Source organism: Streptomyces sp. NPDC030995 (assembly GCF_055571215.1).
Window position 1 is genome coordinate 1 of record NZ_JBVIFS010000012.1, and the last position, 57,671, is coordinate 57,671.

Annotated in this window: 48 protein-coding genes and 1 pseudogene (1 of these 49 running past the window's edge); 29 read left to right on the forward strand and 20 right to left on the reverse strand. The window is 72.4% G+C overall.

Annotated features, from left to right (window positions below):
• Positions 1-90: 90 nt before the first annotated feature.
• The 3 genes from ACZ45T_RS19285 to ACZ45T_RS19295 all read right to left on the reverse strand — a co-directional run bounded on the left by ACZ45T_RS19285 (position 91) and on the right by ACZ45T_RS19295 (position 3,582).
• Positions 91-1,074, reverse strand: coding sequence for an SCO0930 family lipoprotein (locus ACZ45T_RS19285; RefSeq protein WP_468442768.1), 984 nt, complete (start codon positions 1,072-1,074; stop codon positions 91-93).
• Positions 1,075-1,225: 151 nt separating this feature from the next.
• Complete coding sequence (locus tag ACZ45T_RS19290; RefSeq protein WP_468442770.1) at positions 1,226-2,641, reverse strand: NADH-ubiquinone oxidoreductase-F iron-sulfur binding region domain-containing protein; 1,416 nt, start codon at positions 2,639-2,641, stop codon at positions 1,226-1,228.
• Positions 2,642-2,670: 29 nt separating this feature from the next.
• Complete coding sequence (locus tag ACZ45T_RS19295; protein WP_468442772.1) at positions 2,671-3,582, reverse strand: hypothetical protein; 912 nt, start codon at positions 3,580-3,582, stop codon at positions 2,671-2,673.
• Between the two features lie 310 nt (positions 3,583-3,892).
• Between ACZ45T_RS19295 and ACZ45T_RS19300 the strand changes: the two genes are divergently transcribed.
• The gene (locus ACZ45T_RS19300) at positions 3,893-5,083 is read left to right on the forward strand and encodes a PucR family transcriptional regulator (protein WP_468442774.1); all 1,191 of its coding nucleotides are present in this window, start codon (positions 3,893-3,895) and stop codon (positions 5,081-5,083) included.
• A gap of 166 nt (positions 5,084-5,249) precedes the next feature.
• Here the strand turns inward: ACZ45T_RS19300 and ACZ45T_RS19305 are convergent, their stop codons facing one another.
• The 3 genes from ACZ45T_RS19305 to ACZ45T_RS19315 all read right to left on the reverse strand — a co-directional run bounded on the left by ACZ45T_RS19305 (position 5,250) and on the right by ACZ45T_RS19315 (position 8,348).
• Positions 5,250-6,611 (reverse strand): DUF1996 domain-containing protein, encoded by a 1,362-nt coding sequence (locus ACZ45T_RS19305; RefSeq protein ID WP_468442776.1) that lies wholly within the window; start codon positions 6,609-6,611, stop codon positions 5,250-5,252.
• 9 nt (positions 6,612-6,620) lie between these two features.
• Positions 6,621-7,259, reverse strand: a complete 639-nt coding sequence (locus ACZ45T_RS19310; RefSeq protein ID WP_468442778.1) for a DUF4142 domain-containing protein — start codon at positions 7,257-7,259, stop codon at positions 6,621-6,623.
• Positions 7,260-7,691: 432 nt separating this feature from the next.
• Positions 7,692-8,348: a DUF2278 family protein gene (locus ACZ45T_RS19315; protein WP_468442780.1), complete on the reverse strand. Its 657-nt coding sequence runs from the start codon at positions 8,346-8,348 to the stop codon at positions 7,692-7,694.
• A 212-nt stretch (positions 8,349-8,560) separates the two neighbouring features.
• Here ACZ45T_RS19315 and ACZ45T_RS19320 point away from each other — a divergent pair.
• The 3 genes and pseudogenes from ACZ45T_RS19320 to ACZ45T_RS19330 all read left to right on the forward strand — a co-directional run bounded on the left by ACZ45T_RS19320 (position 8,561) and on the right by ACZ45T_RS19330 (position 10,688).
• A pseudogene (locus ACZ45T_RS19320) lies at positions 8,561-8,979 on the forward strand (TOBE domain-containing protein).
• Between the two features lie 120 nt (positions 8,980-9,099).
• Entirely contained in the window at positions 9,100-10,260 is a 1,161-nt protein-coding gene (locus ACZ45T_RS19325; RefSeq protein ID WP_468442782.1) for a molybdopterin-dependent oxidoreductase, read from the forward strand.
• Between the two features lie 26 nt (positions 10,261-10,286).
• Positions 10,287-10,688, forward strand: coding sequence for a hypothetical protein (locus tag ACZ45T_RS19330; protein WP_468442784.1), 402 nt, complete (start codon positions 10,287-10,289; stop codon positions 10,686-10,688).
• Here ACZ45T_RS19330 and ACZ45T_RS19335 read toward each other — a convergent pair.
• The 9 genes from ACZ45T_RS19335 to ACZ45T_RS19375 form a co-directional block, all read right to left on the reverse strand.
• Positions 10,685-11,311: a TIGR04282 family arsenosugar biosynthesis glycosyltransferase gene (locus tag ACZ45T_RS19335; RefSeq protein ID WP_468442786.1), complete on the reverse strand. Its 627-nt coding sequence runs from the start codon at positions 11,309-11,311 to the stop codon at positions 10,685-10,687. The genes ACZ45T_RS19330 and ACZ45T_RS19335 overlap by 4 nt on opposite strands.
• Positions 11,308-12,102: a glycosyltransferase family 2 protein gene (locus tag ACZ45T_RS19340; RefSeq protein WP_468442788.1), complete on the reverse strand. Its 795-nt coding sequence runs from the start codon at positions 12,100-12,102 to the stop codon at positions 11,308-11,310. The genes ACZ45T_RS19335 and ACZ45T_RS19340 overlap by 4 nt, the downstream gene beginning before the upstream one ends.
• A 38-nt stretch (positions 12,103-12,140) precedes the next feature.
• Complete coding sequence (locus tag ACZ45T_RS19345) at positions 12,141-13,241, reverse strand: NAD-dependent epimerase/dehydratase family protein (RefSeq protein WP_468442790.1); 1,101 nt, start codon at positions 13,239-13,241, stop codon at positions 12,141-12,143.
• Positions 13,242-13,317: 76 nt separating this feature from the next.
• Positions 13,318-16,140 carry a TIR-like protein FxsC gene (locus tag ACZ45T_RS19350; RefSeq protein ID WP_468442792.1) on the reverse strand — a complete coding sequence of 941 codons (2,823 nt, stop codon included), beginning with the start codon at positions 16,138-16,140 and terminating at the stop codon, positions 13,318-13,320.
• Positions 16,133-17,086 (reverse strand): AAA family ATPase, encoded by a 954-nt coding sequence (locus ACZ45T_RS19355; protein WP_468442794.1) that lies wholly within the window; start codon positions 17,084-17,086, stop codon positions 16,133-16,135. The genes ACZ45T_RS19350 and ACZ45T_RS19355 overlap by 8 nt, the downstream gene beginning before the upstream one ends.
• A complete protein-coding gene (locus ACZ45T_RS19360) occupies positions 17,083-19,095 on the reverse strand; it encodes a vWA-MoxR associated conflict system protein (RefSeq protein WP_468442796.1) in 2,013 nt (670 codons plus the stop codon). Before ACZ45T_RS19360 ends, ACZ45T_RS19355 begins: the two co-directional genes overlap by 4 nt.
• A 56-nt stretch (positions 19,096-19,151) precedes the next feature.
• The gene (locus ACZ45T_RS19365; protein ID WP_468442798.1) at positions 19,152-20,153 is read right to left on the reverse strand and encodes a hypothetical protein; all 1,002 of its coding nucleotides are present in this window, start codon (positions 20,151-20,153) and stop codon (positions 19,152-19,154) included.
• Between the two features lie 190 nt (positions 20,154-20,343).
• Complete coding sequence (locus ACZ45T_RS19370; RefSeq protein WP_468442800.1) at positions 20,344-20,799, reverse strand: GNAT family N-acetyltransferase; 456 nt, start codon at positions 20,797-20,799, stop codon at positions 20,344-20,346.
• Between the two features lie 372 nt (positions 20,800-21,171).
• Positions 21,172-21,609, reverse strand: coding sequence for an SRPBCC family protein (locus ACZ45T_RS19375; RefSeq protein ID WP_468442801.1), 438 nt, complete (start codon positions 21,607-21,609; stop codon positions 21,172-21,174).
• A 231-nt stretch (positions 21,610-21,840) separates the two neighbouring features.
• Here ACZ45T_RS19375 and ACZ45T_RS19380 point away from each other — a divergent pair, with 231 nt between their 5' ends.
• From ACZ45T_RS19380 to ACZ45T_RS19420, 9 genes are all read left to right on the forward strand, one after another.
• Positions 21,841-25,788 carry a Pls/PosA family non-ribosomal peptide synthetase gene (locus ACZ45T_RS19380; RefSeq protein ID WP_468442803.1) on the forward strand — a complete coding sequence of 1,316 codons (3,948 nt, stop codon included), beginning with the start codon at positions 21,841-21,843 and terminating at the stop codon, positions 25,786-25,788.
• Between the two features lie 112 nt (positions 25,789-25,900).
• Positions 25,901-27,316: a M1 family metallopeptidase gene (locus tag ACZ45T_RS19385; RefSeq protein ID WP_468442805.1), complete on the forward strand. Its 1,416-nt coding sequence runs from the start codon at positions 25,901-25,903 to the stop codon at positions 27,314-27,316.
• Between the two features lie 55 nt (positions 27,317-27,371).
• Positions 27,372-27,503, forward strand: a complete 132-nt coding sequence (locus ACZ45T_RS19390) for a hypothetical protein (RefSeq protein WP_468442807.1) — start codon at positions 27,372-27,374, stop codon at positions 27,501-27,503.
• Positions 27,504-27,589: 86 nt separating this feature from the next.
• On the forward strand, positions 27,590-28,225 hold the full coding sequence (locus ACZ45T_RS19395; protein WP_468442809.1) for a VOC family protein: 636 nt from the start codon (positions 27,590-27,592) through the stop codon (positions 28,223-28,225).
• An 87-nt stretch (positions 28,226-28,312) separates the two neighbouring features.
• A protein-coding gene (locus ACZ45T_RS19400; protein ID WP_468442811.1) for an IS5 family transposase occupies positions 28,313-29,136 on the forward strand; the annotation gives its coding sequence in 2 pieces (ribosomal slippage) (positions 28,313-28,655 and positions 28,655-29,136; 825 coding nt in all).
• Between the two features lie 196 nt (positions 29,137-29,332).
• Positions 29,333-30,433 (forward strand): IS110 family RNA-guided transposase, encoded by a 1,101-nt coding sequence (locus ACZ45T_RS19405; RefSeq protein ID WP_468443088.1) that lies wholly within the window; start codon positions 29,333-29,335, stop codon positions 30,431-30,433.
• Between the two features lie 419 nt (positions 30,434-30,852).
• Complete coding sequence (locus ACZ45T_RS19410; RefSeq protein ID WP_468442813.1) at positions 30,853-31,575, forward strand: phosphatase PAP2 family protein; 723 nt, start codon at positions 30,853-30,855, stop codon at positions 31,573-31,575.
• Positions 31,576-31,698: 123 nt separating this feature from the next.
• A complete protein-coding gene (locus tag ACZ45T_RS19415; RefSeq protein WP_468442815.1) occupies positions 31,699-33,564 on the forward strand; it encodes a glycoside hydrolase family 3 protein in 1,866 nt (621 codons plus the stop codon).
• A 58-nt stretch (positions 33,565-33,622) separates the two neighbouring features.
• Positions 33,623-34,510, forward strand: coding sequence for a class I SAM-dependent methyltransferase (locus ACZ45T_RS19420; protein ID WP_468442817.1), 888 nt, complete (start codon positions 33,623-33,625; stop codon positions 34,508-34,510).
• Between the two features lie 67 nt (positions 34,511-34,577).
• Here ACZ45T_RS19420 and ACZ45T_RS19425 read toward each other — a convergent pair whose 3' ends face one another.
• Positions 34,578-34,979, reverse strand: coding sequence for a MarR family winged helix-turn-helix transcriptional regulator (locus ACZ45T_RS19425; RefSeq protein ID WP_468443090.1), 402 nt, complete (start codon positions 34,977-34,979; stop codon positions 34,578-34,580).
• A 117-nt stretch (positions 34,980-35,096) separates the two neighbouring features.
• Here ACZ45T_RS19425 and ACZ45T_RS19430 point away from each other — a divergent pair, with 117 nt between their 5' ends.
• The 8 genes from ACZ45T_RS19430 (at position 35,097) to ACZ45T_RS19465 (ending at position 44,940) form a co-directional block, all read left to right on the forward strand.
• The gene (locus ACZ45T_RS19430) at positions 35,097-36,020 is read left to right on the forward strand and encodes a quinone oxidoreductase family protein (protein ID WP_468442819.1); all 924 of its coding nucleotides are present in this window, start codon (positions 35,097-35,099) and stop codon (positions 36,018-36,020) included.
• Between the two features lie 190 nt (positions 36,021-36,210).
• Entirely contained in the window at positions 36,211-37,839 is a 1,629-nt protein-coding gene (locus ACZ45T_RS19435) for an AMP-binding protein (RefSeq protein WP_468442821.1), read from the forward strand.
• 34 nt (positions 37,840-37,873) lie between these two features.
• On the forward strand, positions 37,874-38,371 hold the full coding sequence (locus ACZ45T_RS19440; protein WP_468442823.1) for an acyl-CoA thioesterase: 498 nt from the start codon (positions 37,874-37,876) through the stop codon (positions 38,369-38,371).
• Between the two features lie 94 nt (positions 38,372-38,465).
• Positions 38,466-40,862, forward strand: a complete 2,397-nt coding sequence (locus tag ACZ45T_RS19445; RefSeq protein ID WP_468442825.1) for a bifunctional salicylyl-CoA 5-hydroxylase/oxidoreductase — start codon at positions 38,466-38,468, stop codon at positions 40,860-40,862.
• Positions 40,863-40,874: 12 nt separating this feature from the next.
• On the forward strand, positions 40,875-41,963 hold the full coding sequence (locus ACZ45T_RS19450; RefSeq protein WP_468442827.1) for a carbon-nitrogen hydrolase family protein: 1,089 nt from the start codon (positions 40,875-40,877) through the stop codon (positions 41,961-41,963).
• Positions 41,960-43,072, forward strand: a complete 1,113-nt coding sequence (locus ACZ45T_RS19455) for a cupin domain-containing protein (protein WP_468442829.1) — start codon at positions 41,960-41,962, stop codon at positions 43,070-43,072. The genes ACZ45T_RS19450 and ACZ45T_RS19455 overlap by 4 nt, the downstream gene beginning before the upstream one ends.
• A gap of 155 nt (positions 43,073-43,227) precedes the next feature.
• Positions 43,228-44,142 (forward strand): fumarylacetoacetate hydrolase family protein, encoded by a 915-nt coding sequence (locus tag ACZ45T_RS19460; RefSeq protein ID WP_468442831.1) that lies wholly within the window; start codon positions 43,228-43,230, stop codon positions 44,140-44,142.
• 12 nt (positions 44,143-44,154) lie between these two features.
• Complete coding sequence (locus ACZ45T_RS19465; protein ID WP_468442833.1) at positions 44,155-44,940, forward strand: maleate cis-trans isomerase family protein; 786 nt, start codon at positions 44,155-44,157, stop codon at positions 44,938-44,940.
• A gap of 45 nt (positions 44,941-44,985) precedes the next feature.
• On the opposite strand, the gene ACZ45T_RS19470 is transcribed toward ACZ45T_RS19465, so the two are convergent.
• Complete coding sequence (locus tag ACZ45T_RS19470) at positions 44,986-46,614, reverse strand: carboxylesterase/lipase family protein (protein WP_468442835.1); 1,629 nt, start codon at positions 46,612-46,614, stop codon at positions 44,986-44,988.
• A gap of 242 nt (positions 46,615-46,856) precedes the next feature.
• Here ACZ45T_RS19470 and ACZ45T_RS19475 point away from each other — a divergent pair, with 242 nt between their 5' ends.
• The 6 genes from ACZ45T_RS19475 to ACZ45T_RS19500 all read left to right on the forward strand — a co-directional run bounded on the left by ACZ45T_RS19475 (position 46,857) and on the right by ACZ45T_RS19500 (position 52,111).
• Complete coding sequence (locus ACZ45T_RS19475) at positions 46,857-48,038, forward strand: ABC transporter substrate-binding protein (protein WP_468442837.1); 1,182 nt, start codon at positions 46,857-46,859, stop codon at positions 48,036-48,038.
• A gap of 1 nt (position 48,039) precedes the next feature.
• Complete coding sequence (locus ACZ45T_RS19480) at positions 48,040-48,918, forward strand: branched-chain amino acid ABC transporter permease (protein ID WP_468442839.1); 879 nt, start codon at positions 48,040-48,042, stop codon at positions 48,916-48,918.
• A complete protein-coding gene (locus ACZ45T_RS19485) occupies positions 48,915-49,877 on the forward strand; it encodes a branched-chain amino acid ABC transporter permease (protein WP_468442841.1) in 963 nt (320 codons plus the stop codon). Before ACZ45T_RS19480 ends, ACZ45T_RS19485 begins: the two co-directional genes overlap by 4 nt.
• Positions 49,874-50,656 (forward strand): ABC transporter ATP-binding protein, encoded by a 783-nt coding sequence (locus ACZ45T_RS19490; protein ID WP_468442843.1) that lies wholly within the window; start codon positions 49,874-49,876, stop codon positions 50,654-50,656. Before ACZ45T_RS19485 ends, ACZ45T_RS19490 begins: the two co-directional genes overlap by 4 nt.
• On the forward strand, positions 50,653-51,360 hold the full coding sequence (locus ACZ45T_RS19495; RefSeq protein WP_468442845.1) for an ABC transporter ATP-binding protein: 708 nt from the start codon (positions 50,653-50,655) through the stop codon (positions 51,358-51,360). Before ACZ45T_RS19490 ends, ACZ45T_RS19495 begins: the two co-directional genes overlap by 4 nt.
• A 163-nt stretch (positions 51,361-51,523) precedes the next feature.
• Complete coding sequence (locus ACZ45T_RS19500) at positions 51,524-52,111, forward strand: peptidase inhibitor family I36 protein (RefSeq protein WP_468442847.1); 588 nt, start codon at positions 51,524-51,526, stop codon at positions 52,109-52,111.
• A 14-nt stretch (positions 52,112-52,125) separates the two neighbouring features.
• On the opposite strand, the gene ACZ45T_RS19505 is transcribed toward ACZ45T_RS19500, so the two are convergent.
• Both ACZ45T_RS19505 and ACZ45T_RS19510 read right to left on the reverse strand, forming a co-directional pair.
• Positions 52,126-53,505: a glycosyltransferase 87 family protein gene (locus ACZ45T_RS19505; protein ID WP_468442849.1), complete on the reverse strand. Its 1,380-nt coding sequence runs from the start codon at positions 53,503-53,505 to the stop codon at positions 52,126-52,128.
• Between the two features lie 77 nt (positions 53,506-53,582).
• Positions 53,583-54,245, reverse strand: a complete 663-nt coding sequence (locus ACZ45T_RS19510) for a methyltransferase domain-containing protein (RefSeq protein ID WP_468442851.1) — start codon at positions 54,243-54,245, stop codon at positions 53,583-53,585.
• Between the two features lie 216 nt (positions 54,246-54,461).
• On the opposite strand from ACZ45T_RS19510, the gene ACZ45T_RS19515 reads away from it, so the two are divergent.
• Both ACZ45T_RS19515 and ACZ45T_RS19520 read left to right on the forward strand, forming a co-directional pair.
• Entirely contained in the window at positions 54,462-55,193 is a 732-nt protein-coding gene (locus ACZ45T_RS19515) for a response regulator transcription factor (protein WP_468442853.1), read from the forward strand.
• Positions 55,190-56,305: a sensor histidine kinase gene (locus ACZ45T_RS19520; protein ID WP_468442855.1), complete on the forward strand. Its 1,116-nt coding sequence runs from the start codon at positions 55,190-55,192 to the stop codon at positions 56,303-56,305. Before ACZ45T_RS19515 ends, ACZ45T_RS19520 begins: the two co-directional genes overlap by 4 nt.
• 107 nt (positions 56,306-56,412) lie before the next feature.
• Here ACZ45T_RS19520 and ACZ45T_RS19525 read toward each other — a convergent pair whose 3' ends face one another.
• Positions 56,413-57,671, reverse strand: the 3' portion of a protein-coding gene (locus ACZ45T_RS19525) for an MFS transporter (RefSeq protein ID WP_468442857.1). The gene runs 46 nt beyond the window's last position; only the last 1,259 of its 1,305 coding nucleotides appear in the window; the start codon falls outside the window, past its right edge — the gene reads right to left on this strand; its stop codon occupies positions 56,413-56,415.

Genomic DNA, 57,671 nt, shown 5'->3' on the forward strand with positions numbered 1-57,671 from the left:
GAGTACGTCCAGTACTCGGGCGCCCCTCCGCCTTGCGATGCACGGCACCAGACAACGCGGGCTTAACCGGCAAGATCCGAAAGAGACGGCCTAGCCGGCGGCCTTCGCCTTCTTTCCCTTGTCGGTGACGGCGAACCAGAGGCCCTGCTTGTTGTGCCCGCTGATATCTCCGGGCTCCTTGTCCCCGGTGAACGAATAGACCGGCCAGCAGTCGATCGTCAATTGTTCGCTGCCGTCGGGCCGCTTCACCGAGCCCACCAATTCGGCGGGTATTCCGGTCACCTTTGACTTGTCCACTGGCTTGGCGGGCTTCCAGGTGTCCAGGCAGGCGCCGAGGCAGCCGATTTTCATCGGCCAGGCACTGTCCTTGTCGAAGCGGTAGAGCGTCCGGCCCTCCGCGTCCGCGACGATCGTGCCGAGCTGGGCGTTCTGGACGGCGGTGAGTTCGCTGCCCTCCTTGCCCTTGGTCTCCTCCGCGCCTTCCGAGCCCTGCGCACCCTGCGGGGCCTTCTTGCCACCGGCAGCGGCCGGCTTCCCGTCGGCTCCCAGGGCGTGCCAGGTTCCGCCGACACCCTCACCGAGCGTGTCGCCCGCCTTGGCGTCCTTCGCGTAGCGGTACACGGGCCACCCCGCGAGCGTCAGCTGCCGGGTGCCGTCGGCCCGTGCGACCGAGCCGAGCAGCGTCGCGTCGATTCCCTCGCCGGCCGAGGCGTCGTCCGCGGCCACCGCCGGCCAGGCCGTTTCGCAGTCCCCCTCGCAGTTGGACTTGGGGGGCTTGGCGGTGTCCTTGTCGAAGCGGTAGAGCGTGAAGCCCTCGCTGTCGGTGACCGCCGCGCCCAGCGCCGGGACCTCCTTCACCTTCAACTGCCCGGCCGGTCCGTTCTTTCCGGCCTCGCCCGCCGGTACGGCGCCGGCGCCGTACGCGTCGTAGGCGGACCCGAGCTGTTTGCTGTCGCTGACCGGCTTCACCGCATTCCCCTTTCCCGGGGATTCGTCGGCGCTGCCGCATCCGGCGGTCAACAGAAGTACCGCGACCGCCGACCCGGCGAATATTTCACGACGCATTCTCTTCACGATCTCTCCTTCAGGTTCGTTCGGTCCCGCGTTTTCGTGCCTTCGTAATTGATACGGGGCGCCGGGCCGAAGACGCCGATTTCCCTGGGAATTTGTCAGATCGCGCAAAGATTGAACCCGGGGGAAGTCCGGAGCCGTGTACCGGCTCGGCTCAGTCCTGGATGCGCAGCGCGAGGGCCGGGCAGCGCCGCACGGCACGCAACGCCTTCGGCCGCAGCCGTCCCGGAACCGGCATGGAGGCCTGGGCCGGATAGCCGTCCGCGTCGAGCCGGACGACATCGGGAAGGATGTCCACGCACAGCCCGTGCCCCTTGCACAGGGTCCAGTCCACGACCAGCCGCTCCGGACTCTCGTCCTGCGGCAACGGCAGGGCCCCCAGCACCCGTCGGCCGCACCCGCTGCCGAGGGCGTGGTCCATGAACTCCTCGGGGAAGGCGGCCAGCGCCGAGGCCACGAAGTGCGACGTCCCGTCGGGATGGCTGCACGCACCCCGGCCCCGGACCACGCCCAGCCGCGCCTCCACCGCTTCGAGGGCGGCTCTGCCCCCGCCCGCGACGGCGTCCTCCAGTACGTCGGCCAGCGCGGGCAGCCCCCGTACGCACGGGCCGCACTGACCGGCCGACTCCTTCGCCATCCAGCGGGTCACGCGCGCCACCTCACCGGCCGGGCAGGTGTCCTCGGGCAGGGGCAGGACCGCCCCGGCCCCCAGCACCGCGCCGAGCGCGGCGAGGGACTGCCGGGACACCTCGGCGCCGCGGGCGGACCCCGGATGGAGCCACCTGCCGTGATAGCCGCCGACCAGCACGCCCTGGCCGGGATCGGTGCCGCACAGCTCCAGGACGTACGCCAGCGAGGTCCCGGTCGGCGTCTCGACGACCGTGGAGCCGGCCACCGTCAGCAAGGTGGTGCCCGGTTCGGCGGGCAGGCCGCTCGCCCGGTAGTCCAGCGCGCCGAGGCGTGCGGCGACGGCGAGTTGGGCGAAGGTCTCGGTGTTCGACAGCAGGGTGGGCACGCCGCCCAGGCCTCTCTCGCTGGTGCGCACCTTCTGCCCGGACGGCAGCGCCGCACCACCGTTCAGACCGCTGACGAGGGCGGTCCCCTCGCCGGTCACGAAGCGCTCGGGAAGCCGGGTCACCCGCACCCGTCGCCCGGCCGGGCCGCGTTCCGCGATGGCTTCCCGCACCGACTGCTCCACGTCCTCCCGGGTGACGGCCACCACCACGTCCTCGGCGGAGAGCGCGGCGGCGGCCAGGAGGGCTCCGTCGAGCACCAGGTGCGGGGCGTGCAGCAGCAGTGCGGTGTCCTTGAGGCAGCTCGGCTCGCCCTCGCTTCCGTTGACGACGACGGCGGTGAGCCCGTCCCGCCCCCGGGCCGAACGCATGACGGCGCGCAGCTTCCGGGCGAAGGGGAAGCCCGCCCCGCCGCGGCCCCGCAGGTCGATGTCCTCGGCGAGATCGACGAGTTCGTCCGGGCGCAACCGGGGCAGTGAGCCGTGTGCCGTGAGGTGCGCGACGCGGTCGAGGCGAGGAGCCCGGTCCAGTCCGGCCAGCAGCCTGGGGGCGCCCACACAGCCGAGGCTGGGGCGCGGCGAGCCGCTCACGTCAACCGCTCACGGGTGGCGAGCCGTTCGTCGAACGGGTCCGATCCACCGCCGCCCGGCCGGCTCCGCGCGTACGAGGGAAACACCACCGGACGGCGCGTCCATCGCCGCGGCCGGGGGACGGTGACCGTGGCGGGCGTCTGCGGCACGGCCTGCTGGACGGACGGGCGGGTAGCGGCCGCGCGCATACGGGACTTGAAGCGCAGCGCGAGCACGCCGGCGACGCCGATCAGGCACAGGGCGTAGGAGGCCGTCACCCAGGCGTCGGCGGGACGGCCCGCCTTCAGTCCGTGCACCAGTGACGCGCCCCACGCCGGATAGGCGCCGAAGTGCAGGGCCCGCCACCACAGGGAGCGGCTCTTGGTCGCGAACACGCTGCGCACGGCTCCGGAGACCGCCACCGCGAGGAAGAGGTATCCGGCGAGCGTGCCGAGCCCGATGAGGACGGGCCGCCCGGCATCCGTGAACGGCAGTACCGCCGAGGTCGCCGTGGTCTGCTGCTGCGCGACCTTGACCCAGATGTGGAGGGCCAGGAAGCCCAGCCCCGCCACCGCGAGGCCGCGGTGCGCCCCCTGGGCGAGCAGCCGGTGGCCCGAGCCGAGGAGCAGCCGGTCGGTGGCCATCAGCCCCCACAGGACGGTGGCGGTGAGCGAGACGAGCGAGAGGACGCCCGCCCCGTAGTCGAGGAACTCCCACACGTGGGTCAGGGCGCCCGCGCGGGCCGCCACGGTGCCGGCGACGAGAGCCGCGAGGGCGGCGCAGATCGCGCCGGGTCTCAGTCTGCCCGCGGTGGGAAGGAGGGAGGGCCGCCGGACGGCCCGCCGTCCGGCAGCCGGACTCGAAGCCGCGTGACGGCTTCTGCGGCGGGCTCTGTGCGAGCGGGGCATGTGAGGCTGGGGCAGGGGCATCCAGTTCTCCTGTGAAACTCCGCTCCGGCCGAGGGAACTTGGGGCCGGAGTGCAGAAGCATCGTGGAGCCGCACAGCGGCTCCACAGGATTTATCGAAACGTGATAATTTCTCGCACCGCGTCTCCGGCGCATCGAACAACACCGGAAGATTCCCCTCCAACGGAGGTTGTGACAGGCCAGTGGCCGGACCTCTCAGGAGGGACGGGGGTCACAACTTCCCTGCCAGCGAAGGCTGTTGGCGAAGGGGGAACCTCGGTGGGCTGGCCGCTCTTCCCCGGGCGGGCTCACCCCGGCACGAACGAGGAAACGATGTGCGAACTTCTGAACCGCATCTGGTCCCGCCCCCGTGGCGAGTGGACCCGCGTCCTGCGCAGGGAACTCCCCGCGCTGGCCGCCGAGATAGTGGAGGAGCTTCTGCATGGAATTCCGGAATTTTCCGCACTTGTCGATGACAACGATGCCATCGACGACGAGCTGCTCCGGCAACGGGTGGAAGAGGCTCTTCTCACCGCTCTCGGCTACCAGGAGCAGCCCCGGGAACACGCACCGGACGAGGACGAGACAGCGGACGAAAGCGAGGCCGAGATCAACGACGAGTGCGAGATCACGCACGAAGGCAGGCGCGAAGGCCGGCACGAGGGAAGGCACGAAGGCAGGCGCGAGGGGGGTGGGCACGAGGGCAGGCACGAAGGCATCCGCGAGGGTGACCGAATGCGCCAGGAGCTCTTCAAGGCCCTCACCGACGACCGGGCCGCCTCGGAGAGCTCCCTCACCGAACTCGCCGAGTCGGCCGGGTGGCCCCTGCCGGCCGCCGTACGGGCCATCGTGCCCGCCACCCCCGGCGAGACCCTGCAGCTCGCCGCCGTACTGGACGACGCCCTCGCGGGCACCTTCGCGGGCCGGCCGTGTCTGCTGGTCCCGAGCCGTGACCCGGACGTCCGCGTCCCGCTGGAACACCTGCTCCGCGGCCGGTGCGCGGCCGTGGGCCACGAGGTCCCCCTCCGGGACGCGGCCTCCTCGCTGCGCTGGGCGCTGCGTCTCTTCGCCCTGACGCCCACCCGCCCGGGCCTGGAGGCCCGGACCGTGTTCGTCGACGACCACCTCTCGACCCTGCTGCTCCTTCAGGACGAGCCCCTCGCCCACGCGCTGGCCGCCCGGTGGCTGCGGCCGCTGGCGGACCTGACCCCGCGCCAGAGCGAGCGGCTGGAGGTGACCCTGCTCGCCTGGCTGGAAGGCGGTGGAGCCCCCGAGGCGGCCAAGGCCCTGAGTGTGCACCCGCAGACCGTGCGGTACCGCATGCGCCAGCTGGAGAAGCTCTTCGGGACCGGACTGCGTGACCCCCGCACCCGGTTCGAGCTGGAGATGGCCCTGCGCAGCCGCCGCCTGATGGCCCAGGTGCGACGTCAGCACTCGAGGGTCGGACGCAGGACCGCCCGCGTGATCACGGCGGACTTCACGCCCCTGGTCGTCGGACGGATGGCCCGCGTCAACGGCCTCTGAATCCGGCTCTGGACCGAGCTCTGAACCGAGCTCTGGATCCCCGTACACGTAAAGCGGTGTTGGCCCGAAGTCGGCTTCGGGCCAACACCTTTTCCCGGGACGGGCGCAGTGGGTGGGGGAGGGGGCGCCCGCCCCGGGAGCGGAGGGGGATCCGCACCGCGAGCCGTCAGCGGCAGGAGCGCCCGTCGTTGATGCAGCCCACGGCCTTGGCCATCAGGCCGTTCGACATCACGTTGATGAAGTCGTCGTGGTCGGTCACCGGCTTGTGCAGCTGCTCGGGGAAGCTGTCCACGGCGAAGCGCGCGCCCGGCGCCACCCCGTAGGTGATGCGCTGCACCAGCTGCGGGATGGCCTTGAAGCCCTTCTGGCAGCGGCCGTTGCGGTCCGGGAAGGCCACGTGCGTCCGGTGGTTGGCGCTGTCGGTGTTGCGGCCGTCCCAGCAGCTCTGGAAGGTGAAGGTGCGCACCACGTCGCTGCCCTTCGGGCAGACCGGGTACTTGTCTTTCAGCTGGCGGTTCTCGAATCCCGTGCAGCTCCACGAAGCGTTCGCGTTGGCCGTGCCGTTGGCGAAGGCCTTGGCGTCACCGGTGATGATGCGCAGGAAGCGGGGCATGGCCGTGACCTTCCCGGCCGGACTCCCCTTGAAGGTGATCGTGACCTGCTTCGGCCGCAGGATGGTGCCGACGTTGCCGTCCTTGCCGCCACCGGGCGCCTTCGCGTCCCGCTCCGCCTTGCCGTCGCGCAACCGCAGCACGGGCCAGTAGTAGCTGGACTGGTCGCCGTTGCCGCAGGTGGTGCCGGACGCGGCGAGGCTGTCGTTGGTGGAGAAGGCGTCGGTGGACTTGTTGCCCACGTAGTCGTGCATGTGGTGGGCGCCGTTGGAGACACCGGGTGCGACGATGACGTTGTCCGGGTTGAAGTGACCGTTCTCGTTGCGGCCGCACTCCGAGACGAAGGTTCCCTTGGAGGCGCCCGCCGAGGGCGCGGGAGTGCGTACGTTCGGCCGGACCTTGGTGATGGAGACGAAGTCGCTGCGCGCCGGACCGCCCTTCTCCGAGGTGTTCGAGGCGACGCCGCGCTGCTCGGCGGCGGCCTCGTCGGCGACGGGTGCCTTTTTCATCGCGCATCCGCTCAACGCCTTGAGTTCCTCCGGCCGTTGGGCCGAGCGGCCTATCGCGTCGGTCATCTCGGCGATGGTCTGGTCGCGCTGTTGCCGGAGTTCTCCGAGGAGGGCGTCCCCCTGTGCCTCGCCGGCGGCGAGCCGCCGGTAGGCGTCGGCCACCTGGTCGTCCAGCTTGGCCAGGCTCCCGTCGACCTCGGCCTTGGCCTGGTCGGGGACGGCGGTGAGCCGCTCCCCCACGTCGGGGCAGTCGATGGTGGCCGTGACCTGCCCCGCACGATCCCCCTCCTGGCCCGCGGACGCGTTGCCGGCGACGACGGCGACCCCGCCCCCGCCCAGCACGAGCGCGGAGATCACGGCCAGTAGCTTGTTCGACAACCGGGGGCGTTTGTGGCCCTTTTGACTCATGCGATCACTTCACTTCGTCGGTCGGACATTGTCGGAAAGCGCGTCGAAATCGACCAGCCCGCTGTCTTCGAGGACCGAGATGTGGTCCAGCACCGTGGCATTGGCGGACGTGGCGAGGGCGCGCACCATGGAGTTGCGGGTCTGTGCCCGCACCCCGGCCAGCAGGGCGAACACCTTTCCGTGCGCTCGGCGCAGCAGCTGGACGAACAGCCGTTCGTAGTCGTCCCCGCGGGCGCGGGTGAGCTGGCCCAGCCACTCCTGCTGCTGTTCGGAGGGCTGGTTGGGCAGGTCGATGCCGAGGGCCTGGCCGACCTGGATGACCTGCCGGTCCAGCTCGGTGTGGCCATCGACGAGGTGTTCCCCGGCCGTACGCACCGCGGGGCGCGTCCCGCGCTGCTGGGCCTGCCGTCCCGCGGGCAGCTCCCACAGCCCGGCGAGCCGCACCTTCCGGACGAAGTCGCGGTCCGCCGGGGTCAGCGGCCCGTAGGCGGTGCTCATCGTTCCGGCGCCGTCGTCCTCGCCCGCCGGACCCGCGACGGCGGCCGAGGCCCGGCCGTCGAATCTGTCCACGGGTATCAGCAGCGCGATCAGGGTGAGGGCAAGGGCGGTGATGACCACGCCGCTTCCGATCGTGTATCTCGTGGCCACCGAAAGGCTGTTGATGGTTCGTCGCCGCAATGACAGCACGGTGCCTCCTCGCTCCAGGGGCCGGGAGGGGGCGGCGCAGGAGGGCCGCACGTGCCGTGCGGTGCACACCCGCATTCCCGGGGTGTCACGGGACGCTAGTGCCCGCCGTGGCGCCACTGCGGGAGGACATCACCCTTGGACAAACAACCCGGCGAGCCCGCGAAAGGCTGCTATCTTGCCGCGCCCGGCCCGTCCGGCGCCGTGTCGACTCCGAGCGTGACGGACGTGTTCGGCGAGCAGCAGTGGATCGCGCCGGCCGGTGCGGGACCCGGCGGGGACTGGCGGCGCTGTGACGAATCCGGCCGCCTCAACGGCGGCCGGCTCACCGGTCACATGGATCAGCACCTGGTCCACTCGTTCGGCGGAACTTGGCTCGCACAGGTTTGCCCGGAGCTATACGGGATGTCCGTCGGCGTCCGTCTGGTCCTTCTGGGTGGAGAACTTGTTCAGGAACACGTCGTAGCGCCCGTCCGGGCGGCGGGTCATGGTCCCGCCGTCCTGCCAGGTGCCGTTCTCCGGCCACCACTGACTGCCGTACGGGTCGCCCTGGTTCTGGTGGATGTTGTGCATGCCCAGGCCTTCGGTGAACGGTTCACCGAAGACCAGGATCGGCCGTCCCACGACGAGGATGGGTTCGAGGGCGAGGGCGGCGTCGATGTTGGAACCCGTCTTCCAGGGCTGACGCGGCTTCACCCACCGTTCGAGGAGCTCCCGCAGCCCGCCCGGCAGCCACGGGGGCCACGGCGGGCGGCCCCGCAGCGCCGGATGCCGGATGTAGTCCAGCGCTCCGGACCCGGCCGCACGGTCGAGTTCGTGGTAGCCCCCCGGGAACGAGGCCACCGGGCCGAGCGCATCGGCGGGCAGGGTGAAGGACTTCCACTGCACACCGGTCGCCGAGTCGTGGCTGTCCACGTCGACGGCGCACTTGTAGCGCCCGTCGGGGGCATCGACCCTGAGGTTGATGTGGAACCAGGCACCCTCGTCGTCGGGCGTGTCGCGGAAGTGCTGGTGCAGGGTCCCGGCCAGAACGCCGTAGTGGTCGAATGGCATGGTCCTCAGTGAAGCACCGGGCCGGGAGGACGGCCATCAGGACTCGGCCATGCGGATGTTCCGGGGGCGACGCCGCACGAGCCAGCCGGGCGGGTGGTTCCGGCCCGCGGATGCGAGGGGGTCCCCGCGGATCGGATCAAGGGGTCCTACGGTCGATCTCGCGCGGTTCCCTTCGGGCCGTGCGCACTGTCTATGCAAGAGGTCGAACCATCATGAGTCTGAGCATCCGCAACCAGATCGCCGGAACCGTCACCGCGGTCACCGTCGGCGAGGCCATGGCGACGGTCAAGGTCCGTCTGGAGGCGGCCAGGACATCACCGCGGCCATCACCGCCGACGCCGTCAAGGACCTCGGCATCACCACGGGCTCCGCGGTCATGGCGCTCGTCAAGGCCACCGAGGTGGCCCTGGCCGGCGGCGCGGTCGACAACATCTCCATCCGCAACCAGATCACCGGCACGGTGGCCGAGGTCGCCACCGGCCCGGCCATGGCCGTGGTGAAGGTGGACGTGAACGGCGGCGGCCTGACCGCCGCCGTCACCGCCGACGCGGTCGAGGCGCTCGGGCTGGCCGCCGGCTCCCCCGTCGTGGCGCTGATCAAGTCGACCGAAGTATCTCTCGCCACCACCTGATCCGACGCGGGTGTCAATGCTCCCGAGCGGCCGGGAAGCGGCCGGGAAGCGGCCGGGAGTCCGCGTTTCGTAAGGTGTCGGTTCCCCCGCGCGGCGCCGGACGGGGGTGTGATGGACGGCATGACCGCGCGAACCCGACGGCGCCTTGTCGTTCCGTCCGTCAGACCGCCCTCCTTCTCCGGACGCCTGCACGACGCCCGCACCGCGACCGCCGTGGGCCGCTGGCTGGGCGCAGCCCTCGCGGTGTGCTTCGTCACCGGGCTGATCAGCCACTACCTCCAGCACCCGCCCGACTGGCTGGCGGGCTACCTGCCGAGCCGGCCGGTGTGGGGCTACCGGCTCACCCAGGGCCTGCACATCGCCGCCGGGCTCGCGGCGATCGTGCTGCTGCTCGCCAAGCTGTGGGCGGTCTATCCGCGGCTGTTCGTGTGGCCGCCCGTGCGGTCCGTGCGGCACGCCCTGGAGCGGCTCTCGGTGGCGGTACTGGTGGCGACGGCCGTCTTCCAGCTGTTCACCGGACTGCTGAACATCGTCGAGTGGTACCCGTGGCCGTTCCCCTTCGTGCAGACGCACTTCGCCGTCGCGTGGGTGGTGGCCGGCTCGGTCCTGCTGCACATCGCGGTGAAGGCACCGGAGATCCGCGCCCATTGGGGGCGGCGCTCGGCCGGGACCCTGGAACTGCCCGCCGAGGACGCCCCCGACCGGCGCTCGCTGCTCCTGGGCCTCGGCGCGGCGGTCGGGGCGGTGACGCTGACCACGGTCGGACAGTCCTTCACCCCGCTGGGGCGGCTCGACCTGCTGGCCCCCCGGCACCCCGACCGCGGGCCGCAGGGCCTGCCGGTGAACCGTACGGTCGGCGCGGCGGGCGTGACGGCGGCGGCCCTGCGCGACTGGCGGCTGGAGGTGCTGGGCCCGGCGCCCTACACGCTGACGCTCGATCAGCTGAGGGCGCTGCCGCAGGCACAGGCGCGGCTGCCGATCGCGTGCGTGGAGGGCTGGAGCATGGAGGCCCGCTGGAGCGGCGTACGCGTACGGGATCTCGTGGCGCGGGCCGGCGGGCGGCCCGGGGGAGGGCTGCGGGTGGTCTCCCTCGAAGTGCGGGGAGCGTACCGGGTGATGGAGATGGGCCGGGAGTACGCGGAGGATCCGCTGACCTTGCTGGCCCTGACCCTGAACGGGGAGGTCCTGTCACCCGATCACGGCTATCCGGCGCGGATCATCGCGCCCAACCGGCCCGGCGTGCTGCAGACGAAGTGGGTCACGCGGCTGGAGCTCGTGTGAAGGGCGAGGCCGGTGAGGCGCGTGGGGTGGGAGCCGTACGGTACGGGCTGGGCGCCCTCGGCCTGCTGCTGATGGGAATCGGGGGATGGCAGCTGTCGGCGCTTCCGGCACCGGCGGACGTGGCCGTCTGGCTCGTGGGCGCGCTCGTCCTGCACGACGCGCTGCTCGCGCCCCTGGTGCTGGCCGTCGGGCTCCTCGTCGCCGCCGTCCCGGCCAGGGGTGTGGTGCGCGGCGCCCTGATCGCAGGCGGCTCGCTGCTGCTGATCACCCTTCCGCTGCTGCTCCGGCCGGGCGCCCCGCCCAACCCGTCGGCGCTGCCGCTGCCTTACGGGCGGAACCTGCTGCTGGTGCTCGGGGCGGTGGCGGTGGCGGCCGCGGTGGTGGTCGCGGCGAGGGCGGCGGTGAGGGCGGTGGCGCGCCGACGCTAACGGCCCGGGGCGGCCGCCGCCGTCAACCGGCCGTGCAGGGCGGCGAACCGTCCGCCCGCGGCCTCGGCGGCCACCAGACGCGCGTCCTCGGCGGTGTCCACGTCCCGCAGCACCGGCAGCCGTCCGACCCGCAGCCCGGCGGCGACCAGCCGCGCGTGCTGGACGGCGCCCGTCTCGGGTACCGACATCGGCACCCCGCGCAGCAGCGCCGGATCCGGTACGGCCAGCCCCAGCGCCCAGAAACCGCCGTCGACGGCCGGCCCGAACCAGGCGTCGTACGCCGCCCAGTGCGGCTCGGCCAACAGGGCCGGGGTGACCTGAGGGGTGTCCATGCCGATCAGCAGCGTCGGCCCGGCGCACGCGCCGAAGGCGGCGGCCAGCCGCTCGTCCAGCCCGCCGCCGCGCTGCGGGAGCACCTCGAAGCCGGGCGGCAGCCACGGCCCGGGCCGGCCCTCCAGCACCAGCACCCGCCGTTCGGCGGGGGACGCCGCGACCGCCTCCAGCGTGTCGGCGAGCGCGGCCTCCGCCAGCCGGGCCGCCTCCGCCGGGGTGAAGGGGGGCGTGAGCCGCGTCTTCACCCGGCCGGGCACGGGCTCCTTCGCGATCACCAGCAGGGTGGTCACCGTCGGCCCCCGTCCACGCCTGCCCCGTCCACGCCTGCCCCGTCCACGCCTGCCCCGTCCACGCCCGCCCCGTCCACGCCCGCCCCGCCCACGCCCGCCCCGCCCACGCCCGCCCCGCCGGCGGCGGGCTCGGCGAGCACCCGGCTCATATCGCGCACGGCCTGCCAGGTGCCCCGCCAGGTGCCGGTGACCTTGGACCTGCCCGCCCGGGGAAGGTACGGCACGTCCACCTCCCGTACCCGCCACCCCGCGTCGGCGGCGCGCACCACCATCTGGAGCGGATAGCCGCTGCGCCGGTCGGTCAGGCCGAGCCCGAGCAGCGCCTCCCGGCGCGCGGCCCGCAGCGGGCCCAGGTCGTGCAGCCGCAGGCCGGTGCGCCGGCGGAGCATCCGGGACAGGGCCAGGTTCCCGGCGCGCGCGTGCACCGGCCAGGCGCCCCGGCCGCGGGGCCGGCGCCGCCCGAGCACCAGATCGGCCGCGCCGCTTTCGACCGTACGCACGAAGTCGGCCAGGAGTCCCGGATCGAGGGAGGCGTCGCAGTCGCAGAAGCAGACGAACTCGGCGTCGGAGGCCACCAGCCCCGCGTGGCAGGCCGCCCCGAACCCCCGGCGCGACTCGCGCACCACCGTGGCGCCGAGGGCGCGCGCGATCTCGGCGCTGCCGTCGGTGGATCCGTTGTCGACGACGAGGGCCCGCCAGCCGGCGGGGATCCTGGCGAGGACCCAGGGCAGCGCCTCGGCCTCGTTCAGGCAGGGAAGTACGACATCCACGTCTACGGTCACGGACCTCACCGTAGGGACGCAGGACCGGGAAAAGGGGCACCGACTCCTTACGGAACGGGGACGTCCCGCGCCTGCTGCACGCAGGCGGCCGGCGTACCGGCGGAGGCGCGCTGGTCCGCCCGTGCGAACTCGGCCATCCCGTCGGCGAAACCCACCCGCGGGAGCCATCCCAGCTCGGCCCGCAGCCGCGCCGAGTCGGCGGTGATGTGCCGGACGTTGCCGAGCCGGAACTCGCCCGTCACCACCGGCTCGGGGCCCCCGTGCGCCGAGGCGAGCGCCCCGGCCATCTCCCCGATGGTGTGCGGCTCACCGCTGCCCGTGTTGTACGCGACGAAGGACCCGGCCGGACGGCCGCCGACCGCCTCCAGCGCCAGTGCGTTGGCCGCCGCCACGTCCCGTACGTGGACGAAGTCCCGCCGCTGGGCCCCGTCCTCGAAGACCCGCGGCGCCTCGCCCCGGGCCAGCGCGGACCGGAAGAAGGAGGCCACTCCGGCGTACGGGGTGTCCCTCGGCATGCCCGGCCCGTACACGTTGTGGTAGCGCAGCGACACCGCCGACCCGCCGGTGGACCGTGCCCAGGCGGCGGCCAGGTGCTCCTGCGCCAGCTTGGTCGTCGCGTACACGTTGCGCGGATCCACCGGCGCGTCCTCGTCGACCAGTACCGGAGCCGGCTCCGCCCCGCACACGGGGCAGCGCGGCTCGAACCGCCCCGCCTCCAGATCCGCGACCTCGCGCGGCCCGGGCCGCACGAGCCCGTCGCGCGGGCATGCGTAGCGTCCCTCCCCGTAGACGACCATCGACCCCGCCAGCACCAGCCGGCCAACCCCCGCCTCCGCCATCCCGGCCAGCAGCACCGCCGTGCCCAGGTCGTTGCAGCCGACGTACTCCGGGGCGTCCGCGAAGTCCTTCCCCAGCCCCACCATCGCCGCCTGGTGACAGACGGCTTCCACCCCGCGCAGCACGGACCGCACGGCCCGCGCGTCCCGTACGTCGCCCCGCACCAGCCCGGCATCGGGCAGGACGGGCGGCCCGGGATGCGCGGCCGGGAGCAACGCGTCCAGGACCACGGGCTCGTGGCCGCGTTCGATCAGTGCCGTGACGATGTGCGCGCCGATGAATCCGGCGCCTCCGGTGACGAGAACTCGCATGCCGCAGACGCTACGGAACCCTGCCGGCTCCGCGGTCGGTCCGCGCCCGGACGTCAGACTTCCGTCATCGAATGGGTCAGGGTTCCTCGGCCTCGTTCGGGAAGGCGGGTTCAGGTGAAGGCGGCATGGCCCGCATGGGCCCGAGCAGCCGGGGCCTGGACTCCGGCGGGTACGCCTTGGTGGGCGGGTAGGCCTCGGCGTGCCTGAGGTATTCCTGGTAGGTCGCGGCCACGACTTGCGGCATCACCGCGCCGAAGTCCTCCAAGGTGATCACGCCTGCTGCGGCGGAGGAGCTTCCCAGGGTCCGGCTCATCAGATTCGGAATCGTGCGGGCCAGCCCGCGGGTCAGCTCGGCAATTGAGGCGCGGCTCTGCCGGTCGTGCCCGCTCCAGGCGATGACCAGGCTCGTCCCCGCAGGGTTCTCCACGTCCAGTGCGGCCAGTCCGTCACGCAAGGCCGGCACCTCCAGTGCCCACGGGTCCACGAGCAGGATCAACGGCCCGCGTGGAGGCTCACGGCCGTCGGCTCTGGAGAGCTCCTCGTCGAATGTGGACACGTTCACCTGGTTGTTCAGGTGGAACGCCAGCTCGGTGGCCACGTGCGCCAGTGGCCTGATGGAATCGGGGTAGTACGGATTCCAATCGTCGGGGCTGTCGCCGTAGTAGCGGGCGTCACGTCCCTCAGGAAGGTCGTGCCAGGTGGGCGCCACCACGGCGATGCGCAGATTGCTCAGATTCGAGAACGGCTGTCCGAAGGCGCTCGGGGCCGTCCGGTAGTCGACGCGGCGGCCGACGGGGATGTTCGCGGTGTCCGCCACGCGGATGATCCGCTTGGCCATTTCGTACACCGCCCGCTCGTACTGGTCGGCGTAACGCTGCAGTTTGATCAGAGTGTAGAGACCCTCGGCCGCGTAGTCCTCACCGAACGAGCTGTGGTCGAAGTCCAACCGGCGCACGGCGCCGGGCAGTCGCTCCGGCGCCGTGGGAACCCACAAGGCAGGGACGATCGCCTTCACCGTCGAGGCGCTCCGCGCCTGGTAGTAGGCGGTCCGCTGGGCGAAGGCGAACCACTCCTTGCCGCACGTCTCACTGGCGAAATAGCGCGGGGAATAGAGGGGTACGAACGTCCGGCAGGTCGCCAGCACCTCCCCCAGACGGTCCGACCAGCCCTCTCCGGAGCGGAGTTGCCGGTCCATGAACCCCACCGGATGTCCTCGTGGCAGCTCCGTCATGGCCATCACATGGGCCGACAGGTCGCGGAAGAGCTTCTGGACCCACATGTCCGGGTCCGCGCCGGTTTCGCTGAAGCGCGGCGTGTGCGCGTAGCTGAGGAAGAAGTACGGTCGCTCGTCACCGGTATCCGCCACCGGTTCGGCCACCGGCCCCAGCGTCCGCAGGGTCCCCGGGGACACCTCCGCGAACGGCGCGTCGCCGGACGGGATCCCCGCATCCCCATCGGCGTCGGGGACGAGCGCCGGGAAGCGCGACGCGGCGTCGGCGTGCTCCGCGATGAACCGGCTCACGACGTCCCGGGTGCGCAGCGCGTCGCGTGCGCCGAGGCGGGGAGCGAGCCGTTCGCGGACACCGTCCCGGAAGGTCAGGACCGGGCCGCCGGCCGCCGGACCGCCCTCGCCGACCGACACCAGTCCGCCGACGACCACCTCGGCCATGTCGGCCGGGCTCGCCTCCGGTACCAGTTCCTGCCGTACCAGATGCAGCATCCCCGTGTTCAGCCGCGGGTACGCGGAGCAGAGCACGGCCAGTCGGACGGCGGGCGCGGACGCCCGGTGCAGGAAGGCCTCCGTCAACTGCTCCGCGTCCGAGGGCGGGTTCGGCGTTGCGGGCGTGCGGCCCACCGTGCCCGGCTCCGGGACCAGCACCGCCTCGCAGCCCTCGGGGTCCCCGCGCATGAGCGTGCGGGCCCAGCGCGCGAAGGAGCGCGGTGTCAGTCCCACGACCGGCAGGGGCAGCCAGCCGGTCCGGCGGTCGCCCGGCAGGTCGAACACGTCCTCCATCAGCGGCGGCGCCAGGAAGTGCAAGCGGGCGTTGGGTATGCCGGGCGCGCCGGGAGTGGTGACCTTGACCGCCGGGAGATCGAGCCCCGTGTGCCGCCAGATCTTCGGTGGCAGCGGGTTCACGAGCACGGTGGGGGCGGCGCCGGCCCAGGCGTGGATCCGGTCCCAGAGCCCGTCCTCGCCGCCGATCCCCGATGCGCAGTCCGAGAGGACGAGCACCAGCCGGCGCTGCCGCGCCGTCCGGGACCCGGCGCCGCGAGGGCACGGCTCCGCCTCCCCGGCATCCACCTCCCGCACCCGCAGCGTGCGGAAGGCTCCCGTCGTGACGAGGACCTTCAGCAACTCCTCGACGGTATCGCCCCACACGGCCATGGTCGGCGACCGGTCGAGGACGACGGTCAGGTCGAACCAGCGCTCCGGGGCCGGGCGGAAGGCGGGCAGGAGTTCGCCGCTGCGGGCGTAGCCGGACACCGTCTCCGCGATGTCCAGCTGTTGTCTGCGCCCCGCCGCCCACGGCCGGCGCAGCGGACGCAGAGCGCGGGCGATCTCCCGGGCCCGGGGCAGCGCGGACCCCCGGGGTACGGACACCGCCCGGGCGGGCACCCCGTCGCCGCCGGGCGCCGGAGGGCCGTACACCGGGGCCGTCAAGCGATGCCAGGAGCTGAGCAGTTCACGCGGGTCGACAATCCCGGCGGAGTCGGCCGCGGCCGACTCCGTGCCCTCCTCGCCGGCCCCCTCCGCGCGCCCGCTCCGCTTCCGGGCGGCGAGCCAGAGCAGCTCGGCGACGGAGAGTCCGTCCAGGTCGCGGCCGAGTCCGTGGAGCGCCGACACCACCGCCGCCAGCGGGTCCTCGGGTTCCGTGCGGTCCAGGGGTTCCTCAGGCACCCGAGAGGTCCTTCATGAGGAGGGCGATGAGCCGCTCGCGCTCGGTGCCCTGCGAGCGGGTGGGCCCGTTCAACAGGTGCAGGGTGCCCAGGAGTTGGTCGACGGCCACGCTCTCGCCCGATGCGACCCGGCGGACGAACTCGTCGACGAGTTCCGCGGTCGGCCCCGATGCGCCCACCTCCAGCCCCAGATGGCCGCGGACCACGTCACGGATGAGCGCGGCCGTCGGCTTGGGCATGGTGTAGCGCACGCAGCGGCGCAGGAAGGGCGCGGGCAGCTCCTGTTCGCCGTTGCTCGTCATCACGATGAAGGGGAACTCGGTGCACTGCACGTGGCCGTCCTCCACCACGTGCCGGACCTCGCTCTCCCATGTCCGTACGCGGGCGGTGTGCTGCTCCTCGCGCATCAGCTCGGTGATGCGGAACTCCCCGCGTTCCAGGACGTCGAGGAGGTCTCCGGGCAGGTCGAGGTCGGCCTTGTCGATCTCGTCGATGAGCAGCGCGCGCGGCCGCTTCGACGGCAACAGCGCGGTTCCCAGCGGCCCGAGGGTCAGGAAGGCCGCCACATCGTCCACCCCCGCGTCCCCGCCCGCCTGCGCCTTCTCCTGCTGGAGCCGGTGGGCGTGGATGCGGCCCAGGGCGTCGTAGCGGTAGAGCGCGTCCGCGAGGCTGCTGCGCGAGGTGATGTGCCAGAGCAGTACGGGCCCCAGCGCGAGCTCCGTGGCGACCTGTTCGATCACCGTGGACTTCCCGGTGCCGGGGCCGCCGGTGATCAGCAGCGGCCGGCGCAGCGCGAGGGCCGCGTTCACCGCCTCGGTCAGCCCTGCCGGGGGCCGGAACACGCCGGCCGCCGAGCTCCTGGGAAAGGTGCGCCAGGGGGGCGGTTCGGGCAGGGCCGTGTCGCCCCTCGGCACGCCGTCGCCTCGGTAGTACGCGTCCCGGGTCATGGGGTCCCCTCATCTCGGTTGCGGGCCGGGGGAGTCGCGGTCCTGAAGAACCGGCAGAAGCGCAGCCAGTCCTCGTCGTCCCAGACGGCCCGGAGATCGGCCAGGTCCGCCCCGGCGACTCCGCGCCAGCGGTCCCGGTAGGCACGCGCGAGGGCGCCCGGCATGGCCCACCAGCTCCGGTCGAGGCAGCCGTGCCGCTCCCGCGGGAATCCGTCCGGAGCGTGCGGCCACAGCAGTACGGGCGTGTAGGCGAGCAGCATCTCCATGAGCCGGGCGTCGGCGCCCGGGTGCTGGGTGAGGCCGATGCCCCGCGTGTAGCGACCGTTGCGCAGATGCCCGCGCAGGAGGTGCGGATCGGCCAGGTCCTCGTACGCGAGCCAGTCGACGGGCGTGCCGGCCTGGTGCTGCGCGATCGACTGCCAGCGCTCGGCGACGACGGGCTCGATGCTGCGCAGCACGGCGTCCGGGGTGAGCCGGTTGCTCCAGTGCAGCCGCACCTCGTAGCGGATCCCCAGCAGCATGGCGACCCCGGCCTCCTCGGGCCGCCACGCCAGGAGCAGTCCGCTGGGTACGGCCAAGTCGAGTCGTTTCAGGGGCAGATCCAGCATCCGGGCGTGCTCCTCGGCCCACAGCACCGCGTCCTCGACCGCGTTCTCGGCGCCCTTGCGGTCCGCCGTCTCGCTGGGGAACTGCTCGTGGTGGATCATCGCCCCGTCCAGGAGCAGCCATCCGTCGAGCACTTCGGGCCAGTCCCCGGTGAGGGAGGAGTGCAGGCTGACGACGAGGCCGAGGCGCTGGCCCTCCGTACGCCGGGCGGCGTGCTCGATGGCGTCGTTGACCTCGACGGGGGCTTCGATCTGCTGGGCCCAGAAACGCAGTTCGGGGTCCTTGAGGTCCTTCCCGCAGGCCAGGCCGAGCAGCGCCACGAAGCGGGTGACGGTGCGCCTGCCGTCCGGGTCGGTGGCGGGATGGTTGAAGGTCAGCTCGTCGATGACGGCGACGTCGGTGAGGTGGGGGTTGTCGGCCGGCAGCCGGCCCTCGGCCGCCAGCATGGTGTGCAGCGCGTGCCGGATCCGGGCGGTGGTCAGTTCGCCGCCGAGCCAGCCCCGGACGAACGCGACCGTGCGCACCGCGACGAGCAGCCCGTCGACGCCGCGCAGCGCGCGCTCACGGGCCGGGGCGGGCGGGTGCGACAGGAGTTCCGCCCGGCACCGCAGGGCCGCCCGCAGGTCCGGGGCGGCGTCGGGCACGGGCATCCGCGGGTCCACGGCCGCGAGCGCCTCCGTCAGCTCCTCCGCCGCGAGCCGGCCGCCGAGCCCGCCGAGCAGGCCTTCGCGGACCCGGGCGTTGCGCGCGATCCACAGCGGCTCCCGCGCCGCGCCGTCTCCGTCGTAGTCGAATCCCGTGACGCTCTGGCCGATGACGACGGTGCGCAGGGCGTCGCGTACGTCGCTCACGCCCAGGGTGCCGCCCGCCCCGGGCCGTCCGGTGCGCAGGAGTTCGGTCAGGTGCCGGGAGAAGGCGAGATCGACCGCCGGCTGGCCCAGGGACGAGGCCATCAGCAGGCCCAGCCGGGTGCGGCCGCCCCGTGCGCCCCCGGCGAGGTCCTCGGCCGGGGGCGGCGCGCCGCCCGCGTGGCAGGTGTCGACGAGGCCGAGTACGCCGTCGATTCCGGGGTGGTCCACGGCGACGGCCAGCAGATCGCTCACGTTCACGGAGTCGTGCCGGAGGTCTTCCGTGGAGTCCTCGCACATGAGGTGCAGGGTGCTGGTCCGGCCGGGCGCGAAGCCGTGGCCGAGGAAGGCGAGGACCAGCGCGGCATGGTGGCGGGCCGCGTATCCGATGGCCTCGTCCACCGTTTCCCGGACGGCGCTGCTGGTCAGGCCGTCACCGGCGACCAGTGCGCTGCGCCCGTCCGGCAGGCCGGGTTCGCACGCGCCGAGCGAGGGGTCGGTCAGTACCTCGTACAGCCCGGTGGCCGCCTCCTCCAGTCGCTGCAGCCGCACCATCGACCCACACTGCGGGGCCACCACCAGGACGTGACGGCGGCCGGTCAGGCCGCCTCTCACCCGGAGCCACCGCCGCTGCCGGGTCCACCCGCCGTTCCGGCCAGCGCCTCCGCGACGGGGCCGGCGACGGCCGGCTGGGCGAGGTACTTCTCGGCGTCGTGGACCCAGGTGCCGTCCGAGTCCACGCGCCGGCTGGTCGGGGCGACCCCGCCGCCACTGGGGCGTAACTCCCTCTCCAGGTGGGGCCGGACGGCGATGATGTCGTCCCGGTCCCAGAAGTTCAGCCACGCGCCGACGCATCCGGGGACACTGGGGGGCTGGGGGAGGAGCCGGGGCCACACCACGGTCCGCGTGGCGATCGGCGAGCCGAGGGTCACGAACAGCGGGATGGGCGTGGTGACTTGGTGCAGGGTTTCCAGGGCCACGACGGAACCCAGGGAATGCGCCACCACGACGGCCGGTCCGTCCCCGATCGCCTCGGCGACCCGGGCACGGATCCGGCGGTCGAGGCTGATGCCCTGGTCGTCGGGCTCGGCGCGCGCCAAGTAGCGGGCCACTTGGCCGAGGTGGCTCACCATCATCTTGGGAGTGATCCAACGGGCCGCGGCGCCCCACGGTTTGAGGGACAGCAGTGTGGTCGCGACGTTGAGCGCGCGGCGTACGACCGCCAGGCTGCCCTGCTCCTGCGCTCTCGGCAGGGCCTGCGCCCGGGCGTGATCGAGGATCTTGCGGTCCCGCTCGTCGGAATGCTCCGCGGCCAGTCCGTCCACCCAGGCGACGAGCAGATCCGAGAGGATCTCCGCCTCCTCCTCCGCCTCCGCCCCGGCCTCACCGGCGCCGGCGGGGGCGTCCCCGCCCTGGGCCTGCCCGCGCCCGAAGAGGTCGGCGTAGTGGACGAACGTGTGCCCGCCCGAGCCGTCGGAGAGCAGGTCACGGGCGGCTGCGGAGTGCCCGGCCGCCCGCATCCCGGTGGCCAGGGCCCGGGTCCAGGCGGTGAGCTCCCGGGCCGGGTCGCGAAGGCCGCCGATCCCGTGGACGAATACCAGGCGCGACTGCATCAACCGCCTCCCCATGGCAAAAGCGCAGTGTCCACGCAGGCTAACAACCGCCGGAGGCGTGTGGGTCCTGATCGCTATACACGGCCGGGCCGGGCAGTGCCGTGGCCGCGACACCGGAGGTTCGAAGCGCGGCACGACACGCCGGCGCCGGGGTGGTGGCCTTCCACTGGGCGCGGCGGTGGCGGTCGCTTCAGCTGGCAGGTGCCATGTCGTACGTGACCCACATGGTCCGCGTGGCCACCTGGTCGTACTTCGACCTCGCCCGGTGGTTGTCGTCGGCGGTGATCCACCGCACCACGCTCCAGCCGCGCTCGGCGGCGAGCGCGCGCAGCGCGCCGAGCAGGGCGTCGGCGGCGCCCGAACCGCGGTGATCCGGCGCCACGAACAGGTCGTCGAGGAAGCAGCCGACCGTCGCGGAGAGCGGCCGCGCGAAGGGACGGTAGTGGGCCAGGCCGAGCAGCCGGCCGTCGGGGCCCTCGGCCACCAGAGCGCCGACCTCGTGGTCGGGGTCGGTCACCCACGACCACACCATGGCGGCCGCCTCCTCGGTCTGCTCCACCTTGTAGAAGTCGGCATAACCGCGGTAAAGGGCGCGCCACTGCGCGAAGTCCTCGGCCTGCGCGGCACGTACCTTGATGTCGGACATGTGGCTGAACTCCCGTGATCGAAAGCGTGCGGAGGGGGCAGAGAACCGATCATGCTGGAGCCGGCCGACGGAGGCAGGCGCCGGGGTGTCGAATCACGGGCCGCCGGAGCGCCGCCATGGACAGGTGCCCCGGGCGCCGGGGACTGCTAGTGCTGTGGCCGGAAAGGTTTGCCGGGTCGCGGCGTCCGGTGCCATGGGGCCTCCCCAGGCCCGCAGGGCCTAGGGGACGCATCGCAAGGCGGAGGGCCGCAGCTCGTACTGGACGTACCAGCGCGGTCCGACAACGCGGCGAGGTGCCGTGCCGGGGGCCGTGACCCGGTGAACCTTTCCGGTCACAGCACTAGCGGCCGCCGCCTTCGTCCGCCCGGCGGCTCACGCCCAGTCGTCCGGGCCGGGGTCGCCGCCTTCTGCCCAGGTCACCAGGCGTCGGACGTAGTGCGTCCAGCCCTCGGCGTGGGCGGTGCAGGCCCCGGGGGAGGGGAGCCCGCGGTGCGTCAGACGCAGCAGGGTTCCCTCGTCGACCGGTTCGAGGGTGATCTCCACGGTGCTGGAGCCGGGAGGCACGGCTGCGTCGCCCTCGGCCCAGCCCCAGGTGAAGACGATCCGCCAGGGCGGGTCGATCTCGAGGAACCGCCCCGCGGCGACGTCGTCGCCGCGGACGTTGGTCCGGTAGGCGCCGCCGGGCTCGAAGGCGAACTCGCCGTCCTTGCCCATCCACGCGAGCCACTTGTCGTCTTCGGTGAGGAAGGAGAACACCGTCCAGGGGCGCGCGGCGATGTGCCGCTCCAGCGTGACTGCGTCCGTGTTCATTGCGGCCCCTCCGGACTGGCGCTTCGTGCGGCCTTGGCGCAGCGTAACGCCCGTCCGCTTCGCCCGGTGTTCGCTTTATCGTTCCTTCCCGGCCATGCGCAAGACTTCGACGGGAAAATCCTTGATCGCGCACTAGACTGGCGGGTTGTTTGGCGCTGGAACGGAACAACCTGGGCAGACCCGGGCTCCGCCGGCGACCCGGACGCAACCGGGAACGAGACGCGAGGGCCGATGTCAGCCACACCTGAGCGCGGTGAACTCACTCTGCTCGACGACGGCGCAACGCGCGAGGAGTCCGTCAAGTTCGCCCGGTTCGCCGCCGGGCCCGCCGCCCCCGCGCGCACCCTCGTCGACATCTTCGAGGCCTCCGTACGGGCGTACCCCGACGAGCTCGCCCTGGACGACGGCTCCGAGCAGCTGACCTACCGGGCGCTGGCCGCCGAGGTCGAGCGCCGGCGGCGTGCCCTCGCGGCCGCCGGGGTGGGTCTCGGCGACCGGGTCGGCGTCCGCGTGCCGTCCGGGACCAACGAGCTGTACGCGGGCATCCTCGCCGTACTCGCCGCGGGCGCCGCCTACGTACCTGTCGATGCCGAGGACCCGGACGAGCGGGCCGAGCTGGTCTTCGGCGAGGCCCGGGTGCGGGCGGTGCTGGGCGCCGGACAGCGCATCGACGTCACCGGCCCCGACGAGGACCCCGACGAGGACCGCCCCGCCGGGGACCGCCCCGCCGGTGCCGGAGCGTCCGTCGCGCGGCCCGGACCCGAGCACGACGCCTGGATCATCTTCACCTCCGGCTCCACCGGCAAGCCCAAGGGCGTCGCCGTCAGCCACCGCAGCGCCGCCGCCTTCGTGGACGCCGAGGCCGCGCTGTTCCTCGCCGAGGAGCCGATCGGACCCGGCGACCGCGTCATGGCAGGACTGTCCGTCGCCTTCGACGCCTCCTGCGAGGAGATGTGGCTGGCCTGGCGCTACGGCGCCTGCCTCGTGCCCGTACCCCGCTCCCAGGTGCGCAGCGGCGCCGACCTCGGGCCCTGGCTGGTGGACCAGGAGATCACCGTGGTGTCCACCGTCCCCACCCTGGCCGCGCTCTGGGAGCCCGAGGCCCTGAACGAGGTCCGGCTGCTGATCTTCGGCGGCGAGGCCTGCCCGCCCGAGCTGACCCAGCGCCTGGTCACCGAGGGCCGCGAGGTCTGGAACACCTACGGGCCCACCGAGGCCACCGTCGTCGCCTGCGCCGCACTCCTGACCGGTGAGGAGCCGATCCGGATCGGTCTCCCGCTGGACGGCTGGGAACTGGCCGTGGTCGACGAGTCCGGCGAGCCCGTGCCGATGGGCGGCAGCGGCCAGCTCGTCATCGGCGGCGTCGGCCTCGCCCGCTACCTCGACCCCGAGAAGGACGCCGAGAAGTACGCCCCGCTGGAGTCCCTCGGCTGGCAGCGCGCCTACCGCAGCGGCGACCTCGTCCGCGCGGAACCGGAAGGGCTGGTCTTCCTCGGCCGCGCCGACGAGCAGATCAAACTCGGCGGCCGCCGCATCGAGCTGGGCGAGGTGGACGCCGCCCTGCAGGCACTGCCCGGCGTGGCCGGCGCGGCCGCCGCCGTCCGCACGGCCCGCAGCGGCAACCAGCTGCTCGTCGGCTACCTCGTCACCCAGGAGGGCTGGGACCACGCCGCGGCCGTGACCCGGCTGCGCGCCGAGCTGCCCGCGGCCCTCGTGCCGCTGCTCGCGCCCGTCGGCGAACTGCCGACCCGCACCTCCGGCAAGGTGGACCGGGACGCGCTGCCCTGGCCGCTGCCCGAACTGGAGACCACCGGCCCCACCGAGCAGCTGTACGGCACGGAGGCCTGGCTCGCCGAGCAGTGGAGCGAGACCCTCGGCGTGGCCGTCACCGGCGCCGCCGACGACTTCTTCGCGATCGGCGGCAACAGCCTCGCCGCCGCCCAGCTCACCACCCGGCTGCGCACCCGCTACCCGCGCGCGGCCGTACTCGACATCTACCAGCAGCCCACCCTGCGCAAGCTGGCCCGGCGGCTGGAGAAATCCGTACAGGACGACGGCGCCGCCCGGACCGTCGTACCGGTCCCGCTCCGCTCCCAGGTGGCGCAGTCGCTCCTGCTGCTCCCGCTGTTCACCCTGGTCGGCCTGCGCTGGACGGTGGCGCTGCTGGCCCTGGGCAACGTACTGAGCTGGTTCGGCACCTATCCGTGGGCGCCGACCGCGCCCTGGTGGCTCGTCGCCGCCGGTGCGGCGCTGCTCTTCAGCCCCCCGGGCCGGCTCGCGATCGCGGCCGGCGGCGCCCGCCTCCTGCTGCGCGGGGTGAAGCCGGGACGCTACCCGCGCGGCGGAAGCGTGCACCTGAGGCTCTGGACGGCCGAGCGGCTGGCCGAGTACGTCGGCGCGACCTCGCTCACCGGCTCCTGGCTGGAGCGCTACGGCCGGGCCCTCGGCGCCAAGATCGGCCCCGAGGTGGACCTGCACTCGCTGCCCCCGGTCACGGGCATGCTCAAGCTCGGCCGCGGCTGCGCCGTCGAGTCCGAGGTCGACCTCTCCGGGCACTGGCTGGACGGCGACCGCCTCGAAATCGGCCCGGTCAAGGTCGGCGCGGGCGCCGTGGTCGGCACCCGCAGCATCCTCTTCCCCGGCGCGCGCGTCGGCAAGCGGGCCGAAGTGGCCCCCGGCTCCGCCGTGGTCGGCCAGATCCCGACCGGCCAGCGCTGGGCCGGAGCGCCCGCCGGCAAGCTCGGCAAGGCCAAGCGCAACTGGCCCAAGGAACGCCCGCCGCGCTCGGTCCACTGGCGCGCCATGTACGGGGCGACCGGCTTCGGCCTCACCGCCCTGCCCGTGCTCGCCACCCTGCCCGCCCTGCTCGTGGTGAGCCGGTTCGTGCCCGCCGGCGCCGGGCTCGCCCCGGCCCTGCGCGGAGCGCTGCTCGCCGTGGTCCCCGGGGCGCTCGCCTACGGGTTCGCGTACGCGCTCCTGCTGCTGGTCTCCGTGCGCCTGCTCAGCCTGGGCCTGCGTACCGGAAGCCATCCGACGCACAGCCGGGTCGGCTGGCAGGCCTGGACCGTCACCCAGCTGATGGACCTGTCCCGGGGAACGCTCTTCCCGCTGTACGCCGGGCTCATCACCCCGGTGTGGCTGCGGCTGCTCGGCATGAAGATCGGCCGCGGCGCGGAGGTGTCCACCGTGCTCGCGCTGCCGAGTCTGACCACCGTGGGCGAAGGCGCGTTCCTCGCCGACGACACCCTGACCGCCCCCTACGAACTGGGCGGCGGCTGGGTGCGGATCGGGCACTCCGAGATCGGCCGCCGGGCCTTCCTCGGCAACTCCGGGATGACCGCGCCGGGCCGCACCGTGCCGGACGACGGGCTGGTCGGCGTCCTGTCCGCGACCCCGAAGAAGGCCAAGAAGGGCAGCTCGTACCTGGGCCTGCCCCCGGTCCGGCTGCCGCGGTCCGCCGCGGACGCCGACCAGAGCCGGACGTACGATCCGCCCGCGCACCTGCTGTGGGCGCGCGGCCTGGTGGAGCTGTGCCGACTCGTCCCCGTCTTCTGCTCGGCCGCGCTGGCCGTGCTGACCGTGGCGGCGCTCTGCGCGCTGATCACCACGAGCGGTCTGGGGATCGGGGGCGCCGCGCTGCTGTCCGGAGCGGTCCTGCTCGCCGCCGGCGCGGCCGCGTGCCTGGTCTCGGTGGTCGCGAAATGGCTGCTGGTGGGCCGCCACCGGGCGGGCGAGCACCCGCTGTGGAGCGGCTTCGTCTGGCGCAACGAGCTGGCCGACACCTTCGTCGAGGTGCTGGCCGTGCCGTGGCTGGCCGGATCGGTACCCGGTACGCCGTTGCTGGCCCTGTGGCTGCGCGGGCTCGGGGCACGGATCGGCCGGGGCGTCTGGTGCGAGAGCTACTGGCTGCCCGAGACGGACCTGGTGGTACTGGGCGACGCGGTCAGCGTGAACCGCGGCTGTGTGTTGCAGACTCACCTCTTCCACGACCGGATCTTGAGGACGGATACTGTGGTCCTCCGTGAGGGCGCCACCCTGGGCCCGGGCGGAATCGTCCTGCCCGGGAGCACGGTCGGGGCCCGCAGCACACTGGGCCCCGCCTCTCTCGTCATGGCCGGGGAATCCGTCCCCGCCGACAGCCGCTGGCTGGGCAATCCGATCGAGGCGTGGCGGTCCTGACGGCGCCGTCCGCGCGGCGGCCGGGACCGGCGCCGCCGTCAGCGGCAGCGTCAGTGGCAGCGGGCGCACACCAGCACGTCGTACGAGCACAGCGCAGGGAGCGGAAGCGGCAGTGAGCGGCCAGAACACAGCGGCATCGGCGGCATCGGACCCGTACTTCCCGGCCAACGGCGACGCCCGTTACCGCGTGCACCGGTACGAACTCGCTCTGGAATACCGTCCCGGCCCCAACCGGCTGGCCGGGACGGCCCGGCTCAGCGCGATCGCCGGGCGGGCGCCGCTCACCGAGTTCCACCTGAACCTGGCCGAGTTCAAAATAGGCCGGGTCCTGGTGAACGGCCGGGCGCCGCACTACACCCACCGCGGCGGCAGACTCCGGATCCGGCCCGCCAAGCCGCTGCCCGCCGGCTCCGCCTTCACCGTGGAGGTGCACTGGGCGGGCAACCCCAAGCCGGTGCGCAGCCCCTGGGGCGGCCTCGGCTGGGAGGAACTGACCGACGGCGCGCTGGTGGCCAGCCAGCCGATCGGCGCGCCCTCCTGGTACCCGTGCAACGACCGGCCCGCCGACAAGGCCTCGTACCAGATCTCGGTCAACACGCCGTCCGCCTACACGGTGGTCATCGGCGGCCGGCTGCTCACCCGTACGACCCGGGCCAGCTCGACCACCTGGGTGTACGAGCAGTCCGCGCCGACCTCCAGCTACCTGGTGGGCCTGTCCATCGGCATGTACCAGACCGTGCTGCTCGGTGACCCCGGGCTCGGCGGCGTCCCGCAGAGCGCCCACGTGCCGGCGCACCTGCTGCCGCAGTTCTCCCGCGACTTCGCCCGGCAGCCCGCCATGATGCGGCTGTTCGAGGAGCTGTTCGGGCCCTACCCCTTCGGCGAGTACGCCGTGGTCGTCGCCGACGAGGAACTGGACGTCCCGGTCGAGGCCCAGGGGCTCTCGCTGTTCGGCGCCAACCACGTGGACGGCGTACGCGGTTCTGAGCGGCTCATCGCCCACGAGCTCGCGCACCAGTGGTTCGGCAACAGCGTGACCATCGCCGACTGGCGGCACATCTGGCTGAACGAGGGCTTCGCGAAGTACGCCGAATGGCTCTGGTCCGAGCGCTCCGGCGGCCGCACCGCGCACGAGCTGGCGGCCGCCGCACACCGGCTGCTGGCCTCGCAGGCGCAGGACATGCGGCTGGCCGACCCGGGCCGCAAGCTGATGTTCGACGACCGCCTCTACCAGCGCGGAGGTCTCGCCGTGCACGCGGTCCGCTGCGCCCTCGGCGACGGCGCGTTCTTCCGGATGCTGCGCGACTGGGCCTCCGTGCACCGCCACGGCCTGGTGACCACCGCCGGCTTCACCGCCCACGTGGCCCGCTACGCCGCCGACCCGGTGGACGACCTGCTCGCGGCCTGGCTGTACGAGCCGTCGCTCCCGCCGCTGCCCTCGGCGCCCGCGCTGTCGTCCATGCCGGCGCGGCCCGGGTACCCGCCGACGAACGGCGGGCCGGCCGGCCGGGGGAAGGCCTCCGCCTAGAGCCAGTCTCTTGGAAGTGCGGTGCGCATGGTGCTGCATGCCGGATCGAAATCCTGTGGCAGCAGCGCTCGCCCCGCAGCGGCTGATCGAGCAGGTCGTGGGCCTCGACGAGGCGGCAGCGCTGCTGCCTGGCTTCGACCGGGCCTCCCCCGCCGGGATGACGATGATCGATCCGCTCCACGGCTGAATCCACGGCGGACGCGGCCGGGGCGGCGGGCGTGGCGTCGGGCGTGGCGTCGGGATTTGTACGGGTTGTCGGGTGATGATGGCGCAGTGCTACTTGATCACGTGTCCTATGCGGTGGCCCGCGACAGCTTCGTCTCGACCGTCCAGTGGATCGGATCGGCCCTCGGCGCCGGGTTCGTCGACGGGGGCGTGCACCCGCGATTCGGCACCCGCAATTTTATTCTCCCGCTGAGCGGCGGCACCTACGTCGAGGTCGTCACCACACTCGACCACCCCGCCGCCGACCGCGCACCCTTCGGCCGGGCGGTCGCGCGCCGCGCCGCCGAGGGCGGCGGCTGGCTCGGTTGGGTGGTCTCCGTCGACGACATCGCCCCGGTCGAGGCCCGCCTCGGCCGCACCTCGGCCGAGGGCCACCGTGTCCGCCCCGACGGGTTCGACCTGAGGTGGAAGCAGATCGGCCTGCTGGAACTGCTGGAGGACCCGCAACTGCCCTACTTCCTTCAGTGGTTGGTCCCCATCGAGGAGCGCCCGAGCGCCGACCCGCGCACCTCCACCACCATCCACGGGGTCTCCATCGCCGGCGACGCCGCCTCCATCGCCGAATTCCTCGGCGAACCGGCCGACCACCCCCTCGACCAGATCGACGTCACCTGGGTCGAGGATGAGGAACCGGGCCTTGTCTCGGTTGAGTTCGCCACCGCCCACGGCCCGGTCACGATCTGACCAGGGCCCGACTGCCCCGCGGGAGCTGCCGGCTGGGGTCTCCTGGCTAGCGCGTGTCTCTTTGATGGGTTGGTCAGTTGATCGGATGTGTCTGCCCGATTAGTGATCACTGATGCGATGTGGGGCCGGATCGAGCCGCTGATGCCGGCCGATCCGGACCGTGGACGGCGGTGGGCTGATCACCGGCGAACGCTCGAGGCCATCGCGTGGAAGTACCGCACCAACTCGCCCTGGCGGGACCTGCCCGACGAGCTCGGCCCGTTCCAGACCGCCCACAAACGGCTGATCAGATGGGCCGTCGACGGAACCTGGCAGAACATCCTGACCGCCGTGCCGGCGGCCGCGGACGCCGGTGACGACATCGGCTGGACGGTCTCGGTCGACTCCACCGTCGTCCGCGCCCACCAGCATTCCGCCGGAGCACGCAAAAAGGGGCCGAAGGCCGCAGCGAGCCCGCCGACCACGCCCTCGGACGCTCACGCGGCGGCCTGAGCACCAAGGTCCACCTGGCCGCCGACGACCGTGCACGGCCCCTGGCCCTGACCGTCACCGCGGGCCACGCACCCGCCTTCGAAGCGGTCATGGCCCGCATCCGCGTGCCACGAAGCGGGCCCGGCAGGCCCCGAACCCGGCCGTTGGCCGTGCTCGCGGACCAGGCCTACTCCTCCCGTGCCATCCAGTCCCACCTGCGACGACGCGGGATCCGCGCGGTCATCCCGCAGCCGTCCGACCAGATCGGCCACCGCCTGCGGCGAGGACGCCGAGGCGGCCGCCCGCCCGGCTTCGACGCCGAGATCTACAAGCAGCGGAACAGCGTCGAACGCTGCATCAACCACCTCAAGCAGTGGCGCGGCCTGGCCACACGATGCGACTGTGAGGATGTTGGGGTGCCGCTTCGGGCGGTGGCCTGACTCGCGATACGACTGGCCCTGGTGCCTTGAGTTTGATCTGTCGGCCATTGCTCGGGGCGGTATTCGCTGCCGCCGGGCAGGGGATGTGTCCCGATAGGGGCCTTCGCGACAGGCACCGTCACAGTCTTGACCGCCCCCGGGCCGGCGACGGCCACCGGTTCCCGAGGCGATCAGGAGACAGGCGACCTTGACCAGCATCACGCAGTCCACCACCCCATGTCACGTCCCGGAGGATGTCGAGGACGTCCTGCTCGGCGTGGACACTCACAAGGATGTCCACGCCGCAGCCGTCGTCACCGTGCTCGGCGCCGCCCTGGACGGTCGCAGCTTCCCCGCGACCGCCGATGGCTATCGGCAACTCCTCGACTGGGCAAGGTCATTCGGCGTGCTGCGGCGGGCCGGCGTCGAGTGCACCGGCTCCTACGGAGCCGCCCTGACCCGTCACCTGCGGGCCGAGGGTATCGAGGTGATCGAGGTCAACCAGCCTGACAAGGCCGCCCGACGCCGTCACGGCAAGACCGACGCCATCGACGCCGAGGCCGCCGCCCGCGCTGTGCTGACCGGACGCGCCACCGCCGCGGCGAAGACCGGCGACGGTCCAGTCGAGATGCTCCGGCTGTTCAAGCTGGCGAAGGGGTCCGCGATCAAGTCCAGGACCCAGGCGATCAACCAGCTCAAGAGCGTCCTGGTCTCAGCTGACTCCGCCCTCCGCGAGTCGCTGGCCGGGCTGAGCAACCCGCACCTGTTCAAGCGGTGCGCCGACCTCGACCCCCAGCACGCGAGGGAGCCGGCCGGGGCCGCCCGTCACACCTTGAGGCTGCTGGCCCGCCGCATCCGGCACCTGACCGAAGAGATCGACGATCTCAACAAGCGGATAGCCGAGGCCGTCGAAGTCAGCACGCCGGGCCTGCTGGAAGTCCGTGGCGTCGGCCCGGACAGCGCCGCTGCCCTGCTCATCTCGGCCGGCGACAACCCCGAGCGACTCGTCAGCGAGGCGTCCTTCGCAGCCTTATGCGGCACCAGCCCGGTCGAGGCTTCCTCCGGGAAGACACAGCGCCGCAGGCTGAACCGCGGCGGCGACCGCCAGGCGAACGCCGCCCTCTACCGGATCGTCCTCAGCCGTCTGCGCTGGGACGACCGCACCCGCGACTACCTGCAACGACGTCTGACCGAGGGCAAGACACGCCGCGAGATCATCCGCTGCCTCAAACGCTACGTCGCACGAGAGATCTACCGACTTCTCGTCCCAGCGAACACTCCGGCTGACCAGTCAGGACCCGCCTGCGTCGCTGCTTGACATCCATAGGGGCATCAAACTCGCCACCGCCTACCAGGCAGCACTCCACCTCGCCGCGATCCTCATCTGGGCACGACGCTGACCGAAGAGACAGAACCTAGCGGGCGCGATCAGCGCGATCAGGTCGATGAGCGCGATCAGGTCGATCGGCGGTCTGTCCGAAAGTTATGTTGCCTTTGTAGCGAGAGCCACGTAGGCGCGATACTCTCCGCTGGCGCGACGCTACCACCCGTTGCCGCTCCGGCCCGACCGCCGTCGATCGACGGTGTCCGCGGCGCCGCTTTCCCCTACCCTTCTCCGGCCCGGCCGCAGCGTGAGGCGTACACGCCCGCTCGCGTCCGCCGGATCGGTGTACCCGCCTCCCGTTCCCTCCCGTGCTCGCACGCCGGGAGGGCGATCGCGACAGTAGGCAGACAGACATGGCTCACTCGAACTCCGCGAAGCATTCGCTCCCGATGGCGTCCGTTGCTTCTCGGCACCACGTCCCCGCTCCACCCCCGCGCGGCGCCCTGCTGTCCGGGGCGGCGCTCTTGCTGACGGCTCTGTCCCTCGGTCTCCTGCTCAGCGGCGGGCAGCAGCCCTTCTTCCAGGCGCTCGACGACCGCTGGGCGCGGTCGATGGACGGGGGTGGGGGCGATGGAGCGGCCGCCGGCCTCGCCTTCCTGCTCGACCGGCTCGGCGGCCCGCTGGGGACGGTCATCCCGCTCGCGCTGGCCGGCGGCCTCTGCGTCTTCGGGCGCTGGCGCTCGGGGCTGTTCGCCTTCACGGCCGCCGTCCTGGCGAACGTGCTGGTGGTGCTTCCGCTGAAGTCGCTGGCCGACCGCCCGAGGCCGCCGCACCCGCTGGTGCTGGTCAACGACGGCTCGTACCCCTCCGGCCAGGTCTTCACCGCCGTGACGGTCGTCATCGTGGCCGGCGTCGTGCTGTTTCCGCCCCGCGCGAGGCGCTGGTGGTGGCTCTTCGGAGCCCTGTACGTCGCGGCCATGATGTGGAGCCGGACCTGGCTGCACGCGCAGTGGCTCAGTGACACCGTCGCCGGCGCGCTGCTGGGGGGCGGGGTGTGTCTGCTGCTGCACCGGGCCTTCGCCTCGCTGCTGGAGCGCGAGGCGGTCCTCGCCGCGGAGGACCGGCTATGGCTGTAGCTCTGTAGCTCTGTAGCTGTAGGACCAGGGGTCTGGCTAAAGCGTTGTTACACGTGTAATCATGCCGCAGGGACGCCGCGACTGGGGGGAGCGGCGTCCCCCTCAAGCTCCGAGGAGAAATCGATGGCACACACTCCGGCGGTCCGGCCGCGCACCCTCGCGGCCCCGGACGGCACTCCGTACCGCGATCTGAACGGCAACGGCGTCATGGAACCGTACGAGGATCCTCGCCTGCCCGTGGACGAGCGGGTCGCGGACCTCCTGTCGCGCATGACGCTGGAGGAGAAGGCCGGACTCCTCTTCCAGACCATGATCACGGTCAACCCCGACGGCTCCCTCGTGGAGCCGGAGCCGGGGGAGCCCGACGACGACCCCATGCGCGCTTCCACGTCCGCAATGGTGACCGGCAAACTGATGAGCCACTTCAATCTGTTCGGAGCGGCGGAGCCGCGCCGCATGGCCGAGTGGAACAACCGCCTCCAGGATCTGGCCGGCGCGACACGCCTCGGGATCCCGGTGACCGTGTCCACCGACCCCCGCAACGGATTCGTCGACAATCCGGCGGCGAGCGCGCACACGGCCGGGTTCTCGCTGTGGCCCGAACCGCCCGGCTTCGCCGCGGTCGACGACGAGGAACTCGTGCGCAGCCACGCCGACATCGTGCGTCAGGAGTACCTCGCGGTCGGCATCCGCCTCGCCCTCCACCCGACGGCCGATCTGGCCACCGAGCCCCGCTGGCCGCGCGTGCTCGGCACCTTCGGCTCCGACGCCGACGTGGCCGCCCGCCTCGTCGGCGCGTACATCCGGGGGCTCCAGGGCGAGACGCCCGGCACCCGCAGCGTCTCGGCGATGACGAAGCACTTCCCCGGCGCCGGACCCCAACTGAACGGCGAGGACGCCCACTTCCCGTACGGGCGCGAACAGGACTACCCGGGGGACAACTTCGACTACCACCTGATCCCGTTCGAGGCCGCCTTCGCCGCCGGCACCTCGCAGATCATGCCGTACTACGCGATGCCCATCGGCACGCCGTACGAGGAAGTCGGCTTCGGCTTCAACAAGGGCGTCATCACCGGCCTGTTGCGCGAGAAGTACGGCTTCGACGGCATCGTCTGCACCGACTGGGGCCTGGTCACCGACACGCAGATCTTCGGGGCGCCGTTCCCCGCGCGCGCCTGGGGCGTCGAGGACCTGGACCGGCTCACCCGGGTGGAACGCATCCTCGACGCCGGAGCCGACCAGCTCGGCGGCGAGGCGGCCCCCGAGCTCGTCGTGGAACTCGTCCGCGCCGGCCGGGTCACGGCCGAGCGGATCGACCGCTCGGTCGTGCGGCTGCTGAGGGAGAAGTTCGTGCTCGGCCTCTTCGACGATCCGTACGTGGACCCCGACCGGGCCGCCCTCATCTGCGGCAACCCGGAGTTCACGGCCGCCGGCCGCGCCGCCCAGAGCCGTTCGGTCACCGTCCTCAAGGACCGGCCGGCCGGCGCCGCGGGACCCCTGCTGCCGCTCGCTCCCGGGATCCGGATCTATGCCGAGGGCATCGACCGCGCCGTCGCCGCGCAGTACGCGACCGTCGTGGACACCCCGGAGGAGGCGGATGTCGCGGTGCTGCGCATCGCGGCCCCGTACGACAAGGGGCGGACGACCGGCTTTGAATCGTTCTTCCGTGCGGGCCGCCTCGACTTCACCGAGGAGGAGCTGCGGCCCGTGCTCCAGGTGGCTTCCGCCGTTCCGGCCGTCGTCGACGTCTTCCTGGACCGGGCGGCCGTCATACCCGAGATCGCGGACGCGGCGGCAGCGCTGGTGGCCGACTTCGGGGCCTCGGACGAGGCACTGCTGGACGTGCTCTTCGGCCGGGTGGCCCCCGAGGGGCGGCTGCCCTTCGAGCTCCCGCGCTCCATGGAGAGCGTCGTCGCCGGGCACGAGGACGTGCCCAACGACTCGGGCGACCCGCTCTTCCCCTACGGCCACGGCCTCCGGCTCGGCTGACGTCGACTGACGGCGGCCCCGCCCTCGGTGGATCATGTGCGGGCGGGGCCTGTTGCGCGTGGTCGCGTATTTCGTTGTCATCGATGGGTTGGCGTTGCCGATCGGGATGTCGAAGGGGGTGCGGATGACCGGGCGGGGAGAGGTCGACAGGGCGCGCAGTCGGGTGTTCGGTGAGGTGGCCGAGCTCTACGATGCCGCTCGCCCGGGATATTCGGACGCTCTGGTTGCGGAGGTGCTGGCGTACGCGGCCTTGGGTGACCGTGCGGCGGTGGAGGTCGGCGCGGGGACCGGCAAGGCCACGGTGCCGTTCGCAGCGGCGGGCACGCCGCTGGTGTGCATCGAGCCTGACCCGCGCATGGCGGAGGTACTGCGCCGCAACACCGTGAATTTTCCAGCGGTGCGGGTGCATGTCGGTGTCTTCGAGGACTGGCAGCCGGACGGCCGTGGCTTCGGGCTGGTCTTGGCTGCTACGTCCTGGCACTGGACGGATCCGGAGCGGCGTTGGGACCTTGCGCACGATGCCCTTGTGCCGGGGGGCGCGGTGGCGTTGTTCTGGAACCCGCAGGGGGTCCATGACGCGGATGTGCATGCCGCGCTGGCCGAGGTCGACGGCCGTCACGGGATGGCCGGTGCACCGCACAGCGAGCTGGCGTCCTCCTTTGGAGAGGTGCCCGGGAGGTGGGGTGGGCTGCCGTCCGGCTGGCCTGAGGACGAGTGCCGCCGCGACGGCCGTTTCACGGACCTGCGTGCCATCCGGTATCGGCAGGACCGGTACTACGACGCTGACCACTACATGGGATACCTGGCCTCGCTCTCGCGCTATCGCGTCCTGCCCTCCGACCGGCGCGAGCAGGTTCTCGCCGAGACTGCTCAGGTCCTGAACGCCCACGGTGGCGGCGTCTCCATGGTCCTGTTCAGCGACCTCTTCCTCGCCCGGGTGCGGTGAGCCGGTCCCTCTGCGACGCGTGGCAACCACGTCCACGCCGGCCCAGAGATCATTTACGGGACAGCCCTCAGGGCGCCTCGTGCAGCCGGGTCAGCAGCGCCATCAGCTGGTTCCGCTCGTCCGGGGCGAGCGGGGCCAGCAGCTCGGCGTTGGCCGCTTCGGTCAGGGCCGCGCAGCGGGCGAGGACGGCCGCGCCCTCCCGGGTGACGGTGACGGCGTTCTTGCGGCCGTCGGTGGGGTCGGGGGCGCGGAGGGCGAGGCCCATCCCCTGAAGGTGGTTGAGGATGCCGACCATGTCCTTGGGGTCGACGGCGAGCCGTCGGCCCAGCTCCGCCTGGGCCACGGGGCCGTACTCGGCGATCGCGGCGAGCGCCGCGTGGTGCATGAGCTTCAGTCCCTCCGCGGCGATCGCGTCGGCGACCAGGCCCCGGCCGCGCGCCGCGACGCGGCCGACGAGCCAGGTCGGCATGGACTGGATGTGCTGGAGGTCTGACGTCACACACTGAGCCTATCCGTAATTCATTGGACTTCCCAATGACTTTGGTTTTATCGTTGGGACTCCCAATGAAACGGATCGGGAGGTCCTGTGCTGCGCATTCGCCATGAGGTCAACGGTGGGCCCGAGGTGCTGTTCGCCGAGGAGGCCGACGTGCCCGCGGCGGGAGCCGGGGAGGTGCTGGTCCGGGTCGAGGCGGTCGGGGTGACGCTGCCCACCGTGCGCAAGGTCCGCGAGGGCGGCGAGCCGGTCCCGTTCGGCGGCGAGGTCGCCGGGGAGATCGTCGCCGCAGGCGCGGGAGTCACCGCCTTCGCCGTCGGGGACCGCGTCACCGGCCTGTGCTTCGCCGACGCCTATGCGGAGTTCGCGGTACTGAACGCCGCGATGACCTCCCGGATCCCGGACGGCGCGAGCGCCGTGGAGGCGGTCGCCCTGGTCCGCAGCGGGCTGGTGGCGCGCGGCGCCTACGAGGCCGCACGCGTGGAACCCGGCGATTCGGTCCTGGTCACGGCGGCGGCCAGCGCCGTGGGCACGCTCGCCCTCCAGTTCGCCAAGGCCGGCGGGGCGGCCCGCGTCGTCGCCGCCGTCAGCAGCGCCGGCAAGTCCGACTTCGTCCGCGGCCTGGGCGCCGACGAGGTCGTCCTGTACGAGGACGCCGACTGGGGCGCCCCGTACGACGTGATCCTCGACGGTGTGGGCGGCGACCTGCTCGGACCCGCCGTGCGGGCCCTGGCGACGGGCGGCCGCCTGGTGGCCTTCAGCTCCGGCGGTGGCACCGTGGAGGCGTACGAACTCCTGGTCCGCGGCGCTTCGATGATCGGCTTCCAGATGCGGGCCATCGCCTTCGGCAAGCCCGAACTGTACGACCGGTGGCTGCGGGAGCTCTGGCACATGCGCGACGCGGGGGTCCTGCGCACCGCCGTGCACGAGGAGATCCCACTGGCCGAAGCCGCCCGGGCCCACGCCCTCATCGAGCAGCGCCGCAACCTCGGCAAGGTCGTTCTCGTTCCCTGAATCGCACCCCCTTCGGGGTGTATGTCCGAAATGCTTGAGTTCCTTCGGGGGTGATGCCTAGGATGTTACACGTGTAACACCACCTGGTCGACGGCGGGCGTGCATTTTTATAGCGAGCTATTGACGGTCGCAAGTTTAGCGAGATACTTGCTCCACTCTCCCCGCTGCCCCGAGATTGAGGTGCCGCCCCATGGAGCTCTCCCCGTCTGCTCACGCCGATACCTTCTGTCGCGATCGGCTCCCCCCGATCGCCCTCTGGCCCGAACTCCACTTCGATCTACCGGAGTTGAGATACCCGGACCGGCTCAACTGTGCTCATCGACTGCTCGACGAGGCCGTCCGGCGCTGGGGGCCGGACAGGCCCTGCCTGCTGACGCCCGAGGGCGACCGGTGGACGTACGGTGACCTGCTGGAACGTGCCAGTCGGGTCGCCCAGGTGCTGACCGAGGACTTCGGCCTCGTCCCCGGCAACCGGGTGCTGCTGCGCGGCCCCAACAACCCCTGGCTGGTGGCTGCTTGGTTCGGGGTGCTGAAGGCCGGCGGCGTCGCCGTCACCACCATGCCGCTGCTGCGCGCCGGCGAGCTCGCGGAGTTGTGCGAGATCAGCCGGCCGACCGTGGCCGTGTGCGACCACCGGTACCTCGACGAACTCGCCGCCGTCGAACCCGTCGGCCCGCCGGTCCTGGCGTACGGCGGTCCCGGCGAGGAGGACCTGGTCGCGCGCTGCGCGGCCAAGGACGGGCGGTTCTCCAGCGTCGCCACCGCGGCCGACGACGTGGCCCTGATCGCCTTCACCTCGGGAACGACCGGACGGCCGAAGGCGACCCTGCACTTCCACCGGGACGTCCTGGCCAACGCCGACACGTTCTCACGCCACGTCCTGCGGCCCGACGAGGACGACGTCTTCACCGGAACCCCGCCCCTGGCCTTCACGTTCGGGCTCGGCGGACTGGTGGTCTTCCCCCTGTACGCGGGTGCGGCGACCCTGCTGATCGAACATGCCGCCCCGCAGCGGCTGGCCGATCTCGTGGCGGAGCACGGAGTCACCGTGCTCTTCACGGCGCCCACCGCCTATCGGGCGATCATGTCGGCCGGTGCGGTGGGCCGGCTGGCGGGCCTGCGCCGGTGCGTGTCCGCCGGGGAGGCGCTGCCCGCGGCGGTGTGGGAGGAGTTCCACGCCGCCACCGGACTCGGCATCATCGACGGCATAGGCGCCACCGAGATGCTCCACGTGTTCATCTCGGCCTCCGACGGCGACATCCGTCCGGGCTCGACGGGCCGGCCCGTCCCCGGCTACCGGGCCCGCGTGGTCGACGAGAAGGGCGAGCCCGTCCCGGACGGGCAGCCCGGCCTCCTCGCGGTCACCGGCCCCACGGGCTGCCGGTACATGGACGACCCGCGCCAGAGCGTGTACGTCAGGAACGGCTGGAACATCACCGGCGACACCTACGTCCGGGATGCCGACGGCTACTTCTGGTACGTGGCCCGCAGCGACGACATGATCGTCTCCTCCGGCTACAACATCGCCGGGCCCGAGGTGGAGAAGGCGCTCGCCACCCACCCCTACGTCGAGGAATGCGGCGTCGTCGGGGCCCCGGACGACCGCCGCGGAATGCTGGTCAAGGCGTACGTGGTCCTGCGCGGGGGAGTCGCACCCGACGAGGCGACGGTCAAGGAGCTCCAGGACCACGTGAAGCGGACCGTCGCTCCCTACAAGTACCCGCGCGCCGTCGAGTTCGTCACCGATCTCCCGCGCACCAGCAACGGAAAGCTCCAGCGCGCCGAGCTGCGCAGGCGCGCCCATTCCGCCGCCGACTAGTGCTGTGGCCGTCAGTCGAACGAAAGGCATGATCATGGACATTTCCAGCCCGCAGCCGGTGGCAACCGCGCCGACGGACAGCTGCGCCGCCGGATGCCCCGAAGCCCGCCGGCAGAACCTGCCCAGCGTCGTCGTCGAACGGCGTGTCGAATGGCCCGACACGGACGCCGCCGGCCACTACCACCACTCCACGGTGGTGCGCTGGGTCGAGGCGGCCGAGGCCGTCCTGCTGCGGCGGCTGGGGCTGGCCCACCTCTTCGGCAGTACGCCCCGCGTCCACTTCGAGGCCGACTACCGGGCCCGGCTGTGGTTCGGCGAGGCCGTCCGTACCGAACTGAGGGTCGTCAAGGTCGGCACCAGCTCGCTGCACTACGCCTTCACCGTCCTCGGCGAGGGGGAGGAGTCGGCCGCCACCGGACGGATGGTCATCGCGCACTCCGCCGCGCGCGCCACCGGAACCACGCCCTGGCCCGATGACGTGCGGGAGGTCCTGACGAAGGCGGGTCCGCAGGCCCCCGAGGTCTTCGCGTGACGCGAGGCGATGCGCCCCTCAGGATGTGTTGCATTCTTGACGGTCGCCAAAGATGCGACATATTCTGTGCCCTGGAACCACTAGGAGGAACACCGTGCGTGTAGCAGTCATCGGAGGAGGGCCCGGCGGGTTGTACTTCGCGGCACTGGCCCAGCAGCTCTCACCGGAGTGGGAGATCACCGTCTGGGAGCGCAACGCCCGTGACGACGCGTTCGGCTTCGGCGTCGTCTTCTCCGACGAGACGCTGGACGGCATCGCGCAGGCCGATCCCGTCGTGTTCGAGGCGATGTCCGCGGAGTTCGCCCGGTGGAGCGACATCGATGTCCGCTACGGCGGCGAGGTCCACGTCTCCGGGGGTCACGGCTTCGCCGCCCTGGACCGCAACCGGTTGCGGGAGATCCTCCAGGGGCGCTGCGCGGAGCTCGGCGTGGAGGTGCGCTACGGCACCGAGGCGCCGCCCGTCGGGGAACTCTCCGCCGACTACGACCTGGTGGTCGCCGCGGACGGAATCCGCTCCGCGGTCCGCGAGACGTACGCCGACACCTTCCGGCCGGACCTGGACGAGCGCAACTGCCGCTACATGTGGCTGTCCACGGACCGCGTCTTCGAGGCCTTCACCTTCATCGTCGAGAAGCGGGACTTCGGCAGTGTCCAGGTCCACGCCTACCCGTACGACGACCGGCGCAGCACCTTCATCGTGGAGATCGCGGAGGAGGACTGGCGACGGGCGGGCTTCGCGGCCCTCGCCGACCGGGAGTTCGCACGCGGTGAGAGCGACGAGGAGAGCGTGCGGCTGTGCGAGGAGATCCTGGCCGGCCACCTCGACGGCCACCGCCTGATCCCCAATGCCTCGAAGTGGATCCGCTTCACGACCGTCCGCAACGCCTCCTGGCGCCACGGCAATGTCGTCCTCCTCGGCGACGCGGCCCACACCGCCCACTTCTCCATCGGCTCCGGCACCAAGCTCGCCATGGAGGACTCCCTCGCCCTGGTCGCTTGCCTGCACGAACAGCCCGACGTGGCCTCGGCGCTCGCCGCGTACGAAGCCGAGCGCCGGCCGGTCGTCGAATCCACCCAGCGTGCCGCCCAGGCCAGCCTCGAATGGTTCGAGAACGTCGGCCGCTACACGGCGCAGGAGCCCCCGCAGTTCGCCTTCAACCTCCTCACCCGCAGCCGCCGCGTCACCTACGACAACCTGCGGGTACGCGACGAGGAGTTCACCGCCGCCGTCGACTCCTGGCACGCCGACGGCCAAGCGCTGACGGCCGCCCGGCCCGCCGGCGCCGCACCCGTCCCGCCGATGTTCCGCCCGTTCCGACTGGGCGGCCTGCACCTGCGCAACCGTGTCGTCGCGCCGCCCGTCGCGCTGTACTCCGCACGGGACGGCCTCCCCGGCGACTTCGAGCTCGTCCACCTGAGCACCCGGGCCCTGGGCGGCTGCGGTCTGGTCTTCGCCGGAATGACCGCGGTCAGCGCGGACGGCCGGGCCACCGCGGGCTGCCCCGGCCTGTACACGGATGAGCAGGAGGCGGCCTGGCGGCGCATCACCGACTTCGTGCACGGCCAGTCCGACACCTGCCTGGGCGTCCAGCTCACCCACGCCGGGCGCCGCGCCGCGACCGGCGTGCCCCGGCCGGACGGCCGGACCGTCCCGCTCGGAGCCGACGGGTGGCCGCTCATCGCCGCCTCCCCGCTGGCCTGGGGCGAGCACGCCGCCGTCCCGCGGGAGGCGACCCGCCAGGACATGGACGCCATCGTGCGCGACTTCGCCGCCGCGGCCGGACGGGCCCATCGTGCCGGCTTCGACGCGCTCGAACTCCAGTACGGCCACGGTCACTTGATGTCCGGCTTCCTCTCGCCGCTCACCAATGTGCGGACGGACGAATACGGCGGGGACCTCACCGGCCGGCTGCGCTTCCCCCTGGAAGTGCTGCGCGCGGTACGCGCCGTCTGGCCCGAGGGAAAGGCCCTGGTGGTCCGCATCTCCGCGGCGGACTGGGCCGACGGCGGCACCAGCGAGGCCGACGCGGTGGAGATCGCCCGCGCCCTGGGCGAGGCCGGCGCCGACGCCGTCGACGTGTCCACCGGGGAGGTCGTCGCCCACGAGCGGCCCCGGTACGGCCGCAGCTACCAGACGCCGTACGCCGACCTCATCCGCAACGCCACCGCGCTCCCCACCATCGCCGTCGGCGCGATATCCACGTACGACGACGTGAACTCGATCATCCTGGCCGGCCGGGCCGACCTGTGCGCCGTCGGCCGTGCGCAGCTGCACGACCCGCTGTGGACCCTGCACGCCGCGGCCGCCCAGGGCTACAGCGGCCCGGCCGCGCCGTGGCCCGTTTCCTGGCGGGCGGGCATGGGCCGCCCGCCGGGTGCGCGCACCGACCGCGTACCGCCCCGCCTCCAGTTGCTCCGCGAGGCCTCCGCGCCCGTGCACCAGCGCTGGGTTCCGCACGTCCTCGCCGCCGCTGCCGCGGCCGCCCGCTGATCCGGAGAACCGATGGACAATCTGCCACGCTTCACCGCGGCCGCCGTGCAGGCGGCCCCCGTGTACCTGGACGCAGCGGCGACCGTCGACAAGGCGGTCGGGCTCATCGCGGAGGCGGCGGCGCACGGCGCCGAACTGGTCGTCTTCCCCGAGGTGTTCGTGCCCGGGTACCCGTACTGGAACTGGACGATGAATCCGGTCCAGGGCTCGCCCTGGTTCGAGCGCCTCTACCGCTCGGCCATCGACGTTCCCGGCCCCTACGTGGACCAACTGCGGGCCGCGGCACGCCAGTACGGCGTGGTCCTCGTCATCGGGGTCAACGAGCGCGGCCCGCACAGCCTCGGCGTGCTCTACAACACGCTGCTCACCATCGGCCCGGACGGGGAACTCCTCGGAATCCACCGCAAGTTGGTGCCCACCTGGGCCGAGAAGCTCACCTGGACCGGCGGTGACGGCAGCTCGCTGAAGGTCCACCGGACCCCCGTCGGACCCCTCGGCGTCCTCGCCTGCGGGGAGAACACCAACACGCTGGCCCGCTTCACCCTCCTGGCCCAGGGCGAACTGGTCCACGCCTCCTGCTACATCGCCCTGCCGGTGGCGCCCGCCGACTACGACATGGCCGACGCCATCGCGGTGCGCACGGCCGCCCACAGCTTCGAGGGCAAGGTCTTCTCCGTCGTCGCCTGCTCGACGGTCAGCCCGGAGATCGTCGACGCCATCGCGGGCGACGACGAGGACGTACGCCGCATGCTCGCCCGTCCCCGCAGCGCCCTGTCGGGCATCTTCGGCCCCGACGGCCGGCCCGTGACCGAGCCGCTGATCGACGCCGAGGGCATCGTCTACGCCGAGATCGACCTGGCCAAGTGCATCCAGCCGAAGCAGATGCACGACATCGTCGGCCACTACAACCGGTTCGACGTCTTCCAGCTCCACGTCGACAACCGCCCCCGTACCCCGGTGACCTTCGCGACCGATCCCACCCCCACCGCGGGGCCCCGCTCCACGGGAAGCACCGGGAACGCCGGAAACGCCGGAAGCACCGGAAACGCCGGAAGCACTGCAAGCACCGAAACAAACGGCACCACGAAGGAGGACGCATGACCACCGAGTACGACGACAGCCGACTGGGCCGGGCACGGGTATCCGATTCCCCCGAACTCACCGCGTTCTACGGCGAACTCGCCCAGCTCGAAGCCGGCGCGCTGTGGACCGTGGCCAACGACATCGAGCCCTGGTACCCCCAGCCGAAGTCCATACCCGTGCTGTGGCGCTACAGCGAACTGCGGCCCCTGGTCCGCAAGGCCCTCGACCTGGTCAAGGCCGACGACGCCGGCCGGCGCGTGGTGATGCTCGTCAACCCGGGCCGCAAGGACGTCAGCGCCGCCGTCGGACTCCTCTACACCGGCCTGCAGATCATGGGCCCCGGCGAGGCCATGACCGCCCACCGCCACCAGGCCGCCGCGCTGCGCTTCGTCCACGAGGGCACGGGCGCCTGGACCATCGTCGACGGCCAGAAGCTGAAGGTCGGACCCGGAGACTTCGCCATCACCCCGAACGGCACCTGGCACGAGCATGGCAACGAGGCCGAGGACGCCCCCGTCATCTGGCAGGACGGACTCGACATCCCCCTGGTCAACGCCCTCGACGCCGGCTTCTACGAGGTCCACCCCGAGCTGTACCAGACCCCTGGCAAGGTCATCAACTCCTCGGTGCTGACCTACGGCGCGAACCTCCTGCCGTACGGCGTGGAGAAGTGGACCAGGCCCTACTCCCCGCTGCTCGCCTTCCCCTGGGAGCCCACCTACGAGGCCCTGCTGGGCCTGGCCAAGGCCACCGAGGGCTCCCCGTACGACGGTGTGATCGCGGAGTACAGCAACCCGGTGACCGGCGGCTCCGTCATGCCCACCATGGGCGCCCACATGCAGCTCCTGCGGCCCGGCCAGGCCACCTTGGCCCACCGCCACACGGGGTCGGTCATCTACACCGCGGCCAAGGGGCGGGGCGTCTCGGTGATCGCCGGGCAGCGCTTCGCATGGCAGAAGGGCGACATGTTCTGCGTCCCCTCCTGGGCCTGGCACGAGCACCACAACCTCGACCCGTCCGAGGACGCCTGCCTGTTCTCCTTCAACGACTTCCCCGTCATGCGCTCGCTCGGCTTCCACCGCGAAGAGGCGTACCCCGACAACGGCGGGCACCAGCCCACCGCTTAGGGCCATCCGACCCTGATCTGCCGGACACCCCCTGAACCGCTCCGCCGGGCCGGACGCCGCCGGCCCTGACACCGGCGCCGGCCCGGCGGAGCACCGCTCCCCTTCCCCTTTCCCCCTCCGTCCCTCCCTCACCCCGCACACGCAAGGAGCACCCCATGCGGCTGGTCACCTTCACCGCCGACTCCACTGACGGCTCGCCCGACCGCCTGGGAGCGCAGGCCGACGACCTCGTCGTCGACCTCGCGTCCCTGGCCTTCCTGGCCGACGTACAACTCCCCGCGGACCTGCTGTCGTTCATCCAGGCGGGCGCGAGTGCCCGGCAAGCCGCGCGCGGCCTGCTGGCCGGCGGCCCCGCGGCCTGGCCGGCCGATGCCGTGCACCGGATCGACGAGGTGTCGCTGCGGGCCCCGCTGCGCCCCGGCAAGATCATCGGGGTCGGGCTGAACTACGTCGAACACGTCGAGGAGTCCAGCCGCAGCCTGGACACCGACAAGGAACGGCCTTCGCGGCCGGTGCTCTTCAGCAAGCCCGCCACGGCGGTCACCGGCCCCGGTCAGCCGATCCTGCACAACGGCGACCTGACCGCGCAGCTGGACTGGGAGTGCGAACTGGCCGTGGTCATCGGCCGCACCGCCTTCCGCGTGAGCGAGGAGGAGGCGTACGACCACATCTTCGGCTTCAGCATCGTCAACGACATCAGCGCCCGCGACCAGCGGCGTTCCGGCCAGTGGTTCTTCTCCAAGGGCCAGGACTCCTACGCCCCCTTCGGCCCCGCCGTCGTCACCTTCGACGAGATTCCGGACCCGATGGACCTGGACCTCTCGCTGCGCGTCAACGGTGTCACCAAGCAGAAGTCCAACACCCGCCACATGCTCTTCCCCATCGCCCGCCTCATCGCCGACATCTCCTCCGGCGTTACGCTGGAACCGGGAGACGTGATCGCCACCGGATCGCCGGCGGGCGTGGGAGCCGGCATGGTCCCGCCCGAGTTCCTGCACCCCGGCGACACCGTCGAAGCCACCGTCGAAGGCATCGGAACCCTCGCCAACCCCGTCGTCGACGCCCGCTGAGGAGCGAACACCATGTCCTCCCGTACCGCCCGTACCATCCGCACCCACCGCCCCTACCGCATCGGCCAGATCGTGCCGAGCTCCAACGTGACGATGGAGACCGAGGTCCCGGCGATCCTGCGCGCCCGGGAAGCCGTCGCGCCGGAACGCTTCACCTTCCACTCCAGCCGGATGCGCATGACCCACGTGACCCCGGAGCAGCTCAAGGCCATGGACGCCGACTCCGACCGGTGCGCGGTCGAGCTCTCCGACGCGCACGTGGACGTACTCGGCTACGCCTGCCTGGTCGCCATCATGAGCATGGGGCTCGGCTACCACCGCACCTCCGAGGAGCGCCTGCACCTGCGCACCGCGGAAAACGGCGCCCCCGCGCCCGTGGTCACCAGTGCCGGCGCCCTGGTCCACGGTCTCGACACCCTCGGGGCGAAGAAGATCGCGCTGATCGCCCCGTACATGCGCCCGCTGACGAAGACCGTCGTCGACTACCTCACCCACGAGGGCATCGAGGTGCTCGACTACGAGGCTCTGGAGATCCCGAACAACCTGGACGTCGCCGCGCACGACCCCGCACGCCTTCCGGCGCTCGCCAAGGCTCTGAACCACAGCGACGCCGACGCCGTCGTGCTCTCCGCGTGCGTCCAGATGCCCTCCCTGGGCGCCATCGAGGAAGCCGAACAGCTCCTGGGCAAGCCCGTCGTCTCGGCGGCCGTGTGCACGGCCCACCAGATGCTGCGCGCCCTGGACCTCCCGGCGGTGGCGCCCGGAGCCGGTCATCTGCTGTCCGGCGCCTATGCGTGACGGAGCGCCGTGACCTGGACGGTGTCCCGTCCAGGTCACAGGCGGTTACGAGGCCGCCGGCTGGCGCAGGCGCCGCCAGTAACCGGCGAGGTCGTCGGTGGCGGTGGTGACCGAGTCGAGGGCCATCGTCGTACGGGACTTGCGGTCGTAGCGGTCCCACTGCGGCATGGGGTCGTGGTTGGGGCTGCCCGTGCGGACGAAGGAGATCCAGGACGCGTGCATGGTCGCGGCGAGTCCGTCACGGACCCGGGGGGCGAGTCCCGCCAGGAAGGGAGCGTGCGACCACTTGTCGAAGTTGTCGAAGACGAACGGCAGCTCCAGGCAGTGCGCGGCCCCGAGTTGACCGTCGTGGGCGGGGGTCGGGAGGTTGAACTGGTACGCCCAGACCGGGCGTCCGCTCGCCGCCCGCCGTTCGGCCAGTGCCACGCAGGGCATGCGGAACAGGTCGTCGCCGATCAGATCCATGAGGACGTCCACCGGGCGGGCGCCCGGGCGGGCTTCCTCGTACGCGGTGTAGGCCTCGCCCGCCCGGCTGCCGAAGGTGTCCTTCGCCCGGGCCAGCACCTGCTCCTTGGTCGCGGCGGCGTACGGCTCGCTGAGCGCGAAGGCGAAGTTGGCCTCCTCCCTGGTCCAGCCGATCATGACGTCGATGTCCGCCGCGGCGCCGCCGAGCAGGAGCTCGGCCGGGTTGCGGTCCAGCGTGACCTCGTCGAGCACCGGCAGGTACGGGGTCGACCAGTACCCCCACCGTCCGGTGCGCTGGAACATCTCGAAGGTCCCCGCCACGAGCCGGGGCCACGGCACGGCCCGTAGTGCCGCCACGTCCTTGACCCCGAGGATGTCCAGGTAGGTGGCGGAGCGCTGAAGCGACTCGGCCCGGGTGGGTATCTGGAGCCCGAGCGGCGGACTCTGCAGGATGGCGCGCCGGAACAGCGGGCGGCCCTTGGTCCGGGCGCCGGCCAGCGCCGCGACCGACAGCGCGCCGCCGGACTGGCCGGCGACGGTGATGTTGTCGGGGTCCCCGCCGAACGCGGCGATGTTCTCGCGTACCCAGCGCAGGGCGGCGAGTTGGTCGGTGAGCCAGAAGTTCCCGCCGGCGCCCTCCTCGCCGAAGTAGAGGTAACCCAGCGGCCCGAGGCGGTAGTTGATGGTCACGACAACGAGGTCGCCGTCGCGTGCGAAGGTCTCGCCGGAGTAGATGGGCAGCGAGCCGGATCCGGAGATGAAGCCGCCGCCGTGGATCCAGATCATCACCGGCCGCTTGGCGCCGTCTGCCTTCGGGGTCCAGACGTTGAGCGTGAGGCAGTCCTCGTCGAAGGGTGGCGAGCCGTGCGTGCCGAGGACCTGGTCGCCCCCTTCCCGGTAGGGCTGTGGAGCGCTCGGGCCGAACGCGGTCGCGTCGCGCGTTCCGGACCATCCGGGATGGGGCTGGGCCGGCCGCCAGCGCAGGGCGCCGATCGGCGGGGCCGCGTACGGCACGCCCTTGAAGACCGTGAGGCCTCCTTCGACGGCGCCGCGCAGTCTGCCGGCGGGCAGTTCCACGACGGGCGAGGGTTCGTCGGCGCGTGGGGCGGCGTGTGCGTCGAGCGTGCCCGACAGGCCGGAGAGCAGGGCCGCTCCTGCCAGAACCCCGCTGTTCCGGAGGACTTTTCGCCGCGATGGATCGTCGGTCATGGTGCTTCACTCCCTGGCTGATGGAGGGCCCGTGGCCCCAATAGTTGCATGGCGTGAAATTGACGATCGCTAGTGTTACGGCATGTTTTTGGCCGGGGTCAAGGGTGAGGCCGAGATGCGGGGAAGAATATTGCGGTGTCTTGACGGGCGTCTGAAAGCCGCGATAGACACGTGTCATCATCCCCAGGCATCGGTTGTGGCATCCAGCCCGCCGAGGCTGGTCGACGACGTACGGAGTTCCCATGACAGGTCGGTTTCGTCATATCCGTCTGACCGCCGCAGCGGCGGCGCTCTCGCTGGCCGCCACCGCATGTGGTGGCGCCAGCCTCGGGACCGGCGGCGACAACGAGCAGAGCGGGCCCGTGAAGATCGGGCTGCTGGTCCCCCAGTCGGGGATCTACAAGGCACTCGGCGACGACATGAAGCAGGGCTTCGAGCTCTACCTCGCCCAGCACGGCGGTCAACTCGGCGGGCGCAAGGTCGAGATCGTGATCGCCGATGAGGGGGAGACGGCCGACTCGGGCAAGGCGGCCGCGGAGAAACTGGTCAAGCAGGACCGGGTGCTGGCCGTGAGCGGTGTGGTCAGCTCGGCCACCATCAACGGGGTCAAGGACCTCTTCGAGACCAGCAGGACCCCGCTCGTCGGCTCGAACGCCTCACCGACCACGCTGACCGGGACCCAGTACATCTGGCGCACCTCGTACGTCAACGACGAGCCGGGCAAGGCGCTGGGCAAGCACGTGGCCGAACAGGCCGGCGGCGAGCCGGTCTTCCTGATCGCCGCGGGCTACCAGGCGGGCAAGGACGAGGTGGAGGGGTTCAAGTCCACCTTCCTCCCCGCCGGCGGCAAGCTCGCCGGGGAGGAGGTCTACACCCCGTTCCCGGGCACCAAGAACTTCCAGCCGTACCTCGCGCAGATCGAGAAGTCCGGGGCGAAGTCGGTCTTCTGCTTCTACGCGGGCGGCGCGGCCGTCGACTTCGTCAAGCAGTACCGGGACTTCGGGCTCGCCGGCCGGATTCCGCTCTACGCGCCCGGTTTCCTCACCGAGGGCGGCGTACTCAAGGGACAGGGAGACGCGGCGAACGGCATCCTCACCGCGCTCAACTACAGCGCCGACCTGGACAACGCCGCCAACAAGCAGTTCGCACCGGCGTACACGGCCGTGTTCGGTTCGGCCCCGACCACCTACGCGATGGCCTCCTGGGACGCCGCGCAGGTGCTCGACAAGGCGATCAAGGCGGCCGGTGACACCGTGACCCCCGAGGCGGTCAACGCGGCCATCGCCAAGGTCGGGGACATCGACAGCCCGCGCGGCACCTGGCGGTTCAACAGCGGCGGTACGCCCGTCCAGCCCTGGTACCTGCGGGAGGTCAAGCAGGGGGCGAACACCGTCCGTTCCGAGCTCGGCCGGCTGGGCGGCTGAGATGACCGGATGGTTGGACGGGAACTTCGTCAGCGTCATCGACGGGGTCGCCTTCGGTCTGCTGCTGTTCACGATCGCCGTCGGACTCTCCCTGGTCTTCGGCATGATGGACGTGCTCAACCTCGCGCACGGCACGCTCTACCTCGCCGGGGCCTACGTCGCCTACGCCCTGTCCGACGGCACGCTGTGGGGCCTGCTCCTCGCCCTGGCCGCCGGGGTCCTGGTGGGCAGCATGGGCGGGGCCGCGCTGACCTTCCTCACTCAGCCCCTGGCCCGGCGCGGGCACCTGGACCAGGCCGTGCTGACGCTCGGCATCACCTTCATCGTGGCCGACCTCCTCGCCGCGGCCTTCGGCGGCGAGGTGCTGCCCACCGACCCGCCGACGTCCCTGCGCGGCACGGTGGACCTCCTCGGCCACGCCTATCCGGTCTACCGGCTGGTGTTCATCGGCGTCGCGGCGGGCCTCGCGCTCCTCGTGTACCTGGTCTTCGAACGGAGCTCGCTCGGCGCCCTCGTACGGGCCACCGTCGCCGACCGGGACATGGTCCGCGCGCTCGGTGTCGACATCCGCAAGGTGCTCTACGGGGTCTTCGCGTCCGGCGCGGCCCTCGCGGCGGTCGGCGGAGTCCTCGGGGCTCCGATCCTCGGCCCCGGGCCGGGCGTCGACGAGACCGTGCTGGTCCTCTCGCTCGTCGTCGTGGTCGTGGGAGGCCTCGGATCGGTACGCGGCGCGCTCGCCGGAGCCCTCCTCATCGGCCAGGTGCAGACGCTCGGGGTGGCGCTGCTCCCGGAGTACGCCCCCTTCCTCCTCTTCGGCACCATGCTGGCCGTGCTCGTGGTCCGCCCGCACGGCCTGGTCCCCTCGGCGGTGCGCACATGAGCACGTCCCGCACGGCCGTCGCGGTCAGGCTCGCCCTCGCCGTCGGGCTGGCCCTCGCCCCCTTCTTCCTCGGCCCGTACGCCGTCGGCACCCTGTCGCGGATCCTGGTGTTCGCGCTTCTCGCCCTCAGCGTGAACCTGCTCACCGGCCTGACCGGACTGCCGACCCTCGGCCAGTCGGCCTACTTCGGCGTCGGTGCCTACGCGGCGGCGATCGTGGCGACGCGGCTCACCGACATCGGGTTGCTCCAACTCCTCATCGCCGCGGGCGTTTCGGCGCTGGTGGCCGTCCCGACGGGATGGCTGGCCGTGCGGGCCCGCGGCGTCGTGTTCCTGATGCTGACGCTGGCCATCGGCGAGATCGCCTACAGCGCCGCCGTCAACTGGAAGTCGCTGACGAACGGCACCGACGGGATATCCGGCATCCCGCCCGTCGTGCCGCTGCCCGGGATGCCCGCGCTGACGCTGGACGGACTGGTCTACTTCTACGTACTGGCCGTGTTCCTGCTCCTCTGCGCGGCCGTCTCCCGGCTGGGCTCCACCCCCTTCGCCCTTGCCCTGCGCGGCATCCGCGACAACGAGCACCGGATGCGGGCGATCGGGTATCCCACGCGCAGGTACGCCCTGACCGTCTACTGCGGCGCCGCGGCGCTGGCCGGGGCCGCCGGGTCCCTGTGGGTCTCGGTGCAGCGGTTCGTCTCGCCCGGCGACGCCGGATTCGAGATCGCCGCCCTGGCCCTGCTGGCCGTCGTCATCGGAGGTTCCGGCTCGATGTGGGGCGCCTGCGCCGGCGCCGCGCTCGTCTGGCTCACCCGTGACTACCTCGGAAACCTCGAAGCCGTCGCCGGACGCGGGCCGTTGCTGCTCGGACTGTTCTTCGTCGTCGCCGTCTACACACTGCCCCGCGGACTGGCCGGCGTACGGCTCCCGCTCAAGCCGACACGGAAGAGGACGGCGTGACGGACCTCGATCTCCTCGAACTCCGCCGGGTGTCACGGCACTTCGGCTCCTTCCGGGCCCTGGACGAGGTCTGCCTCACCGTGCGGCCGGGCGCCCGGCACGCGGTCATCGGCCCGAACGGGGCGGGCAAGTCCACCCTGTTCGGTCTCATCTCGGGAACCCTGCCGGTGACCGCCGGCGCCATCCTCGTCGACGGGCAGGACGTGACCCGGCTCCCGGTGGACCGCCGGGTCGGGCTCGGTGTCGCCGCCACGTTCCAGCACTCCAGCCTCTTCCTGCGCGAGACCGTACTGGAGAACGTCCTGCTCGCCGTGCTGCGCCGCCGGGCCGGGGGTGGAGCCGGCGGCCGGGCCGGTCTCGGCGGCTGGCGGAAGGTGAGCGCCCGGGCGGAGGCGATCGACCGGGCACGCGGACTGCTCGAACGGGTGGGCCTGCCCACCCGGCACGAAGTCGCGGCGGCCGCACTCTCCCACGGGGAGCGGCGGCAGCTGGAGGTCGCCGTCGCGCTGGCCACCGAACCACGGCTGCTGCTGCTGGACGAGCCGGCCGCCGGGATGTCCCCGGCGGAGACGGCGCGGCTCACGGAACTGATCGCGGCCCTGCCCCGCGAGGTGACCGTACTCCTCATCGAACACGACCTCGACATGGTCTTCGAGCTCGCCGACACGGTGACGGTCATGCACCTCGGCAGGCACCTGAAGACCGGCCCCCCGGACGCGGTCCGGGCATCCGCAGAGGTGCAGAGCGCCTACCTCGGCACCATGGAGGTCTCCTCATGAAGCCCTTCCTCAGCATGCGCGGCCTGCGCTCCGGCTACGCCGGGGGAGAGGTCCTGGGCGGTGTCGACCTCGATCTCGACGCGGGCGGGACCGTCGCCGTCCTCGGGCGCAACGGGGTCGGGAAGACCACCCTCGTCTCGACCGTCATGGGACTCGTCCGGCCCTACGAGGGCAGCATCACCCTCGACGGCCGGGAGATCGCCGGGGCCCGCGTCGACGTGATCGCCCGGGCGGGGGTCGGAGTCGTCCCGCAGGGGCGCCGGGTGTTCGCGCCGCTGACCGTGGACGAGCACCTGGCGATCGCCGCGCGGGGCCCGGCACGGGGCCCGTGGACCAGGGCCCGCATCCTGGACCTGCTGCCGCGGCTGGGCGAGCGGCTCGGGCATCGCGGTGACCAACTCTCCGGCGGAGAACAGCAGATGCTCGCGATCGCGCGGGCCCTGCTCGGCAATCCGCGCCTGCTGCTCCTCGACGAGCCGTCCGACGGTCTCGCTCCCGCGATCGTCGCCCAAGTGGGCGAGGTGATCCGGGAGGTGAGTGCGCAGGGCATGTCGGTGGTCCTCGTCGAGCAGAACCTGGGGCTCGCCCTCTCCGTCGCCCGGAACGTGGCGGTCATGCAGAAGGGCCGCATCGTCCACCGGGCGTCGTGCGCGGACTTCGCGTCCAGTCCCGCTGACCGACGGCGCCTCCTGGGCGTCGACTGAACCGCGGCTGCGGCCGCGGGCTTGCGGCGGCCGGCTGTTCATGCGGTGGTCGACTGCGCTCGGTGCCAAGGAACTCTGCGCGGTGTGCCAAAGCCCGACAGCGGTCGAGCACGGCACCGTTGTCGCCAACGCAATGCAGGTCGGCATTCCGAGAGGTGACACAGTGACAGAGCACGGAACCCTCAGGTCCACCTCGTTGGGGAAGGCCGTCATCGCCCTGATGATGACCCTCCTCGCGTTGGTGGCCACGACCAGTGCGGCCGGCGCCGCCACCGGGCCGGACTTCTCGGCCCAGGCCACAAGCCTCGGGCTGAGCACCGCCGAGGCCAAGAGCCTCCAGGACAGGGCCGATGCGTACCTGGCCGAGACGGGCGGGACCCAGGTGGCCGCCAACAAGATCGCCCTGAAGGGCGGAGGGGCGCTGCTCCTCGCCCTGCCCGGGGAGAAGCAGGCGCGCGACCTCGCCGCGCCGAGCGGCACGCAGGGCGCCTTGACCGTTCCGTGCCCGGACAACTACGTGTGCGCGTACAGCCTGCCGAACTTCACCGGCGACCAGTACCTGCTCTACTACTGCGACACGAAGGTCCGCATCACGTGGAACACGGTCGGCTCGTGGAAGAACATGCAGGGCCCCTCCTTCCACGCGAAGTTCTATGACAGGTACTGCAACCTCGGCTGGACCTCACCCGGCGGTTACAGCGAGGACCGCAACGCCCCCTGGGCCTGGGTCTGGTGGCTGAGCGCCTGCTAGTGCTGTGACCGGCACTAGACCCTGTCCTGGGCCCGTCGCCCCGGGGTGGCCACGGCCACCCCGGGGCGACGGAGCATCCGGCCCGCCAGGACGGCCGTGCCAGCGAGGGCGTAGGCAACCGCGCCGGTGTCCGGGCCGAGGGTAGGCCCGGCCAGGTACACGAAGGCGCCCGCGACGGCGACGCCGAGCCACTCCCATCGGCCGTCGAGGGCCACGAGGGCGATCAGCAGGAGCGCGTACCAGGAGTACCCGGGGGTCGTCAGGAGGAAGGCCGCGCCCGTCACCAAAAGCGCCGCGCTCCACGGGCGTTCGGGGTCTCCCCGGCGCCACACGTACGCGATCACGGCGAGCATCACCGCGGCCACGGCGGGCACCGCCCAGTCGTCCGGGAGCACCAGCCGCAGCAGCGCGTACCGGCCGCGGGCCCCGGGGTCCTCGTACCCCTCCTCCTGCGCGTAGCCGCCGAGGTAGCCGAGGACGGAGGACCGCGACCCCAGTACGTACGGCAGGTACAGCAGGCCGACCGTGGCCGCGGCGGGCAGCAGTACGGCGGCCGCGCGCCGCCACGTACGGGCCCCCGCCAGCGCCCCCGGCAGCAGGACGGCGGGCAGCAGTTTCGCGGCGATGGCGAGGCCGAACAGCACCCCGCCCGCGACCCGTCGGCGGCCGACCACCCCGAGGGCGGCGACGGACAGGAACACGGCGAGCGCGTCCACGTGGGCGTTGTTCACGGCTTCGACCGGCACGGCCGGGCACCAGGCCCAGTACGCCGCCCACCGGGGGTCGCCGCGCCGGCGCAGGATCAGCAGCAGCGCGCCGGTCACCCCGACGGACAGCGCCGCGCCCCCCGCCTGGAGCGCCTTGTGCCGTACGTCGGCGGGGGAGAGGGCGTGCACGAGGAGGAAGTAGCCCTCGGCCGCCGGTGGATAGACGGTGTGCACCTGCGGACGGTTGATCCGGGTGCACACCCCTGTCGTGACCGGCGCCAGGTCGTCACGTCCGGTGCAGGCCCGGCCCGCGGGGAACAGCCAGGCGTCGCGCAGTCCGGCGAGCGCCGGATCGGCGGGGGCGTGGTCGTAGGGCGAGATGCCGGCGGCCTGGACCCGGCCGTCCCAGGCGTACCGGAAGGAGTCGGTGCTCGTCCGGGGCGCGGCGGCCAGCCCGGTGAGCGCGACGGCGACCGAACCGGCGAGCACCAGCGGGACGACGGCCCGCCCGGGAGCCCTGGACAGACTCCCGGCCGCAGCGGCGAACAAGGCCCAGGAAGCCGCGTACCACCAGGTCGGCCCCACCGGGTCGGAGAAGAAGCCGTCCTTGCGGAACGTCAGGACGAGCACGGCGGTCAGCGCGGCCAGCAGGGCGACCGTGGTGAGGGTGGCGGGGCGGCGGATCATGCGGGCCAGCCTGGCAGGGCGGGCTGCGCCCGGGCGGGTGGCCGGGCGGGGCGTCCGCGTTTCGTAAGGTCACAGCACTAGGGGGTGTCCTGCCGAGCAGGCCGGATCAGCTCGACGAAAGGCCGTCCCGCCGCGTGCCACCGGCGGGCCGAGGTCCAGCCGGCCCGCTCGGCGTGCGCGCGCAGGGCCTCGGCGCCGACGCGGGCCCACGGGAAGGGGGAGCCCAGGCGTCCGCGGCCGTCGTCGACCCGTACCTCGCACCGCTCGTCGACATCGGCGACGGCGCACTCGGCGATGATCTTCCCGGTGGGGCTCGTGAGCTCGCCCATGCGGCGCAGCAGCGCGACCGGATCCCCGCCGATGCCGATGTTCCCGTCGATCAGCAGGGCCGTGCCCCAGCGGCCCTCCCCGGGCAGGGGGTCGAAGACCGAGCGGCACAGCGCGGGTCCGCCCGCCCGTTCCGTGCGGGCCACCGCTTCGGGGCTGAGGTCGATGCCGAGCACCCGGTGTCCACGGGCCGCGAGGGCGGCCACCAGCCGGCCCGGCCCGCAGCCGATGTCGAGGACGGCGCCGCGGCATCGCCGCAGTACGGACCAGTCGGCGTCGTCGGCGGCCTCGCACCAGCGCTCCACCTCCAGGGGCAGCAGCCGGCCGTCCCCGCGCCGCAGGAACAGCGGGCCCCGCCCGGACCTGAGCGCGTCGTTGTACGGGTCCGCCCGCCACGCGGTGGGCGCGCTCACGAACGCGTCCACCGCGTGGCGGGGACGCGGGCCCAGGCCCGGGGCAGGGCCCCGGCCTCGTTCACACGGGGGAGTACGGCATCTGGGGTCACGTGTTTCACCGTAGGAAGGCGAACACCGGGGAAGGGCCACCAGCTCCTTACGAAACGCGGACGTCGCCCGCTCCGGCGCCCCGGCCCCTCCGCCGGGGGCCGGGCTGATGCGACCCTGGGACCCATGAGCAACACCGAACCGCAGGCCCGGGTGCTGGTGGTCGAGGACGACCCGACGGTCGCGGAAGTCGTCTCCGGCTACCTCGCACGGGCCGGCCACGCCGTCGAGCACGCACCCGACGGCCCCGACGCCCTGCGCCGCGCCGCCGAGCGGTGGCCGGACCTGGTCCTGCTCGACCTGATGCTGCCCGGCATGGACGGCCTGGAGGTGTGCCGGCGGCTGCGGGCGACCGCCCCCGTACCCGTGATCATGCTGACCGCACGCGGCGACGAGGACGACCGGATCGCGGGCCTGGAGCTCGGCGCCGACGACTACGTCACCAAACCCTTCAGCCCCAGGGAACTCGTCCTGCGGGTCGAGTCCGTCCTGCGCCGCAGCCGGGGCAACCAGCCGCTCGCCGCCCCGGCGCGGTCACCGCTGGAGGCGGGCGACGTACGGCTCGACCCGGCGACCCGGCGGGCAGCCCGGCGGGGCCGCGAACTGGCCCTCACCCTCCGGGAGTTCGACCTCCTCGCCCACTTCCTCTCGCACCCGGGACGGGCGCACTCCCGGGAGGAGCTCATGCGCGAGGTGTGGGGCTGGGACTTCGGTGACCTGTCCACCGTCACCGTCCACGTGCGCCGGCTCCGGGCCAAGATCGAGGACGACCCCGCCCGGCCCCGGCTGATCCAGACGGTATGGGGCGTCGGATACCGCTTCGAACCCGGACCGCCGGAGCCGGAGGCCGCGTCATGAAGGACGTCCTGCTGATCGTGCTCTTCGCACTCGGCGGCGCCGGCTGCGCGGGACTCGCAGGGGCGCTCGCGCTGCGCCTGGTCCGTCACCGATCGGTCGCCGTGTCCCTCACCGTGGTCGCCGCGGTCACCGTCACCGCGATGCTGGCCGGAACCCTGGCCGTCGCCCGGGCGATGTTCCTGTCCCCGCACGACCTGCGGGTGGTCACCGTGGTCGTGGCCATGGCGGCCGTCGTCGCCCTCGCCACCGCACTGCTGCTCGGTCGCTGGGTCGTCGCGCGCAGCCGTGAACTCGCGCTCGCGGCACGCGACTTCGGCGACGGAGGCCGGTTCGCGGCGCCCCGGACGGCAGCCACCGCCGAACTCGCCGCGCTCTCCCGGGAACTGGCGGCGACCAGCGCCAAACTGGACGCCTCGCGCAAACGGGAGCGGGCCCTGGAGGCCTCGCGGCGCGAACTGGTCGCCTGGATCTCGCACGACCTGCGGACCCCGCTGGCGGGACTGCGGGCGATGGCCGAGGCCCTGGAGGACGGCGTGGCGGCCGACCCGGACCGCTATCACCGGCAGATCCGCACCGAGGTCGACCGGCTCAACTCCATGGTCACCGACCTCTTCGAACTCTCCCGCATCCACGCCGGAGCGCTCAGCCTCAACCCCAGCCGGATGTCCCTCTACGACCTGGTGGACGATGCGCTCGCGGGGGCCGATCCGCTCGCCCGGGAACACGGCGTGCTGCTGGTGGGAGAGCCGGTGGCCGCCGTACCGGTGGAGGTCGACGGCAAGGAGATGACCCGGGTCCTCTCCAACCTGCTGGTCAACGCCATCCGGCACACCCCTGCCGACGGCACCGTCGCCCTCGCCGCGGAGCACCGGGCCGATGCGGTCGTGCTGTCGGTGACCGACGGCTGCGGCGGCATTCCGGAAGAGGATCTGGCCCGCGTCTTCGACACGGGCTGGCGCGGCAGCGCCGCCCGTACCCCGCCGGCCGGGGCGGGGCTGGGCCTGGCGATCGTCCGCGGCATCGTCGAGGCCCACGCGGGGCGCACCGAGGTGCGCAACGTGCCGGGCGGCTGCCGCTTCGAGGTCACCCTCCCGGCGGCGGCCCCGGCCTGACCGGCTCGCCGCCGGTCGAGGCCCATCGGAGCACGCGGCCCGCCCGCGACCGGGCGGAAGGGGCGGGCAGCGGTGGCCGCCCGCCCCTCGCCGGTGCGGATCGCCCGTCAGATCGTCACGGTTTCGGGCCGCGTCCGCGCCGCGGGGGGCGCGAGGCGGCCGGTGCGGTGCAGGCCGTACAGGGCGGCGGCGCACAGCAGGCCGAGGGCGAGGAGCGCCAACCATGGCAGCGCGGACATTCCGGCGTCACGGGCCGCGTCGAGTGCCGCGCCGGTGAGCAGGTTGCCGAGGGTGATGCCGATCCCGCAGATGGTGTTGTACAGCCCGTAATGCGTGGCGACCAGACGGTCGTCGGCGAGCCGCACGATGGTGTCCATCTCGAACGGGTAGGCGATCATGGTGCCCAGGGCCAGCAGCAGTGCGGCCAGCGCCGGCGGCACGGCGGCCAGCAGCCACCGCCCGGTGCCACCGTCCGGTACGGGTACGGTCGTGGCCGCCAGCAGCGGCACGAAGGCCAGGCCCATCGTCAGCAGCCCCCAGGTGAGCGCGCGGCCCGGTTCCATGCGGGCCTTGCACCAGGTGGTGATCTTCGTCTGGAAGAGGATCGTGCTCAGTCCGGAGACGGCGAACAGCCCCGCCACCGCCGCCGCGGCGAACCGCCCTTCGCCGCCCAGGCGCCGGACTTCCAGGGGGAGCGCGAGGTAGACCTGGAAGGACATGACGTACGAGCCGATCATGGCCACCGAGAAGAGCAGGAAGGGCCGGTTGGCCAGCATGCCGCGCCACTGCGTGAGCACGCCCTCGGCCGGGCCGTCCTGCCGCTCCTTCGTGTCGTCGCCCCGCCGGGCGGGCAGGGCGCGGATCTGGACGAGGCTCAGCACGGCGAAGATGCCCGCCGCCACGAGGCACGTGACGCGGAAGTCGACCCCGGTGAGCACCATGCCGACCAGCGGACCGAGGAGGATGCCGGCCTGGTAGAAGACGTTGAACAGCGCGAAGGCCTCGACGCGCCGTTCGCCCGCGTCGTGGGCCAGGTAGGCGCGGGTGGCCGGGTTGAAGAGCGCCCCGGCCAGGCCGGTGGCGGCTGACGCGGCCAGCAGGGCGGGTGCGGAGTCGACGAGTCCGAGGGTGGCGAAGCCGACGACGCGCAGCGCCATCCCCGCGATGATCATCGGCTTGTAGCCGAGGCGGTCGGCTAGGGTGCCGCCGATCAGGAACATGCCCTGCTGGCTGAAGTTGCGCACGCCGAGGATCAGCCCGACCAGCCAGCCCGCCAGCCCGAGGGGGCCCGCCAGGTGGGCGGCGAGGTAGGGCATCAGCATGTAGAAGCCGAGGTTGATGGTGAACTGGTTCACCATCAGCAGCT

Coding starts and splice junctions, on each gene's coding strand:
- ACZ45T_RS19295 (WP_468442772.1), bottom strand. CDS start 3,582: ATGCCCCTGCCCCAGCCTCACATGCCCCGCTCGCACAGAGCCCGCCGC.
- ACZ45T_RS19300 (WP_468442774.1), top strand. CDS start 3,893: ATGTGCGAACTTCTGAACCGCATCTGGTCCCGCCCCCGTGGCGAGTGG.
- ACZ45T_RS19305 (WP_468442776.1), bottom strand. CDS start 6,611: ATGAGTCAAAAGGGCCACAAACGCCCCCGGTTGTCGAACAAGCTACTG.
- ACZ45T_RS19315 (WP_468442780.1), bottom strand. CDS start 8,348: ATGCCATTCGACCACTACGGCGTTCTGGCCGGGACCCTGCACCAGCAC.
- ACZ45T_RS19325 (WP_468442782.1), top strand. CDS start 9,100: ATGACCGCGCGAACCCGACGGCGCCTTGTCGTTCCGTCCGTCAGACCG.
- ACZ45T_RS19345 (WP_468442790.1), bottom strand. CDS start 13,241: ATGCGAGTTCTCGTCACCGGAGGCGCCGGATTCATCGGCGCGCACATC.
- ACZ45T_RS19355 (WP_468442794.1), bottom strand. CDS start 17,086: ATGACCCGGGACGCGTACTACCGAGGCGACGGCGTGCCGAGGGGCGAC.
- ACZ45T_RS19360 (WP_468442796.1), bottom strand. CDS start 19,095: ATGGTGCGGCTGCAGCGACTGGAGGAGGCGGCCACCGGGCTGTACGAG.
- ACZ45T_RS19365 (WP_468442798.1), bottom strand. CDS start 20,153: ATGCAGTCGCGCCTGGTATTCGTCCACGGGATCGGCGGCCTTCGCGAC.
- ACZ45T_RS19370 (WP_468442800.1), bottom strand. CDS start 20,799: ATGTCCGACATCAAGGTACGTGCCGCGCAGGCCGAGGACTTCGCGCAG.
- ACZ45T_RS19375 (WP_468442801.1), bottom strand. CDS start 21,609: ATGAACACGGACGCAGTCACGCTGGAGCGGCACATCGCCGCGCGCCCC.
- ACZ45T_RS19380 (WP_468442803.1), top strand. CDS start 21,841: ATGTCAGCCACACCTGAGCGCGGTGAACTCACTCTGCTCGACGACGGC.
- ACZ45T_RS19410 (WP_468442813.1), top strand. CDS start 30,853: ATGGCTCACTCGAACTCCGCGAAGCATTCGCTCCCGATGGCGTCCGTT.
- ACZ45T_RS19415 (WP_468442815.1), top strand. CDS start 31,699: ATGGCACACACTCCGGCGGTCCGGCCGCGCACCCTCGCGGCCCCGGAC.
- ACZ45T_RS19425 (WP_468443090.1), bottom strand. CDS start 34,979: ATGCCGACCTGGCTCGTCGGCCGCGTCGCGGCGCGCGGCCGGGGCCTG.
- ACZ45T_RS19435 (WP_468442821.1), top strand. CDS start 36,211: ATGGAGCTCTCCCCGTCTGCTCACGCCGATACCTTCTGTCGCGATCGG.
- ACZ45T_RS19440 (WP_468442823.1), top strand. CDS start 37,874: ATGGACATTTCCAGCCCGCAGCCGGTGGCAACCGCGCCGACGGACAGC.
- ACZ45T_RS19450 (WP_468442827.1), top strand. CDS start 40,875: ATGGACAATCTGCCACGCTTCACCGCGGCCGCCGTGCAGGCGGCCCCC.
- ACZ45T_RS19455 (WP_468442829.1), top strand. CDS start 41,960: ATGACCACCGAGTACGACGACAGCCGACTGGGCCGGGCACGGGTATCC.
- ACZ45T_RS19460 (WP_468442831.1), top strand. CDS start 43,228: ATGCGGCTGGTCACCTTCACCGCCGACTCCACTGACGGCTCGCCCGAC.
- ACZ45T_RS19465 (WP_468442833.1), top strand. CDS start 44,155: ATGTCCTCCCGTACCGCCCGTACCATCCGCACCCACCGCCCCTACCGC.
- ACZ45T_RS19470 (WP_468442835.1), bottom strand. CDS start 46,614: ATGACCGACGATCCATCGCGGCGAAAAGTCCTCCGGAACAGCGGGGTT.
- ACZ45T_RS19475 (WP_468442837.1), top strand. CDS start 46,857: ATGACAGGTCGGTTTCGTCATATCCGTCTGACCGCCGCAGCGGCGGCG.
- ACZ45T_RS19480 (WP_468442839.1), top strand. CDS start 48,040: ATGACCGGATGGTTGGACGGGAACTTCGTCAGCGTCATCGACGGGGTC.
- ACZ45T_RS19485 (WP_468442841.1), top strand. CDS start 48,915: ATGAGCACGTCCCGCACGGCCGTCGCGGTCAGGCTCGCCCTCGCCGTC.
- ACZ45T_RS19495 (WP_468442845.1), top strand. CDS start 50,653: ATGAAGCCCTTCCTCAGCATGCGCGGCCTGCGCTCCGGCTACGCCGGG.
- ACZ45T_RS19505 (WP_468442849.1), bottom strand. CDS start 53,505: ATGATCCGCCGCCCCGCCACCCTCACCACGGTCGCCCTGCTGGCCGCG.
- ACZ45T_RS19515 (WP_468442853.1), top strand. CDS start 54,462: ATGAGCAACACCGAACCGCAGGCCCGGGTGCTGGTGGTCGAGGACGAC.
- ACZ45T_RS19520 (WP_468442855.1), top strand. CDS start 55,190: ATGAAGGACGTCCTGCTGATCGTGCTCTTCGCACTCGGCGGCGCCGGC.